The organism is Micromonospora sp. NPDC051296, assembly GCF_040682255.1.
Lineage (GTDB): Bacteria > Actinomycetota > Actinomycetes > Mycobacteriales > Micromonosporaceae > Micromonospora > Micromonospora craterilacus.
The window spans coordinates 1-57,671 of record NZ_JBFBAO010000001.1 but is presented as its reverse complement, the minus strand read 5'-3'; the positions used below and the strand labels follow the sequence as shown (position 1 = coordinate 57,671).

45 protein-coding genes and 4 pseudogenes (1 of these 49 running past the window's edge) are annotated in these 57,671 nt (G+C 69.6%); 27 read left to right on the top strand and 22 right to left on the bottom strand.

Annotation, left to right across the window (positions count from 1 at the left end; genetic code table 11):
* The 8 genes from AB0M52_RS00245 to AB0M52_RS00210 all read right to left on the bottom strand — a co-directional run.
* Positions 1 to 511: the 5' portion of a transposase gene (locus tag AB0M52_RS00245; protein ID WP_363946659.1), read on the bottom strand. It extends 842 nt beyond the left edge of the window; 511 of the gene's 1,353 nt are visible here — the first part of the coding sequence; it begins with the start codon at positions 509 to 511; the stop codon falls past the left edge of the window.
* Between the two features lie 505 nt (positions 512 to 1,016).
* Positions 1,017 to 2,078: an integrase core domain-containing protein gene (locus AB0M52_RS00240; RefSeq protein WP_363946656.1), complete on the bottom strand. Its 1,062-nt coding sequence runs from the start codon at positions 2,076 to 2,078 to the stop codon at positions 1,017 to 1,019.
* Positions 2,079 to 2,265: 187 nt separating this feature from the next.
* Entirely contained in the window at positions 2,266 to 3,120 is an 855-nt protein-coding gene (locus AB0M52_RS00235; RefSeq protein ID WP_363946654.1) for a class I SAM-dependent methyltransferase, read from the bottom strand.
* Positions 3,121 to 3,462: 342 nt separating this feature from the next.
* Complete coding sequence (locus tag AB0M52_RS00230; protein ID WP_363946652.1) at positions 3,463 to 4,677, bottom strand: TIGR02679 domain-containing protein; 1,215 nt, start codon at positions 4,675 to 4,677, stop codon at positions 3,463 to 3,465.
* A gap of 3 nt (positions 4,678 to 4,680) precedes the next feature.
* Positions 4,681 to 9,669: an SbcC/MukB-like Walker B domain-containing protein gene (locus tag AB0M52_RS00225; protein ID WP_363946649.1), complete on the bottom strand. Its 4,989-nt coding sequence runs from the start codon at positions 9,667 to 9,669 to the stop codon at positions 4,681 to 4,683.
* On the bottom strand, positions 9,666 to 10,949 hold the full coding sequence (locus AB0M52_RS00220; RefSeq protein WP_363946646.1) for a DUF2398 family protein: 1,284 nt from the start codon (positions 10,947 to 10,949) through the stop codon (positions 9,666 to 9,668). The genes AB0M52_RS00225 and AB0M52_RS00220 overlap by 4 nt, the downstream gene beginning before the upstream one ends.
* Positions 10,946 to 11,806, bottom strand: coding sequence for a DUF2397 family protein (locus AB0M52_RS00215; RefSeq protein ID WP_363946643.1), 861 nt, complete (start codon positions 11,804 to 11,806; stop codon positions 10,946 to 10,948). The genes AB0M52_RS00220 and AB0M52_RS00215 overlap by 4 nt, the downstream gene beginning before the upstream one ends.
* A gap of 5 nt (positions 11,807 to 11,811) precedes the next feature.
* Positions 11,812 to 12,492, bottom strand: a complete 681-nt coding sequence (locus tag AB0M52_RS00210; RefSeq protein WP_363946640.1) for a DUF2397 family protein — start codon at positions 12,490 to 12,492, stop codon at positions 11,812 to 11,814.
* A gap of 867 nt (positions 12,493 to 13,359) precedes the next feature.
* Here AB0M52_RS00210 and AB0M52_RS00205 point away from each other — a divergent pair.
* Genes AB0M52_RS00205 through AB0M52_RS00195 form a run of 3 tightly spaced genes read left to right on the top strand, consistent with a single transcriptional unit; the run spans position 13,360 to position 14,576 of the window.
* A complete protein-coding gene (locus tag AB0M52_RS00205; protein ID WP_363946637.1) occupies positions 13,360 to 13,752 on the top strand; it encodes a hypothetical protein in 393 nt (130 codons plus the stop codon).
* A 52-nt stretch (positions 13,753 to 13,804) separates the two neighbouring features.
* Entirely contained in the window at positions 13,805 to 14,104 is a 300-nt protein-coding gene (locus tag AB0M52_RS00200) for a hypothetical protein (RefSeq protein WP_363946634.1), read from the top strand.
* Complete coding sequence (locus tag AB0M52_RS00195) at positions 14,016 to 14,576, top strand: tyrosine-type recombinase/integrase (protein WP_363946689.1); 561 nt, start codon at positions 14,016 to 14,018, stop codon at positions 14,574 to 14,576. Before AB0M52_RS00200 ends, AB0M52_RS00195 begins: the two co-directional genes overlap by 89 nt.
* 280 nt (positions 14,577 to 14,856) lie before the next feature.
* Here the strand turns inward: AB0M52_RS00195 and AB0M52_RS00190 are convergent, their stop codons facing one another.
* Positions 14,857 to 15,204 carry a hypothetical protein gene (locus AB0M52_RS00190; RefSeq protein ID WP_357217872.1) on the bottom strand — a complete coding sequence of 116 codons (348 nt, stop codon included), beginning with the start codon at positions 15,202 to 15,204 and terminating at the stop codon, positions 14,857 to 14,859.
* The gene (locus tag AB0M52_RS00185) at positions 15,201 to 15,476 is read right to left on the bottom strand and encodes a hypothetical protein (protein ID WP_363946631.1); all 276 of its coding nucleotides are present in this window, start codon (positions 15,474 to 15,476) and stop codon (positions 15,201 to 15,203) included. Before AB0M52_RS00185 ends, AB0M52_RS00190 begins: the two co-directional genes overlap by 4 nt.
* A 232-nt stretch (positions 15,477 to 15,708) precedes the next feature.
* Between AB0M52_RS00185 and AB0M52_RS00180 the strand changes: the two are divergent.
* A pseudogene (locus AB0M52_RS00180) lies at positions 15,709 to 15,888 on the top strand (IS5/IS1182 family transposase); the annotation flags it as partial.
* Positions 15,889 to 16,065: 177 nt separating this feature from the next.
* Here AB0M52_RS00180 and AB0M52_RS00175 read toward each other — a convergent pair.
* The 4 genes and pseudogenes from AB0M52_RS00175 to AB0M52_RS00160 all read right to left on the bottom strand — a co-directional run.
* A pseudogene (locus tag AB0M52_RS00175) lies at positions 16,066 to 16,485 on the bottom strand (transposase family protein); the annotation flags it as partial.
* A gap of 338 nt (positions 16,486 to 16,823) precedes the next feature.
* A complete protein-coding gene (locus AB0M52_RS00170; protein ID WP_363946628.1) occupies positions 16,824 to 17,597 on the bottom strand; it encodes a matrixin family metalloprotease in 774 nt (257 codons plus the stop codon).
* Positions 17,598 to 18,161: 564 nt separating this feature from the next.
* On the bottom strand, positions 18,162 to 18,941 hold the full coding sequence (locus tag AB0M52_RS00165; protein WP_363946625.1) for a transposase family protein: 780 nt from the start codon (positions 18,939 to 18,941) through the stop codon (positions 18,162 to 18,164).
* Between the two features lie 102 nt (positions 18,942 to 19,043).
* The gene (locus AB0M52_RS00160; RefSeq protein WP_363946622.1) at positions 19,044 to 19,427 is read right to left on the bottom strand and encodes a CPCC family cysteine-rich protein; all 384 of its coding nucleotides are present in this window, start codon (positions 19,425 to 19,427) and stop codon (positions 19,044 to 19,046) included.
* 272 nt (positions 19,428 to 19,699) lie between these two features.
* On the opposite strand from AB0M52_RS00160, the pseudogene AB0M52_RS00155 reads away from it, so the two are divergent.
* A pseudogene (locus AB0M52_RS00155) lies at positions 19,700 to 20,336 on the top strand (DUF2199 domain-containing protein).
* Positions 20,337 to 20,651: 315 nt separating this feature from the next.
* On the opposite strand, the gene AB0M52_RS00150 reads toward AB0M52_RS00155, so the two are convergent.
* Entirely contained in the window at positions 20,652 to 20,852 is a 201-nt protein-coding gene (locus AB0M52_RS00150; RefSeq protein WP_363946619.1) for a hypothetical protein, read from the bottom strand.
* 15 nt (positions 20,853 to 20,867) lie between these two features.
* On the opposite strand from AB0M52_RS00150, the pseudogene AB0M52_RS00145 reads away from it, so the two are divergent.
* Positions 20,868 to 22,034, top strand: a pseudogene (locus AB0M52_RS00145) (DUF885 domain-containing protein); the annotation flags it as partial.
* 90 nt (positions 22,035 to 22,124) lie between these two features.
* Here AB0M52_RS00145 and AB0M52_RS00140 read toward each other — a convergent pair.
* Both AB0M52_RS00140 and AB0M52_RS00135 read right to left on the bottom strand, forming a co-directional pair.
* Entirely contained in the window at positions 22,125 to 23,318 is a 1,194-nt protein-coding gene (locus tag AB0M52_RS00140; protein WP_363946616.1) for a macrolide family glycosyltransferase, read from the bottom strand.
* A 49-nt stretch (positions 23,319 to 23,367) separates the two neighbouring features.
* Positions 23,368 to 24,375 (bottom strand): aldo/keto reductase, encoded by a 1,008-nt coding sequence (locus AB0M52_RS00135; RefSeq protein ID WP_363946686.1) that lies wholly within the window; start codon positions 24,373 to 24,375, stop codon positions 23,368 to 23,370.
* Between the two features lie 180 nt (positions 24,376 to 24,555).
* On the opposite strand from AB0M52_RS00135, the gene AB0M52_RS00130 reads away from it, so the two are divergent.
* The 11 genes from AB0M52_RS00130 (at position 24,556) to AB0M52_RS00080 (ending at position 39,437) form a co-directional block, all read left to right on the top strand.
* Positions 24,556 to 25,686 carry a DegT/DnrJ/EryC1/StrS family aminotransferase gene (locus AB0M52_RS00130; protein ID WP_363946613.1) on the top strand — a complete coding sequence of 377 codons (1,131 nt, stop codon included), beginning with the start codon at positions 24,556 to 24,558 and terminating at the stop codon, positions 25,684 to 25,686.
* Positions 25,687 to 25,725: 39 nt separating this feature from the next.
* Complete coding sequence (locus tag AB0M52_RS00125; protein WP_363946610.1) at positions 25,726 to 26,862, top strand: nucleotide disphospho-sugar-binding domain-containing protein; 1,137 nt, start codon at positions 25,726 to 25,728, stop codon at positions 26,860 to 26,862.
* A gap of 66 nt (positions 26,863 to 26,928) precedes the next feature.
* Positions 26,929 to 28,134, top strand: coding sequence for a cytochrome P450 (locus AB0M52_RS00120; protein ID WP_363946607.1), 1,206 nt, complete (start codon positions 26,929 to 26,931; stop codon positions 28,132 to 28,134).
* 47 nt (positions 28,135 to 28,181) lie between these two features.
* Entirely contained in the window at positions 28,182 to 29,423 is a 1,242-nt protein-coding gene (locus tag AB0M52_RS00115) for an NAD(P)/FAD-dependent oxidoreductase (RefSeq protein ID WP_363946604.1), read from the top strand.
* Positions 29,424 to 29,492: 69 nt separating this feature from the next.
* Complete coding sequence (locus tag AB0M52_RS00110; RefSeq protein WP_363946602.1) at positions 29,493 to 30,524, top strand: ketoacyl-ACP synthase III family protein; 1,032 nt, start codon at positions 29,493 to 29,495, stop codon at positions 30,522 to 30,524.
* Positions 30,525 to 30,567: 43 nt separating this feature from the next.
* Positions 30,568 to 34,362: a beta-ketoacyl synthase N-terminal-like domain-containing protein gene (locus AB0M52_RS00105; protein WP_363946599.1), complete on the top strand. Its 3,795-nt coding sequence runs from the start codon at positions 30,568 to 30,570 to the stop codon at positions 34,360 to 34,362.
* Positions 34,363 to 34,392: 30 nt separating this feature from the next.
* Positions 34,393 to 35,454, top strand: coding sequence for a methyltransferase (locus AB0M52_RS00100; protein WP_363946596.1), 1,062 nt, complete (start codon positions 34,393 to 34,395; stop codon positions 35,452 to 35,454).
* Entirely contained in the window at positions 35,451 to 36,395 is a 945-nt protein-coding gene (locus AB0M52_RS00095) for an SUMF1/EgtB/PvdO family nonheme iron enzyme (RefSeq protein ID WP_363946593.1), read from the top strand. The genes AB0M52_RS00100 and AB0M52_RS00095 overlap by 4 nt, the downstream gene beginning before the upstream one ends.
* A gap of 2 nt (positions 36,396 to 36,397) precedes the next feature.
* Entirely contained in the window at positions 36,398 to 36,664 is a 267-nt protein-coding gene (locus AB0M52_RS00090) for a MoaD/ThiS family protein (protein WP_111211668.1), read from the top strand.
* A 62-nt stretch (positions 36,665 to 36,726) separates the two neighbouring features.
* Positions 36,727 to 38,151: an NDP-hexose 2,3-dehydratase family protein gene (locus AB0M52_RS00085; RefSeq protein ID WP_363946590.1), complete on the top strand. Its 1,425-nt coding sequence runs from the start codon at positions 36,727 to 36,729 to the stop codon at positions 38,149 to 38,151.
* A gap of 29 nt (positions 38,152 to 38,180) precedes the next feature.
* A complete protein-coding gene (locus AB0M52_RS00080; protein ID WP_363946683.1) occupies positions 38,181 to 39,437 on the top strand; it encodes a cytochrome P450 in 1,257 nt (418 codons plus the stop codon).
* A gap of 32 nt (positions 39,438 to 39,469) precedes the next feature.
* Here AB0M52_RS00080 and AB0M52_RS00075 read toward each other — a convergent pair whose 3' ends face one another.
* The 3 genes from AB0M52_RS00075 to AB0M52_RS00065 all read right to left on the bottom strand — a co-directional run bounded on the left by AB0M52_RS00075 (position 39,470) and on the right by AB0M52_RS00065 (position 41,362).
* Positions 39,470 to 40,042, bottom strand: a complete 573-nt coding sequence (locus tag AB0M52_RS00075; protein WP_363946680.1) for an SRPBCC family protein — start codon at positions 40,040 to 40,042, stop codon at positions 39,470 to 39,472.
* Between the two features lie 155 nt (positions 40,043 to 40,197).
* On the bottom strand, positions 40,198 to 40,755 hold the full coding sequence (locus AB0M52_RS00070; RefSeq protein ID WP_363946587.1) for a copper resistance protein CopC: 558 nt from the start codon (positions 40,753 to 40,755) through the stop codon (positions 40,198 to 40,200).
* A 10-nt stretch (positions 40,756 to 40,765) separates the two neighbouring features.
* Positions 40,766 to 41,362 (bottom strand): hypothetical protein, encoded by a 597-nt coding sequence (locus tag AB0M52_RS00065; protein ID WP_363946585.1) that lies wholly within the window; start codon positions 41,360 to 41,362, stop codon positions 40,766 to 40,768.
* A 169-nt stretch (positions 41,363 to 41,531) separates the two neighbouring features.
* Here AB0M52_RS00065 and AB0M52_RS00060 point away from each other — a divergent pair, with 169 nt between their 5' ends.
* The 10 genes from AB0M52_RS00060 to AB0M52_RS00015 all read left to right on the top strand — a co-directional run bounded on the left by AB0M52_RS00060 (position 41,532) and on the right by AB0M52_RS00015 (position 53,700).
* Complete coding sequence (locus tag AB0M52_RS00060) at positions 41,532 to 42,740, top strand: macrolide family glycosyltransferase (protein ID WP_363946582.1); 1,209 nt, start codon at positions 41,532 to 41,534, stop codon at positions 42,738 to 42,740.
* Positions 42,741 to 42,807: 67 nt separating this feature from the next.
* On the top strand, positions 42,808 to 44,304 hold the full coding sequence (locus AB0M52_RS00055; RefSeq protein ID WP_363946580.1) for a radical SAM protein: 1,497 nt from the start codon (positions 42,808 to 42,810) through the stop codon (positions 44,302 to 44,304).
* A gap of 256 nt (positions 44,305 to 44,560) precedes the next feature.
* On the top strand, positions 44,561 to 45,577 hold the full coding sequence (locus tag AB0M52_RS00050; RefSeq protein ID WP_363946677.1) for a helix-turn-helix domain-containing protein: 1,017 nt from the start codon (positions 44,561 to 44,563) through the stop codon (positions 45,575 to 45,577).
* A gap of 286 nt (positions 45,578 to 45,863) precedes the next feature.
* Positions 45,864 to 47,204 (top strand): cytochrome P450, encoded by a 1,341-nt coding sequence (locus AB0M52_RS00045; RefSeq protein ID WP_363946674.1) that lies wholly within the window; start codon positions 45,864 to 45,866, stop codon positions 47,202 to 47,204.
* Between the two features lie 10 nt (positions 47,205 to 47,214).
* The gene (locus tag AB0M52_RS00040) at positions 47,215 to 48,114 is read left to right on the top strand and encodes a terpene synthase family protein (RefSeq protein WP_363946576.1); all 900 of its coding nucleotides are present in this window, start codon (positions 47,215 to 47,217) and stop codon (positions 48,112 to 48,114) included.
* A 5-nt stretch (positions 48,115 to 48,119) separates the two neighbouring features.
* A complete protein-coding gene (locus tag AB0M52_RS00035) occupies positions 48,120 to 49,709 on the top strand; it encodes a prenyltransferase/squalene oxidase repeat-containing protein (protein WP_363946574.1) in 1,590 nt (529 codons plus the stop codon).
* A 182-nt stretch (positions 49,710 to 49,891) separates the two neighbouring features.
* Positions 49,892 to 52,288 carry a nitrate- and nitrite sensing domain-containing protein gene (locus tag AB0M52_RS00030; protein ID WP_363946572.1) on the top strand — a complete coding sequence of 799 codons (2,397 nt, stop codon included), beginning with the start codon at positions 49,892 to 49,894 and terminating at the stop codon, positions 52,286 to 52,288.
* A 17-nt stretch (positions 52,289 to 52,305) separates the two neighbouring features.
* On the top strand, positions 52,306 to 52,722 hold the full coding sequence (locus AB0M52_RS00025; protein ID WP_111211678.1) for a roadblock/LC7 domain-containing protein: 417 nt from the start codon (positions 52,306 to 52,308) through the stop codon (positions 52,720 to 52,722).
* Positions 52,723 to 52,730: 8 nt separating this feature from the next.
* Complete coding sequence (locus AB0M52_RS00020) at positions 52,731 to 53,108, top strand: DUF742 domain-containing protein (RefSeq protein WP_111211720.1); 378 nt, start codon at positions 52,731 to 52,733, stop codon at positions 53,106 to 53,108.
* Positions 53,089 to 53,700, top strand: a complete 612-nt coding sequence (locus tag AB0M52_RS00015; protein ID WP_363946569.1) for an ATP/GTP-binding protein — start codon at positions 53,089 to 53,091, stop codon at positions 53,698 to 53,700. Before AB0M52_RS00020 ends, AB0M52_RS00015 begins: the two co-directional genes overlap by 20 nt.
* 399 nt (positions 53,701 to 54,099) lie before the next feature.
* Here AB0M52_RS00015 and AB0M52_RS00010 read toward each other — a convergent pair whose 3' ends face one another.
* A complete protein-coding gene (locus AB0M52_RS00010; protein WP_363946566.1) occupies positions 54,100 to 55,221 on the bottom strand; it encodes a M14 family zinc carboxypeptidase in 1,122 nt (373 codons plus the stop codon).
* Between the two features lie 361 nt (positions 55,222 to 55,582).
* Positions 55,583 to 57,436 (bottom strand): hypothetical protein, encoded by a 1,854-nt coding sequence (locus tag AB0M52_RS00005; RefSeq protein WP_363946564.1) that lies wholly within the window; start codon positions 57,434 to 57,436, stop codon positions 55,583 to 55,585.
* Positions 57,437 to 57,671 lie beyond the last annotated feature (235 nt).

Below are 57,671 nucleotides of genomic sequence, written 5' to 3'. Positions count from 1 at the left end.
CTTCCCCGGGCGGATAGACGGTCACCGGAATCTCGGCGGTCACGTCGAGGAACAGCCGGCCGCCCTCACACAGCAGGGTGATCGACCGAACCTGCTCGACCGGGTAGGGCAGGTCGCGTGCCAGCCGCACCTCCAACCCGGGGCTGCCTTTCGCACACGGAATCCGCACCCGCCGGTCGGTGATGCTGAACGTGCCGTGATACCACCGCACCGGCATCAGAGCACGCCGCCGACGCGGAAACCGGACTGCGGCGTCGCCGGCCTTGCGGCGTTTCGCCGCCGCGAACCAAGCATCCGAAAACCGACGCAACACCGACCGGGCACCCGTCGAATCCAGGCCACCGAACGTCCCCGGACCAGACACCGCCAACTCGCGGCACAACTCCTGATAACCCACCAACGGCGTGTCCTGACGGCGACGTCGCCAGGCGTTGACCTCCAGCACACAGGCCCAGACGTCACCAGCCGAACACAGCAGACCGAAACACCGCCGCCGCTGACCCGACGTCACCCGCAACCCCACCCGAGCCGTCCGATACACCACCGCCGGCGCGGCAGAAGCACGACGACGAGGCACACCCGGGACTCAACACCACCCGTACGACACTTTCCCGGCCACCACCAACCCGGCCAACGTTAATGGACACCGCACTGGCGGCCGGCGCCCGGACCGCTGGTGGCCGGCGGTCTCGCTGTGCCGACCCCGCGGAATCTGCGGCAATGAGCATTTCCCGGGCCAGCGTGGCGACGTCGCGAATGGTGACGATGCGGACCGGGTGATGCCCGGGTAGCGCTACCGGTTCACCTCCGTCACCCGCCGGCGATACATTCGGTGCATGCACGACCACGGTGTGTCCGGACTCTTTGCTCATCCCACAGGACGAGTGGCACCGGGTGCAGCACACCGCAATCCCCGTACGCTTCGAACCCCGCGACGTGCTCCTGCGCCAGGGCGAAACCTGTACCGTGCCAGAACTCGATGCACCGCCGTTGAACTCGGGATTCGTTGCTTCAGGTCAGGCCGCTCGCCGGTACTCGTTGATCACGCCGCCGAGGATCCGTCGTCGCCGTAGCGGGGCGTTGATCGGGACGACGAGGGCCGGGTCATGGTCCGGCAGGCGTTGGGCCAGGCTCTGGTGTGGACGGTGCCCGTTGAAGTGGGCGGCATATTCGTCGTGGGCCCTGCAGGCGTGCTGCTCGTTGTAGATCAGGATCCGGTCCGTGCACTCGGAACGGACGCTGCGGATGAACCGTTCCGCGTAGCAGTTGGCCTGCGGAGTCCGTGGAGGAATCTTGACCACGTTGACGCCGTCGGCGGCGAACACCGCGTCAAAGGACTGGGTGAACTTCGCGTCGCGGTCACGGATGAGGAACCGGAATGCCGTGATCCGATCGCCGAGGGCCATGACCAGGTTGCGGGCCTGCTGGCTGGTCCAGGCTGCGGTCGGGTGTTCGGTGAAGCCGAGGACGTGCACCCGACGGGTGGCGACCTCCACCACGAACAGGACGTACAGTCCGCGCAGGGTGATGGTGTCGAGGTGGAAGAAGTCGACCGCGAGCAGGCCAGCTGCCTGGGCAGGAAGGAACGTCCGCCACGACGTGTCGACGCCTCGCGGGGCCGGGCCGATCCTGGTAGTGGCAAGGATTCGGCGGATCGTGCCAGCACCGGCCCGGTGGCCGAGCCCGACGAGTTCGCCTTGGATCCGGCGATGTCCCCAGCCCGGATTGTCCCGGGCCAACCGCATGACGAGATCCCGGGTGTCGTCGCTGACCGGCGGGCGGCCCGTCCGGTTCGGATAGGTCCAGTGCCGTTTCACCAGACGGCGGTGCCAGGTCAGCAGCGTGGCGGGGGTGACGATCCGGTGCTCACGCAGCGTGTGGGGCAGCGGCCTGTTCAGCGCGGACAGCACGGCTCGATCCGGCCAGGACGGCCTCGCCCGACCGACCTGGCGGCGCAACACGGCAACTTCATGCCGCAGTACCAGCAGCTCTGCGGTCTTCGCGGCGTCGCCTTTGGTAAGGAGAGCGAGCCAGCCGAACACCCCGACCATGATCAGATACAGCAATTTGACAGCCATGAACGCGATCATGCGGCAGTCCGCGAAACGCCAGCCCACGGCCTGTGCGTCGGGTTCTGGCACCGTACAGCATCACGTCATGCCGCCGGCATCCGCCTCAAGTGCGTTGGCGCGCGTCAGTGGCCGTTGGCGGCCGTGTCGTGCCGGTCAGGCGGGTCGTGGCCCCGGACCGGTGTCCCGGGTCTGTTCAAGAGGTGGTCAGCGAGTAGGCCGGCAGTGGCGTGTTCCCACGGTCCTTCGCCAGGGACCGGAGCACATCCGCCTGGCTTTGTATCAGGTCCCGTACCGCTTGCGGCAGCTCAGCCATCCGGTCGACATCGTCGAGCAGTGTCAGGCAGGCGTTCACCTCCCAGTCGCCGTCCTGTAGGGAGGCGGTGTCCACGGCCTGTCCCGGGACGGGGCGCCAGCCTGCCGTCGGGAGAATCCGGAGCAGACTTTCGTGCGAGAACGGCGTGCGCACATTGCCTCCGCTCCGCGACCCGCTCGCCTCGAACTGGCCCTGGATTAGGACGGCCAGCAGGTGGGGCAGTTGGTCGGCCGAGCTGGGTGCGAGGTCCCACTCGGTGAAGCACAGGGTCCGTGCCCACCGGCGGATCCGGGCAAGGCTCTCCCGCAGCTGGTCCAGGGAGGCGAAGTACCAGGAGCAGTGTGCCAGGACGGCGTAGTCGAACCCGCCGCTGGGGAAAGTGACCGCCTCGTCGAGGATGTCCAGGCTGAAGTGGAATTCGATGCGGGAGCCCAGTGGTGTCGTCTTGAGGTGCTCTGCCGACTGGCCCAAGGTGATTGGGGTGCCGTACGACGGATCGGCGATGTCGACGGCGACCACGCGGCCCTGCGGGCCGACGGCCTCGGCCAGGACGGCCGTCATGTCGCCCTGTCCGCAGCCGATTTCCAGGACCGATGCTCCGGCTGGGATGCCCCAGCCGGAGACGAGTGCGGCCCGGTAGCGGGTCTGGGTCAGCTGTATGTCGGGGCTCACATCGGCGGCGGCCATGGCGGCCGCGATCGAAGGCGCCTTCGTCATGAGATCGGTCTTGTTCACAGAGTCCTCCGCCGGGCTCTCCGGGTGTCGTGCATGTCGAGGCCGCTGTTGTGCAGGCGGGGCTGACGCCGGTCGTTGATCTCCAGAAGCTACCAGAAATGGCTGACCACTCAGGCATGGTCAACCTCTCAAGACGGTGAAGCCGAACCAGACTGGCTGAGACAGCACCCGCAATCCATTCGCCAGGGAGCCAGAGCAACACCACGCTCGGATCGAGGTCCATCAGCAGCAGCCGATCCGAATCTGTCGGGTAGGCGTCGGCTCCTTCTTAGCCGCCATGCGAAGGCTGACAGCCAGGGCGGCACGATCACTGCCGATCCGGGAGGCCGGGTCGTGCGGGTTTCAGCGCGGGTGAGCACTGAGGATTCGCGCGAGAAGGGCGTCGTGTTCCTGGTAGACCGCGGCCGTTGCGACAGCGAGCGCATTGGGCGGCTCACCTTCGCGCAGCCTGGGCCGGGGTGTAGGCGGCGGGTGATGTCGAGCTTCGGAGGCGGTGTCGTCGTCCATCGCGACAAGTTCGGCGCCATAGGTCGATGCGACGACCGCCGCGATCTGCCTGCCGGCGGTGTCGATGTCCCCGGCATATCGCAGACGCACGCCGTGCGCGACAGCGAGTTGAAATAGCACATGATCGATCGCGCGTAACTGGCCGCTGGTGCAGGCGATCGGTTGCCGCACTCCGGCAGTGAAAGCGATCTCCATGACCGACGGGTTCTCCACGACCGTCAGGGTTTGCGGCGCGAGAACGGGCGGATGGTGTACGAGGTCGAGCAGGGTGAGCGCCACCGGGGCCGGTGAATCACGCAGTCGCCGGTCGATCGGTCCGTGGCCGACAACGTCGACGTTGAAGAGCAGGACGGTCGCGGAGAGCCGGTCGGCGATGACACCGACGGTGGCCAGCAGCGCGCGCACAAGATCCGGCCGATCCGGCTCGGTTTGGCCGGTGCGTTCGGCGACCGCAGCCACGAGGCGGCTGCCGTTGAGGGTGGTCAGGTCGAAGTAGTGCGGGTCGCCGGTGATGTCGTGGGCGAGCTTCGCCAGAGGTACCGGTGGCCGGGCTGGAATGCGTCGCAGGGCTGCGGCGAGCGCGGCGATGCTGTGCCGGATCTCGGTATCGTCCTCGCCGACGCCGGTGACCCGCATGCGGGCGACGAGCTGCGGCAGGTCGGGAAGCTCCTCGGTCGCGTACTGCCACAGCTGCGCACGACGGTCCGCCGCGGCCAGCGTAGTGGCGCTACGGTCGATGACCGGTTCCCCCACCGCTTTTTCGACCAGTGCGATGAGCGTTGCCCGATCGATGTCGAGCACGGCGAGGAGTTCTCGCAGTGGGACTGTGGCGGTATTGCTGGACACGGTGACGGCGGATGTGCCGCGGCGCCGGCGTGTGGAGGTGTCGAGCCAGGTCCGCAGTTGCGCGATACCGGCTGTGCTCAGTGCCAGGACCCGAACCGTGTTGATCGCCTCGGGGCGGGTGCCGGCGCAGAGACGTCCGTGGACGGCGCGCCACAGCGGATGAAGGTCGACGTCTTCCGCCAGGTAGGTGAGGTCAGCCGGCATCGTTCAGTGTCCGGCCGAAGTCGTGTCTGCGGTAGGTGCGGCGAGGGGTAGGGGTGTCGGTTCCCCGCTGCCCTTCCACAACCACGGGACGGTGACGCGGTGCCGGCCGTCGGTGATGACTTCGTGCACGACGATGTGCTGAGCTTCGCGTTTGATCAGCGGGGCGATGGTGGGTGTGGTCGCGAGGACGTCGAAATTCCAGGTTCGCAGCAGGTTGAGGATCTGGCGCAGGTTGCGGTCGTCGAAGGCAGCGTCGATCTCGTCGATGGATAGCAGGCGAGGTCCCTGGTAGGTGTTGCCGGAGTACATCGACCAGGCGGCGGCCAGCAGCGGGAGCATCGTGGCGAGTCGGGATTCGCCGGTGGACAGGCCTTTGAGCGGGTTGGATCGGGCGTTTACCGGCTTGAACTGGTCGGCACCGAAGCTGCTGTGCGTGACGCTGATCTCCCAGTGGTGCCAGGAGCGGTAGTCGAAGGTGTGGGCGACCCGGTCGGTCCAGGTTTCCTCGCCGGCGTCCTCCATCCGTTCCCGCAGGATCTCGTACATCTGATCGAAGACCTCGTCGGAGGGCGGCGCTTTGAGCAGGGTGACCATTTGCTGGGAGTTGCCATCGTCGCGGACCTTCCAGTCGACCTGCACGCCGACGCGGGCCACACCGGTCCGGACGTTCTCGAGTGTGGCCCGGATCTGTCGGACAAGTTCCCTTGCCGCCTCGCGGCGGGTCTGGATGTCACGCCGCAGCTGGGTGAACATCGACGTCTTGAGAGTCGCTTTGACGTCCTGGCGCAGATCTCGTTCGAGGCCTTCGGCTGTCGCGCGGAGTGTCTCGGCGGCTTGCCGCAGATCCTCGCCGACGGCGGCGTTGGGTGCGGCGAGCGTGATGCGCCGCCACTCGGTGCCCTCGAGGGTGGTGCTGTCGAGCTGCTGATCGAACTCTGCGAGGGCCTGGTTGACGGACCGCATCGTGCTTTCGAGCTGCTTTTGCACCCGTTCCCGAGCGATCCTCAGGGTGTCCAGCCGGGCGCTGGTGGTGGGTTTGCCGGCGAGCAGTTGACGCGACCAGGTGAGTGCGGCGGTCAGGTTGGCCGGCCGGTTGTCGCTATCACGCGGCAGGGTTTCCGGCACTTCGGCGAAGCCGTGGGTGATCAGCAGGCACATCCGACCGAAGCAGTCGGTGCGGTGCTGGTCGGCCTCTCGACGACGTGGCGCGATCTTGTCGAGCGTGGTGGTGGCGGCGACCGCAGCATTGTCGTGCGTGCGGAACTCGGCCTCGCGTCGCTCGACCTCGGCCAGTTTGTCGGTCAGTTCGTCGGCGAGACTGTCTTTCGTCTGGCGTAGCTCGGCATATTCCGCCCCGTACAGCGCTCGGGTCTGCTCCATCCGGGCGTCCAATTCCTCGGCGGTGAGCCGGACCTGGTCCGCGGCGGCGACCGCTTTCTGGAACCGGATGGCGACCCGGTCCGCTGTCCGCTGCTCGCGCTGGGCTGTTGCGAGCAAGTCGAGGGTTCGCTGCCCGGCGCTCTGCCAGGCCTCGATCTGCTGCAGCAGGGTAGCGACCAGGTTCCGGTGCCGCCGTAGCACTTCTCGGTCGGTTGGCAGGATGGCGCCGTCGGGCAGCGTGGCGGCGGTATGCAGTGCGCGCAGCGCCGTGCGGACGCGGTCGCTGGCTTGCTGGTGCCGGCGGCGGTGCTCGTCGACCGAGGCGCGGGCGGCGGCCTCGTCCCGTTCGGCGGCGTCCTCATCACGGGTGGTGCGGCGCAACTGCTCCACGTCGGGGAATCGCTGTTCCTCGGCGGCGCACAGTTGCTGAGCCGTTCGGGCCTCGTTCCGCCGCTCGGTGGCTTCCGCCAGCTCCTCCCGCGCGGCGATCAGGGCATCGCCGGCGTCGGACTCGGATTGCCGGGATCGTCCTAGTGCGCCGGACGCCTCCTCAAGCCGTCGGCGGGCGGTCTCCACCGTCCGGTCTATGGCGTTGCGGACAGCGTCGAACTCGGCGAGCAGGCCGGTGAGCTGCGCTGCGGCGGTGGCCAGTGCCTGCGTGGTTTGCTGTTGAGCTTTCGCGACGCCGAGCTGCAGTTGGCTGACCTGCTCGCGTGCCACGGCAACCAGGTCGGCGGGCGGGAAGTCATCCCGCTCCCGGCGGGACGCGCGGACAGCGGCTTCAAGGTGTTCAACGCGTTGCTCCTCGGCATCGAGGTCGTGGCGCACGTTGGCCAGTCGCTGTTCGAGGTCGGCGACGAGCGCGAGCCGGGCGCGTTCGCGGGCGGTCCGGCCGATGAACGTGGCTCGGTAGTTTGGCGGAGCCGATGCGATCACGTTGCCGGTGCGCAGGTGCCCGATGCTGAGGTCGCTGCCGGCCAGGTCGATGGCGACGGCCTGCAGCAGCCATTCGACGTGCCGCGGGTCGGCGCCCGAGCCGTTCTCCGCAACGAGAGTGTCGGCGAGGCTCTGCCCGGCCGCGGGACGGTCGCCGGCGAGCACCAGGTCACCGTTGCCGACCAGGCGGTCGCCGGTGATCATCGCATCGAGCAGGCCCGCGGTCAGCAGGGCACCTTCGATACGGTCGGCCTGCTCGGCGCTGACGTGCTCGGCGAAAGCAACGGCGGCCCACAACGGCACGCCACGGCCCGGATCGCGCGGCGCCCGCCACGGCGGCGCTTGCGGCACCGGCAGCTGTTGCCGGGCCTGTTCGAGCTCGTCCTCGATCCCGGTGACTCGTTGCCTCGCATCATCGACGGCACGCCCTGCCTCGGCGATCGCGCCTTGCAGACCGCTGATGGCCGCCGAGTGGGCCCGTTCCAGATCGAGGAACGGCTGCCGCAGATCGATAGCGTCCGGATCGTCGGGCAGGTACACCGTTCGGCCGTCGAGGTGGACGAGCCCGGCGCGCCACCCGGCCACCTGACGGCTCCACTCGGTTGCTGCCTTGGTGGCGTCCACGCGGCCGTCCACCAGAGCTTGCTCAGCTGTCGCGGTGATGGCGTGGGCAGCGTCCACGGCGGCGTCATGGTCGGCTCGGGCCTGGCGTGCCTGTTCGTTGACGGCCGTACGGTCGAGGTCGGCCTGCGCCTGCGCGTCCTCCAGGTCACGTTGGGCCTGATCGGCGACTTGTTCGGCCTTACCCCGAGCCTGCGCGGCCCGGTGTGCCGCACCCTCGGCAATGTGCACGAGGCGGGTGCCGTGCACGACGTCCTGTTCCCGGGCTGCCAGGGCGATCCGTTCCCGTGTGGCGGTCCCGGCCTCATGCAGCCAGGCAACCAACCGGTCGGGGTCGATTCGGTCCTCGGCATCAGTCGTCAGGTCCGCCGGGACGGACGGAAGCTGGGCCCGGCGGCTGTCCCACCGGTCCAATTCGTCGAGGAGGTCCTGCTCGGCGGTACGACGTTCGGCGCGGGCATCGCCGGCACGGTCGGCGGCACGATCGTGGGCCTCCTCGGCGGTGCGGAGATGCCCAGCCTCGGCTCGTTGTTCGATCTGTGCCAAGTCGTGCTCGTGCAGCGTGGTGTCGATGCCGTTGAGGGTTGTCGTGCGCGTCTCGATCCAGCCGCGTGGTGTTTCGGCGATCTGGGCGAGGTCAGCCTTGGGTGGGTCCTGGTCGAGGCTGTTGTCTGCCGTGACCTGTTCGGTGACCTCGGTGAGACGATCGACGAATGCGTGCGCCCCGACGTCGGCGGCTGTCGCGCGTAGCCGCGAGCCGATCCCCGTCAGATGGCGCTGACTGTTGCGGACCTGATCTGCGGACTCCGCCGCTTGCTGTGCGGCGTGTTGCGACTCTTCCTGCAAGTCCAGGCCGGCTGCTTCCAGCTCGGATTGCTGCTTGCGTAGATCAGTGAGGCGTTCTTCGAGATGCGGAAGCTCGGCGCCGGCATGGTCACGCAGCGCGTCCTCGGCGGCCTGCAGCCGGCCGCGGACACCGGCGATCTCGCCGCGCAGTTCCTCGCGCCGGGCCTGCACACGCGCAGCCTGTGCCTGCGCCTCCGCCAACTGCTGCTCCGCGGTGCGCGCCTCGCGGGCGTGGTCGTCGAAAACGGTCTGGGCATTCGCCAGGCGGGCGGCCTCCTCGGCGATGATCGCGTCGATGTAGCGCTGGTATTGCTGCTCCGATTGTTCTAGCTGCCGAATCTCGGCACGGGCTTGCTTCAGTTGTGCCTCGAGGTCGGCGATGCGTTCCATGGTGTCGGCGATGAACTGCAACGCGCGAGGATCCAGCGCCGGGAGCGCCTCGGTCAGCACCGCGCGCATCTGATTCGGGGAGATCGCCTCTGCGGTGCGGACGCTGCGCAGGCTGCGCAACACTCCAACGAGAGCGTCGAACTGCACCGAGTCCAACGGCGCGAACAACGTCGTACGGATCGCGTCGCGGTACTGGTTCTCCTCGGCAAGGTTCACAAGGTCTCGGACCTTGGAGGTGAGGCGGTCGTGGGAGGTGAACAGGCGGCCATTCGCGGTGGCGACCTGTTCAGCGAGCCCTTCAATCGCTACCGGATCCCGCTGCTGGGCGAGGAAGAGGTCGGTGCCGACGCGGCCCGGCATGATGAAGAACGCCTTCTGCATGCCGCTGCTCTGCGAGCGCAGCCACAAGCCGGTCGTCAGGTAGCGAACGTCACCCGTGCCGCTGTCGCGGTAGCCGTACTCCAGCCACCACGCTCCGGTGCGGTCCTCCTTCGCGTTGCGGTCGGTGTGCCGGTCGATCAGCGTGCCGACGGCCTCACCAGACACCGACAGCGCCTTCTGCGACACCTCGCCGTCGAGCAGTACGGTGACCAGCATCGAGGCGGTCAAGGACTTACCGGATCCGTTCGGCCCGGCCAGCGCCAGCCAGCCATCGGCGAACATGAGCGTCTCGTCGGTCCACGCCCACGAGTTCACCGCACCGGCCCGGGTCGGCTGCCACCTATCGGCGGCGATCGGTCCGTCGTTCCAATTCGACACCGGGCCGGCGGTGTCGTGGCTTCCGGTTGGCTGTTGGCCCGGGCGCGCGATGAGAGTCACACCGGCCCCTCCCTCGTGTCCGAGTCAGCTTCCGTGCAGTGCCGGCCAGGACGAGCGGGCTGGCCATGCCGTGCCCGCACGCGCCACAGGTGCACGCCCGGCGTGATCAGCCACCGGTCTTCGTCGCCGGTGACCCCGAGCAGGCCGGCGGTGACCAGTTCCGCGGCAGCGGCCCGGGCCAGGACGGGCAGCTGTTCGGCATAGCCGGCCGCCCACCGTGGCATGTCTCGGCGGATCTCTTCGAAAAATGTCGTGACCTCATCGGCGGTTACCTCCGACGCGCCGTGGTGCGGCAGGTGCGACAGCAGGGCTAGCGCACCCTGACGCTCTGTCTTGCGGCCCTGAGGGAAGTCGAAGTCAGAGGCGGTTCCCGTCGGGTCGGTGATCTCCCACCAGTCGCGGCGCACACTGGCGACCAGCCCCAGCGCGGCTGCGATGTTCAACGCGCGTTCCCGGCCGGTCGAGGTGGCGAGGTAGCCGACCGGGTTCGGGTCGTCCTCCGGGTCAGCGGCCGGGTCGTCCGCCACCCGCCGCAGCGCGGTCAGCCGGCGCCCCTCCACGCTGGCCTGCCGTTGCACGACGGCGTCCGGCTCGGCGTCCGGAAGCGAAACCGCTGTCAAAGTGGCGACGTGCTGACTGGGGGCCCGGCTGCTCAACGACAACAGCGTCGGCGACAACGAGGCGAACTTGTTGGCGAGGCTGTCGCGGTCAGCGGTAATGAACACCTCCGCGTTCTCGTCTGTCACCGCCCGGTCCAGATCCGCGTCGACGCTGATCTCCCCGTCCACCTGCAGCAGCCTGATTGCATCCACAATGTTCGCCCGTGCGGCCTGTGCTTCACGCTTGCTGACCCCGTCCGCGGCCACGATCCGGAAAGCTGGTAGCCGACCCGTGGCCGCCTCCGCGGCGCACACCTGAGCCACCGATTGCAACAGCTCGCGCAGGCTGATCCGTGGACGTCGCCACAGCTGTTCACAGACCAGCGCGGCCAGCACCAGCACTTGAGCGGGAGCCAACTCGCCCCGTCCGCTGCGCCGCTGCAGCCGCGGTCCGCGATCGCCGGGAACATCGTCACGGCGCTTATGCAGGCGCACCATCCCACCAACGTCGTGAATGTGCAGGGTCCATCCCAGTTCTGTACGGAAGAAGTCGGTAATCTCCCGCCGGCCGCGCAGCACTACACGGTAGCGAACCGGATCCTCGGCCGAAGAGATCCGGCAGGTGAGGATCAGGTGGCGTGCCGCGTCAGCGAGATCCGGGTCGAGGAGCCGCTGGGTCATGCGGCGCCCTCCGTCAACACGACCTGCGGATCCTGGGCGGCTTCGGTCGGGGTCACGGTGATCAAGAGTTCCGGCGCCACCAGGGTCCCTTCGGCAAACCGGACCTGCAGGTGGGTCTCGGGGCGGCCCAACCGGACCCGGACGACCACGCTGGCACCCTCGGCATGGACTTCGCCGTATCCGGTCGCGGCATCAATCGTGTTGCGGGCTACTTCGATCGCGCCGAGCAGGATCACCAACGCCGGTGTCTCCAGACCGGTGAATTGACTCAGCGGCACTTCGCCGTCGGTGGCCAGCAACGCGCTGAAGCGTCGCCGGTTCGCCGCCGTGGCGGCGGCCTTCTCCAAAGCGGCAGCCCGGGCAGCACCGGCGTCCGGAACCTTGCGGGGACGGCCGCTGGAGCGACCGACGCGTTCGTGCTCGCGCAGGATCACATCCACCTGGTGCCGGCTGACCCCACCGGCTGCCAGGGTCGCGTGGGCGACGTCTTCTTCGGCCGTCCCGACGACCGCATGAACGGCAGGCCATTGGCCGAACGCGGCCGCGTACACCCGGCGGGCAGCATCGTCGTCCGGCTGGGCGTACAAGCTGTAGGCGAGTTCCCGGAAGTCGGCGGCCAGATCCGAGCCGCGCCGCAGGGCTGTGTAGCGTCGATCGATGGCCACCAGGAGGGTGTGCACGGCGCCGGCAGCCGAGGAGATCAGTCGCTGCACCGAACCCAAAGGGGCGAACCAGGCGGCCAGGTCGGACAGCCGACGCACCCGCTCGTCGATCCAGTCCTGCTGATCGCGGGCGTCAAGCAGGCCGGCGTGCATGGCGGCGGTCTCGACCAGCAGCCGGTGCCCGGCCGACTCCAAGTCGATCAGGGCCGCCTCGACCCGGCGTAGCGCTCGCCCATACTCGCGCGGAACTGTCGCAGGGCCTCGATGACACGATCACGGTTCTCTCCGAACAGCAGATCGTCGGTGACGTCGGACTGCACCATCTGCGCCAGCGCAGCGTAGAAGTCGGCGGTGACCCGCTGCATCTCGTCCAGCCTCGTCCGGACGTCATCCAGGTCGGTTGGCAGCAGCCCGGCGTCGGAAGAGAGATGCTCGACCAGATCACGGACCGTGCGTTCGACGCTGTCGAGAAGACGGCTCGGCAGTTGCAGCGCCCGCCGCGAGTCGACGACGGCTGTGCGCACCGCGGCCACCACGGCCCGGCCGATTTTGGTCAGCGCCCAGGCCTCCTGTCGGCGGACCACCGCATCCAGGCCCGCGTTGAGCGCCGCGTAGTCCCGGAATGGTTCGACAAGATGTGCGCTGGTCAGGTAGTCGAGCACCGAACGCAGCTCGAATTCGGTCACCTGGTCGCGGAAGCCGACGTCGCGCATCTGCGCCCCGATATCGGCCGGCGTCGACATCGGAGCGCGTGTGGCCAACTCCTCCAAGGCTGCCAACACTGCCGTGTTGCGCTCGCGCGCCAAGTCCTCGGGTTGGCCGAAGCATCGCCAGACGACCGGATCGATGTCCTGCCACCACAGCCGTGGCGGGTTCGGCACGCAGTTCCTCCCGACGACCGTTACCTACCGCGCCATCGTCGCGGCATCCACCACCACTTCCTCGCTACTCTCCGAGACGCACCAGTGACCGACGCCGCCAGATTACGGTCTTCAGGGCTTGAAACGCAGCCCTGGGCACAGGAATCGCCAGCCGGACCACCACTACTGAGCCGTCCCTCATCGAATGTCATCCGAACTGTCTATCGACAGGTCGGGTCAACTTGCCGTCAGGCACGTCGCTCTCAGGACGCAGCTACCGACTCAAGAACCGCCTCACCGTCAATGACGGCAAAGCCAACCTCGCCTGACCCGGCACGTTCTGAACGTGCCCAGCCCGCCGTACGCGCTCACGCTTTCCAGAAAAGACCCCGACGCAGATCAGCGACAGGCATGTCATCAAAGGCATGCGAGGGCCTGAGCTCGCGGTAACCCGACCCGCAGGGGTTGGAGGTGTCCTCTCGCGAGCGCTGCGGCAGTATTCGATACTAAGCTACCCCGCACGGCAGCCGCACAGCGGCCAGGAGCGGGAGCGGCGCGGTAGCCGGGGTTGCCACGACCGTCTCACGGCAGCGAAGCGCATAGGCCGCGCCTGAGTCTTGGGCATGAACCTGGTCCCGTTCATCCGTCGTACCTACCTGGGCCGTCCACCCGTACGCCGACAGTGGTCGTCTGCTGTTGCGCGTGATCTTGATCGCGGCGGAGGCCGGTGAAGGGCCGGTAGGAGCCCTCGAACGGATCGTGCCTCGTCACGTACTGCCTGAATGTGGTTGTTCGGTCATGACACGACCTATCCGACCAAAGGAGCACCTCGTCGGTCCGCTCGTACCTGCTGCCCTGCCCGCGCGTCCGGCTCCAAGCCCGATGCCGATGCCAGCCCTACCCGCCCGACTCTGCCCACCGGCGATCACCGACGCCGCCCTGTTGCTGTGGATGGCTCTGCCGGCACGCTGTGGCCGGGCGAGCGCACAGCACCTCCTGCGCGCGCTGGGCTGGCCCCCGCAGCACCGCATCGACATTCAGCCGCGCCCCGGCATGCTCGTCATCTGCTCGGCCAGCGACGGCCACCACCAGGTGGGCGGCCGAGGTGAACTACTCTTGCCGGCAAGTGCCCGGCAAATGTGCCGCATCGAGCCCGGCCAACCCGTGCTGCTCGCCGCTATCGTCACGCACGACCTGCTCGTCGTGCATCCCATCAGCACCGTCGTACGCCTGCTGGCCGACCTGCACACTCACCTGGCGGGAATCGGCAATGAACGCTGACCCCGCCGCCGTAGCTGCCGCTCGCCAAGTTCTGGCTCACCTGGGCGTTACGGTGACCGATCTGCAGTCTCACCCCGCGACGCCGGCCGTTCCACCGACGGTCGCTGAGTACCTGCCCCGTGTTGTCGCCGCTGCCGGGCCCGGAGCACGCCGCACATACGGCACCTACTGGGATCGGATGGCCGCCGCGTGGCCCGCGCGGCCCTTGGACACCATCACCGCCAGCGACGTCGAGGCCTTGAAACAGGCGATGATCGCCAGCGCTGTGTCGCGCCGCAACGGCCGGCACGCCGGCGAGCATCTCATCTCCGCCGCCCGCGCTTCTATCGACGTGCCATCGCCGACGGGCTGATCGACGCTGCCGCCAGCCCTGCGCACCGCGGCGCGAAACCTCGACGCTTACCCGGTACCCGCCGCGCGCTGACCGCACACGAGCTGGGGAGATAAACGCGTTAGCGCGCACCAGCGGTAACGACGTCATCCTCGACGCGCTGCTCCTGCGTCTGCACACCGAGACCGCGTGCCGCCGCGGCGGCGCCCTGGCCCTTCGGCTGGTCGACCTCGATATGGCCAACGGGCTCGTCCGTCTCACCGAGAAAGGATCCACTGTCCGCTGGCAGCCCATCACCCTCGACCTCGCCGGACACCTACGTGAGCACGCCGACGCCCGCGGCGCGGTCCTTCACACCGATGCGCTCCTGCGTGGGCGCAACGGCCAACCGATCACCAGCCGCCGCTACGACCATCTGTGGAAACGCCTCGGGCAGCGCCTGCCCTGGGTGGCCGTGCAGGGAATCTCCACCGGCTGCGCCACACCACCCTGACCTGGGTAGCTGTCCGCCATGACCAGGCAGCCCCATCCGCTTGCCTGGGCGACGGACCGCGCCGACGGATGGCCGCACGTGAACCACGCTGTATCGCCCACGTCCCATTAAGAGGGCTGGTAGCCGGGTGCGGTGCCAGATGAAGCGGCTTCGGCCTGCACCGCACGCGGCAACCGCTCCATCAAAGCGGGGAATTCGGCGATGCTTATTGTGGGCCAAGACAGGTGGTGCTGGGTCGGCTCGCCCGTCCTTACTCCCGGTACCGGCAAGGTCTACCTGATCAGGCGGCGCGGCGTACCGGGCGAAGTAGAGTGAGGGCCCGAAGGGCGTCAGCACGGGAGATGGGCTGATCGTCGTCGGACTGCATGGTCAGCACGATCTCGATGGCCTGGCGGATCCAGGCGGTCTTGGTGACGCCGGCGTCCTTGGCGGCCACGGTGACGGCGTCATCGAGGTCGGTTGGCATGCGAAGGGACCGCACGACCATAACCTCGGCGCCTTCTGGTGGGAGGGAGGCAAGTAGTTCGGCCTCCTGTTCCGCAGTGGCTGGCGCTGGGTCGAAGGTGAGGTCGTTCATCAGCGCGGCGGCCTCTTCAGGGGTGCGCGGCAGGTGCTGGTTGTCGCTCATCGCGTCTGCTCCCATCGGGTGAAGTCGGCACGTTCGGCGTCGCTCATGTCTCGTGCGCCGATGATCTTCCAGGTGAAACCGTCGACGTGGTGCACAGCCACGATCAGGGGCCGGCCGTCGCGAGTGCGCGCCCACACCGTCAGCACCCGCAACCCAGTGGCATCAGCGCCGGAGCGCGGCCACCGCTGCTTCGCCTCCAGGACTTGACGGACTTCGTAGGGCTGAATACCCGCCAGGGCCTGCAACGCCCACTCTTCCCACTCGTACGGCACAGGACGCAGTGTAATACACGCGTATTCTAGCAGCTAGGGGCACCGCTGGGAACAAACCCCGACCACCGCTGAGCGGCCACCGCGCAAGGGAGCAGTCCCGCTCGTCCGCCGATCACGACGAGAACGTTGCGCCCCCATCCTTTGATGGCGTCGTTCGGGCTGATGGCGTCGTTCCGGCTTCTGGCAGGTCCGCCAGCCAGGGGCGGCCCGACGGTGGGGACAGCTGGCGTGCGCCTCCACCCGCCTGGTCATCGCCGTCGGCGACCCTCAGCCCGGCAACCGCAACGACACCATCGCCTACCGCACCTCCGGCATCCAACAGAAACTCGCCGGACGACCGGTCATGGCCGACGGCGCCTACCGCGGCAACCCCGAGGTGATCATCCCGTACCGCAAGCCCGCCGACGGCTCGGGACGGGAAAGACCGCTGCCGGGGCGGGCTGACCGGTGTCGCATCGCCGCGGTGGGGCTACCGGTGGCCGGCGACCGGCCGCAGCATCGGATGCCTATGCCCGTCATGGTTGCCGGCCTTGCACGGACAGACCGCCAGGTTCGCCGCGCTGTCGGACACAAACATGGTGCTGTCGAGAGCGTCGATGGCGACTTGCAGGTTCGTCGAGTAGCGGTAGTTGTTGCTCCGCGCGGCCAGGCGGTGGTCGCGGGTCGGGACGAGGCTGCCGTCGACGATCGCGATCTGATCGACCGGACGGCGGTGAACCGGCGCGAGGGCCAGCAGCGGGCCGAGGGCGTCGATGACGCGGTGCGCGGCGGTGTGCGACACCCCGAACAGTGGGCCGATCTGACGCATGGTCAGGTTGGTGCGCCAGTAGGTGGCCACCAGCAGCACCCGGTCGGGCAGGTCGAGGGCCCACTGCCGGCCTGGCCGGCCGTCGGCGATCGTGTCTCCACCGCGCTCGGCGACCAGGCGGACCAGCTTGCGGAACTGGGTGGGAGTGAGCCCGGTGAACGGGAAGATCCACTCCGGGTGCCTCGCGGTGATCACCTGCACCCTCGCATCCTCGGTGATCGTCCTCAACGGACAGCCGCCGGGGCTACGAGACGTCCCTTAGATGGCAGCAAGCACGGGGGATGAGGTGCGGCTGGCCAACACCAGTTACACGTCCCACGTCTGTCTGCACCGGCCTACTTGGGTGATGCAGCGATACGCGCCACCGCATCGTCCAGGACGACCCGCCAACGGCTGGGGTCTACGCTGTGGCACGCGGCCACCGCACGATCTTCGGTGGTCCTCACAAACCATCGATGATCAACACGGTGGCCGTCCTCATGCCCGCGCCGGGTCCCAACGCCGAAGCCAAGTGACGTTGGAGTACTAAGGCGTCCCTGTCAGTACAAGACACCCATCCCGGTAAGATCACCGCTTCGCTTGACTCGCTTATTCACTCCCGTACCGAGCGTCGGATGCATTACCGGATAAGAGGAGTTATGGTAGTGCGCCAAGCCAAAGCCGTGCCCAGCCTCATGCGTGGCAACGGAGATGAGATCGTAACGCCCCGCAGGGACGGTTCCGGAAAGGCCGGTGAACCAATTCGTAACCCGATTGTTGAATGCTATGTCGACTTCCACTCTGAAGCCGGAACTATCGACCCACGAGTAAGTAGCCCCCAAGATCCCCGGATCAAATCCGGCCCACCCGACTACATTTCCGTTGTCTCTCGTTCCCCACGTATAACGGGTGGTCGACCCTCGGTAGTCGGAAGAGGCGAACGTGTAGTATGTGCCGCATGCGGAAGAAGTGTCAGTTATGAATCGGAAGCCGAACTGAATGGCTTGAAGTGCATCTGAGGCTGGCTGTGACCGACTGTTGTAGGTCCAGGGAAATACAGAGTTGGCCCATATCCCGCCACTGAAGGCGTATTCCGTAGAGGTTCCACAATATGCAGGCGCGGCTGCGAGCCCGGAGGCCTGAGTCTTCGTCGCCCCAGCTGGCTCTGGGCTCTTAGCGAGAATACGGTTGAGAGCACCCGCTGTGGCAGCGGATCCCAGCGCAGGCTCTTCGTCGATCTGCAGCGCTAGCTGACCGTCGGCCGCCCGATAGACGGACGCCGCACTCGGACTCGTCGAACCGTGCGTCCGGAGAAGCTGCACGGTGGCGATCATGCCTGACTCCGGAACCACAACCTCAAGGTCCTCGGCGACTCGGACAACTGTTGCCGAAGCCAATCGGCAAGAAATGCCGACCGACTTGATCTCGCTTGGCGACAAAGTCGAGCTGCACGGAATCTCGGCAGCGAACGACGGGGTCGTCGGCATCAAAGCGACCGTAGGCATCAAAGCGGTCAATGCGATTACGGTGCCAACTGCCCGACTGCGGCTTCTTTTTCGAGTCATGGAATGTTCAGTCCCCCGTTTAGAACTACGTTCTTAAATCATTGGATGCGTAGATACTGTACGAGGCTGGGTTCCCTTCGTCAAGATTCATGTCCGTTCACCGCGCAGGGTCCCGGCAAAGTCGTCACGTGATGCCGAGTAGTGCCAGTGGGCGGGTGCTGTCGCCAGGGCGTTCGCAAGGTATAGATATGTCTGTTCTAGGCGAGTCCGAGGATTTGTAGGGATCGGTACGGGTCTCGGCCGTTTCGGCGGAGGGCTGGCGCGATCGAAGTGACGCCGTCTAAGGGACGTCTCGTAACTGGGTGAAGGCGTTGCTCGGGATCGGGCCGGTGGTCAGCCGGCGAGGATGATGTTGTGGAGGTTGGCGATGCCGGAAGCGGCGTCGGCCAATGTGTGGGCGGCGCGGCGGTAGTCGCGCAGGATCTTGAAGCATTTCATCCTGGCCAGGGCGTGTTCGACCCCCGCTCGGACGGTGCGATGTTCGACGTTGAGGGCTTGCTTCCAGGCGGGTAGGTCGCTGCCGTCGGTGGGCTTGCGGTACGGGATGATCACCTCGGGGTTGCCGCGGTAGCCGCCGTCGGCCATCACTGGTCTACCGGCGAGTTTCTCCTCGATGCCGCTGGCGCGGTAGGCGATCGTGTCGTTGCGGTTGCCGGGCTGCGGGTCGCCGACGGCGATCACGAGGCGGGTGCTGGCGTCGATGGCGACCTGCAGATTCGTCGAGTACCGGTAGTTCTTGCTCTTCGCGGCGAGGCGGTGGTCCCGGGTGGGGACCAGGGTGCCGTCGACGATCGCGATCTGCTCGATCGGCCGCTTACGCACCGGCGCGAGGGCGAGCAGCGGTGCGAGGGTGTCGATGACCCGGTGCGCCGCGGAGTGCGACACCCCGAACAGCGGGCCGATCTGGCGCATGGTCAGGTTCGTGCGCCAGTAGGCGGCGACCAGCAGCACCCGGTCAGCCAGGTCGAGTGCCCACTGCCGGCCCGGCCGGCCATCAGCGATGCCGTCGCCGCCGCGCTGGGCGACCAGGCGGACCAGCTTGCGGAACTGGGCGGGCTGCAGCCCGGTGAACGGAAAGATCCATTCCGGGCGGGCTGCGGTGATCACCTGCACCCAGCCATCCTCGATGATCGTCCTCAACAGACAGACACCGGGTTACGAGACGTCCCTTAGAACAACCCTCGCCGCCGCCTCATGGATGACACAGAGGGGTGCCTACCTCCGCCGCCAGAACGTCGCACGCCACCAGTACAAGGCGGTGCGCTCCGCTGGCCATCCGGTCTCCTGAACGCCGGTGGGCTCGAACCGATCCACTCCGGGTTCGACGGGCCGCCAGCCCGGCTCGACCGGCTCGTCAGGCAGCGGCTGGCGAACATGCCGCACGAGGCGTTCCTCGCACACCCCGATACGGGCGAACGTGGCCTGGGCCTCGATCAGCGACGGCTTGTTCGCACCGCCGGACCAGTTCGGCCAGCGCAGCTGGATCTGATCGTCTTCCCAGAAACAAACCGGGCAGATTTCATACGAACCCGGTCCCCCGGCGAAGGTCAGGCGCCCGCAGCACGGACACGGGAAGACGCCACTCACGACGTAGATCATGACGGGACGGACGACCCCCGCGCAGCCCCGTTTCTACCGCTACGTAACGGTGGCCCACGGGCCCGCACCCCCCGATGGGCTACCTGGGCGGCCCCGGTAGCCCATCGGGGGGCGCGGTGGTGGTAGGGCGGTTGCGAGATGGGTCGCACTACCACCGGTATACCCGTCCTAGTGCGACCGGTGCCGCCACGATGGCGTGCCCAACCAGCCCTACGGCCGGATGCGCCGGGTCGGCAGCGCTCCCGGCATGCGCCGTCGGATGACACCGGCCGATGAGCCGCAGCCCGACGATCTTGTTCACGACCAGGAAGCCGCTGAACATCGACCAGCCGCTGTGGACCTGCACGAGTCTTGCCCGTCCGGGAAACCGGGGGAAGCTCAGACAGGGCTGCACCGTCTCATCCGTGATTGATCAGGGCTTCGTGTGCCACAACTGTGGCCAGCGCCATGAGGGCTTGCCGTTCTCGTACGGGGCCCCAGCCCCGGCCTACTGGCGCGACGATCTCAACAGCGACGAACGCAGTGTGCTTGAAGACGAGACCTGCATCATTCAGGCACAGCACTACTTCGTCCGCGCGCGCTTGGTCATACCTGTCCTTGACGCCGATGCCGATTTCGAATGGGGCGTGTGGGTGTCGCGGCACGAGCTTCAGCCGGATGCTGGATCTCTGGACGACGCCTGGGCGAGAGCAGGAGGCCGCGTATTTCGGCTGGCTGTCCACCGAGCTTCCGGCCTACCCGATCGAGACGCTGAACCTCAAGACCGAGGTGCATACCGAGCAGGTCGGCATGCGACCGCATGTCATCCTCGAGCCGACTGACCATCCTCTGGCAGAAGAGCAACGCAACGGCATCAGCGTGGAACGAGTACAGGAGATCGCCGGGCTTCTGCTCCACCGCGAGGGCTGACCTCGCCCCCGTCACGGGACATCCGCACATTGACACGACCGAGCGCGACCCCGACGAGACACCGTACTGCGAGAGCTCAGAGGACCCACAGCTTGATCGTGTTCTGCGCGATGAATGGCCACACGATCTCGTGCTCACTGCCACCGGCCAAGTTTGACCACGCTGCCACCTCTGCGCGGTCACAAGCCGCACGCTATGGCGACGGGCTAACTAACGGTGGTGGGTGCTACCGCGCACTCGGCGGCAGATGAGCGCGCCAGAAATTGGCTCAGGTTGCGGTTAAGGTTACCGCGTGCGAGCAGGCTGACCATCACCTCAGGCCGGAAGGTGCACTTGTTGTCCCGCTCCGAACTCCGGAGCCTTGTCGTCGGTGACCATGGCAAACGCGCCCGCCGGCACCCCGTCGAGGGTCGCCACCCGTGAGGCAGCGGCCAGCAAGCTGGCCTCGGTCGCTCCCGTGATGAAGAAGACATAGGAGCCTCTGAACTCCTCGCCATCGTCGTACACCTCGACCATGCCTTCATCTTCCAAGTCGACTGCTGGTTCGGCGACCCGGCGCTGGCCGACCGGGTCGCCGCCGAGCCCGCCCCCGAGCCGGCGGCGCTGGCCGCGCAGGCCGGCGACCTGCTGGCCCGGCTGCCCGACGCGGACCTCGACGCCGGGCGTCGGCGGTTTCTCGCCGCCCAGGTGACCGCGATGGGGTGCGCGGCCCGGCGGGCCGCCGGCGAACCGCTCGGCTTCCTCGACGAGGTGCGGACCTACTTCGACGTCGAGGTCGGGCTCGGCGACCCGGATCGGTACGCGGCGGTACACGCGGCCATCGGCGAGCTGCTGCCCGGCAGCGGCCCGCTGATGGACCGGGTCGAGGCGTTCTACGCCCGCAACGTGGTGCCGCCGCAGCGGCTGGCCGGGGCGGTGCGGGCGGTCGCCGACGCGCTGCGCGATCGTGCCCGACCGCTGCTCGGGCTGCCCGAGGCCGAGCGGGTCGACATCGAGGTGGTTCGCGACCGGCCGTGGAACGCGTTCAACCGGTACCACGGCGGGTTCCGCTCCACTGTGACGCTGAACGAGACGGCGGGTCGCACGATCGCCGTGCTGCCGCTGATGGCGACCCATGAGGCGTACCCCGGTCACCACGCCGAGCACTGCCTCAAGGAGGCCGGCCTGGTGCGTGCGCGGGGCCAGGACGAGCACCGCATCGCCCTGGTCAACACGCCGCAGTGCCTGGTGGCCGAGGGCACCGCCGAGCACGGCGCGGCGGCCCTGCTCGGGCCCGGGTGGGGCCGGTGGACCAGCGAGGTGCTGGCCGACGAGGGCGTCACCGTCGAGGGCGAACTGGTCGAGCAGCTGGTCGGGCTGGTCAACCAGCTCATGCCGGCCCGCCAGGACGCCGCGATCCTGCTGCACGACCGGGGTGCCTCGGTCGACGACGCGGTGGCGTACCTGCACCGGTGGCTGTTGCTGCCGCGGGACCGGGCCGAGCAGATCGCCACCTTTCTGACTGATCCGCTGTGGCGGGCGTATTCCACCACCTACATCGAGGGCGCCCGGCTGGTCGGCTCGTGGCTGGCCGTCCGGCCGTCCGGCGAGCCGCTGCTCCAGCGGTACCGCACCCTGCTCACCGAGCAGCTGCTGCCCGGTCAGCTCCGCGACGGCAGCGTGCCGGCAGCGGCGGACCCGGTCCGGGCCACCGGTTGACCGCCACCCCGGCCCGCGACGCGCGGCTCATCCACATCCGGGCCGCACGCGACACCCGGTCCAACGGCGGGTGCCGCCGGACTGCCGTCGTCAGCGAGGCCGGGCGAGATACGCCTCGACCGCGTCGGCAGCCCGGGCGGCGCCGCCCGCCTGCCGGACCTGCTCGCGCATCGCCGCCACCCGCCGGGCCAGCGCGGGGTCGGCGGCGACGGCGGCGACGGCGGCGAGCAGCGCGTCCCCGTCGGCCTTCTCCCCGGGCAGGAGCACGCCGAGACCGAGCTGGTCGACCCGGCGGGCCATCGGCCGCACGTCGAAGGACTGCGGCACGACGACCAGCGGGCGGCCCCAGTGCAATGCCTCCATCAACGTGCCCATGCCGCCGTGCGTCACGCAGACGGCCGCCCGCTCCAGCACCTCGACGTGCGGCACCCACCGGTGCACCTCCACGTTCGGCGGCAGCTCGCCGAGCTGTGCCGGGTCGACCTGGCCGCCGAGGGTCATCACGACGTGCCAGGGCTGGCCGGCGAACGCCCGCGCGCAGTCGCGGAAGAAGTCCGGCCGGTCGTTGAAGGTGGTGCCCAGCGACACCAGGACGATCGGCAGGTCGTCGGCCGGCGGGGTCCACCGGCCGAGGAACCGCCGCGGCCCGAAGCACGGCCCCACGAACTCGAAACGGTCGTCGAAGGTCTCGCCGGCGATCTGGAACGCCTTCGGCACGAACACCAGGTTGAAATCCTCGACGTGCTGCCAGCAGTCGGCCACCGACCGGGACAGGCCGTGTTCGGCGAGCAGCTCCCGCAGGGTGTCACGGAACGCCGGCAGGTCCAGCGGGTCGATCGTGCCGGCCAGGTCGATCATGTCCCGGGAGAATGAGTAGCGCTCGTTGGAGGCGAAGGCGGCGCTGAGCCGGCCGGCCGGGCGACCCCACCGGGCGGCCAGCAACTGACCGGCGATGAACGGGAAGTCGTCGTAGAGGACCAGGTCCGGGATGTCGTCGTCGAGCGCGGCGGCGGTGGCCCGCAGGACCGACAGGTTCTCCCGCAGGTACATCAGGTGTGGGCGGACGCCGAGGTCGTCGGAGCCGAACACCTCGGCGGCGTCCGCGTCGATGATCTCCGAGGCGTACGGCACGACGGTGGCGCCGGCCGCCGCGACCGGTTCGGCGAAGCCGCCCGCGGTGACGTAACTGACCCGGTGGCCGCGCCGGACCAGCTCGGTCACCACGGCCAGGGTGGGGAAGACCAGGCCGTGACTGGCCACGTTGACGAACAGAAGATGGGCCATCGTCGGCTCCGTCCGTGGTCGGGATCCCGGCCGGGCGGCGCGGGGCAGGTCAGGACATCCAGGCGTCCGGGGCCGGGCCGCCCCGGCCCGGCGGCGGGAACAGCTCGTCCAGCCGGGCCAGTTCGTCGGCCGCCAGCGGCCGGTCCAGGGCGCGTAGGGCGCCGTCCAGGTGCGCCGGCGTACGCGGGCCGACGACGGCGGCGGTGACGCCGGGCCGGTGCAGCACCCATGCCATGCCGATCTCCGCCGGATCCCGGCCGATCTCGGTGCAGAACAGTTCGTACGCCGCAAGTGCCGAGCGGTGCCGGGCCAGCCCGTCGGCGGCCCGTCCCTGGGCGGACTTCACCGCCGTACCCTCGGCGAGCTTGCGCAGCGCGCCGCTGAGCAGGCCGCCGTGCAGCGGCGACCAGGCCAGCACGCCGATGCCCTCGGCCGCAGCGGCGGGCAGCACCTCCAACTCGACGTACCGGCTGACCAGGTTGTAGACGCACTGCTCGCTGGCCAGGCCGAGCAGCCGGTGCCGGCGGGCGGTCTCCTGGGCGCTGACCAGGTCCCAGCCGGCGAAGTTGGAGGAGCCCACGTAGCGGACCTTGCCCTGGCGCACCAACTGTTCCATGGCCTGCCAGACCTCGTCCCAGCCGACCTCCCGGTCGACCTGGTGCATCTGGTAGAGGTCGATGGTGTCGGTCTGCAGCCGGCGCAGCGACGCCTCGCAGGCGGCGACGACGTGCCGCGCGGACAGGCCCCGGTCGTTGGGCCCGTCGCCCATCGGGTTGCCCACCTTGGTGGCCAGGACCACCTCGTCGCGCCGGGCCGGGTCCTTGGCCAGCCACCGACCGATCATCTCCTCGGTCCAGCCCCGGTGCACACGCCAGCCGTAGATGTCGGCGGTGTCGACCAGGTTGACTCCCCGGGCCAGTGCGTGGTCGAGCAGCCGGTGGGCGTCCGTCTCGTCGACCCGGCCGCCGAAGTTGACGGTTCCGATCGCGACCCGGCTCACCCGCAGGCCGGTCCGCCCGAGCCGGACATGAAGCGACGCCACCGGTACCTCCCGCACGAGGCCGGACCCGACGTCCGGCAACGCGTCAGACGATATACATTTCTGAACTCGTTGACCTCGGCGTGAGTGAGTTCCGCAATCACGAAGAACTGTTCCAGGGCCGAATGTCGCACCGCTCCCTTGACTGCCTCCGATCAGTCACTTGAGAATCATGTGGCGCAGAGTTGAGGGGGTGCCATGATCCCGTTGTCCAAGGTCGCCATGTCTCCGGACGTCGGCGCGCGTGTCTCCGCCGTCCTGAACAGCGGCCGCCTGGAGCACGGGCCGACCGTCGCCGAGTACGAGGCGGCCGTGGGCGAGCGCATCGGCAACCCCCGCGTCGTGTCGGTCAACTGTGGCACCGCCGGGCTGCACCTGGCGCTCAGCCTCGCCGCCCGGCCCGGACCGGGCGGACCGGAGCTGGCGGAGCCGGGCGAGGTGCTCAGCACCCCGCTCACCTTCGAGGGCACCAACTGGCCGATCCTCGCCAACGGGCTGCGCGTCCGCTGGGCGGACGTCGACCCGATGACGCTCAACGTCGACCTCGACGACCTGGAGGCCAAGATCTCGCCGGCCACCCGGGCCATCGTGGTCGTGCACTGGCTCGGGTACCCGGTGGACCTCAACCGGCTCAACGCCATCGTGGACCGGGCCGAGGAGCGGTACGGCCGCCGGCCGCTGGTGGTCGAGGACTGCGCGCAGGCGTGGGGGGCAACCTATCGGGGCACCCCGCTCGGCACCCACGGAAACGTCTGCGTGTTCAGCACCGGCGCGATCAAGACCCTCACCACCGGCAGCGGCGGCTTCGTGGTGCTGCCCGACGACGACCGCTACGACCGGCTGCGGCTGCGGCGGTGGCTGGGCATCGAGCGGGCCTCGGACCGGATCACCGGCGACTACGACGTGGCCGAGTGGGGCTACCGGTTCGTCCTCAACGAGATCGGCGGCGCGATCGGCCTGTCCAACCTGGAGCGGGTCGACGAGCTGGTGCACCGGCACCGCGAGAACGCCGCCTTCTACGACAAGGAGCTGGCCGGCCTCGACGGTGTGGAGCAGACCGAGCGCGCCGACGATCGGGAGCCGTCGTTCTGGATGTACCCGTTGAAGGTGCGCGACCGGCCCGCGTTCATGCGGCGACTGCACGACGCCGGCATCGCCAGCAGCATCGTCTCCCGCCGCAACGACGCGCACAGCTGCGTGGCGTCGTCGCGGGCCTATCTGCCCGGCCTGGACTCGGTGGCCGACCGGGTGGTCTACATCCCGGTGGGCTGGTGGCTCACCGAGGACGACCGTTCCCACATCGTCGAAACGATCAGATCCGGCTGGTGAACCGCGCCGGCCCATTACCCGACCCAGAAGGGCACCGACATGCGCGTCCTGTTCGTCTCCTCTCCCGGTCTAGGTCATTTGTTCCCGCTGATCCAGCTCGCCTGGGGCTTCCGCACGGCCGGCCATGACGTGGTGATCGCGCTCGCCGAGCACACCCAGAAGGCCGCCGCCGCCGGCCTGGAGGTGGTGGACGTCGCGCCGGACTACAGCGCGGTCAAGGTCTTCGAGCAGGTGGCCAAGGACAACCCCCGCTTCGCCGAGACCGTCGCCACCCGTCCGGCCATCGACCTTGAAGAGTGGGGTGTGCAGATCGCGGCGGTCAACCGCCCGCTGGTGGACCGCACCATCGCCCTCGCCGACGACTTCAAGCCCGACCTCGTCGTCTACGAGCAGGGCGCGACCGTCGGCCTGCTCGCCGCGGCCCGCGCCGGAGTGCCGGCCATCCAGCGCAACCAGAGCGCCTGGCGTACCCGCGGCATGCACTCCTCGATCGCCTCCTTCCTCACCGACCTGATGGAGAAGCACCAGGTCAGCCTGCCCAAGCCGAGCGTGACGATCGAGTCGTTCCCGCCGAGCCTGCTGCTGGAGGCGGAGCCGGAGGGCTGGTTCATGCGCTGGGTGCCGTACGGCGGTGGGGCGGTCCTCGGCGACCGGCTTCCGCCGGCGCCGGCCCGGCCGGAGGTGGCCATCACGATGGGCACCATCGAGCTGCAGGCGTTCGGTATCGGCGCGGTGGAACCCATCATCGCCGCCGCCTCCGAGTTGGACGCGGACTTCGTGCTGGCGCTCGGCGAGCTCGACATCACTCCGCTGGGCACCCTGCCGCGCAACGTGCGCGCGGTCGGCTGGACGCCGCTGCACACCCTGCTGCGGACCTGCACCGCGGTCGTGCACCACGGCGGCGGCGGCACGGTGATGACGGCGATCAACGCCGGCATCCCGCAACTGCTCGCGCCCGACCCGCGCGACCAGTTCCAGCACACCGCCCGCGAGGCGGTCAGCCGGCGTGGCATCGGCCTGGTCAGCACCTCCGACAAGGTCGACGCGGATCTGCTGCGCCGGCTGATCGGCGACGAGTCGATGCGTGCGGCGGCGCGGGAAGTTCGCGAGGAGATGATCGCACTGCCCACGCCGGCGGAGACGGTACGCCGCATCGTCGAGCGTGTCTCGGGCTGAGCCGGCTCACGTCGTCCGCCGGCCCGTCCGGCGGACGGCGCGACGAGCCACTGGAAGGGGTACCTCGTGCTGGCCGACGCCGTGACCGCGTTCGACCCGACCGCCGACGACGTCCGGCGGGACCCGTACCCGTCGTACCACTGGCTGCTGCGCCACGATCCGGTGCACCGGGGCGCGCATCACGTCTGGTACGTCTCCCGCTTCGGCGACGTACGTGCGGTCCTCGGCGACGAGCGGTTCGCCCGCACCGGCATCCGGCAGTTCTGGACGGATCTGGTCGGGCCGGGCCTGCTCAGCCGAATCGTCGGCGACATCATCCTGTTCCAGGACGAGCCAGACCACGGCCGGCTGCGTGGCGTGGTCGGCCCGGCCTTTTCCCCGTCGGCGTTGCGCCGGCTGGAGCCGGTGATCGCCGCCACCGTCGAGGACCTGCTGCGCCCGGCGCGGGCCCGCGGCACGATGGACGTCGTCGCCGAGCTGGCGTACCCGCTGGCGCTGCGCGCGGTGCTCGGGCTGCTCGGCCTGCCGGACAGCGACGAGGACGCGGTCGGCCGCTGGTCGCGGGCGGTGGGCCGGACGCTCGACCGGGGCGCCACCGCCGAGGACATGCTGGAGGGCCACGCGGCCATCGCCGACTTCGCCGACTACGTGGAGCAGGCGCTGGCCGCGCGGCGCGACGACGGCGAGGACCTGCTGGCCCTGATGCTCGCCGCCCACCGGCGTGGACTGATGAGCCGCAACGAGATCGTCAGCACCGTGGTCACGTTCATCTTCACCGGCCACGAGACGGTCGCCAGCCAGGTCGGCAACGGTCTGCTGAGCCTGCTGAGCCATCCGGAGCAGCTGGACCTGCTGCGGTGGTCTCCGCAGCTCGTGGCGCCGGCCGTCGAGGAGTGCCTGCGCTACGACCCGGCGGTGCAGTCGAACACCCGGCAGTTGACCGCCGACGTCGAGCTGCACGGCCGGCTGCTGGGCCGCCACGACGTCGTGGTGGTGCTGGCCGGGGCGGCGAACCGGGACCCGCAGCGGTACGACCGGCCGGACGAGTTCGACATCCGCCGCGACCCGATCCCGTCGATGTCCTTCGGCGCGGGGATGCGCTACTGCCTCGGGTCGTACCTGGCCCGCTTGCAGTTGCGGACCGCCCTCAGCGCGTTGGCCGGGCTGCCGGACCTGCGGCTGGCCACCGCCCCGGAGGAGCTGACCTACCAGCCACGAACGATGTTCCGCGGCCTCACGAGGCTGCCGGTCGCGTTCACGCCAGGCGACTGACCGCCGTCGGCACGGTCCGCGAACGCGAGCAGGAGGAGCAGCTTGCCATGAGCCATCCCGTTCCCGAGTACGACGTCGTCGTCGTCGGCGGCGGCCCCGCCGGGTCGTGCACAGCCGGCCTCCTCGCCCTGGAGGGGCACCGGGTCCTGCTGCTGGAACGCGACAAGTTTCCCCGCTATCACATCGGCGAATCCCTGATCACCGGTGTGGTCCCGACGCTGACCGCGCTGGGCGTGCTCGATCGCATGGCGGACCTGCGGTTCCAGGTCAAGTACGGCGGCAGCCTGCTGTGGGGTGCCGACCAGAGCACACCGTGGTCGTTCCGCTTCCGCGAGATCCGCGGCGGCCGCTACGAGTACGCCTGGCAGGTCCGGCGCGCCGAGTTCGACGCGATGCTGCTGGACCGGGCCCGGGAGCTGGGCGTGCAGGTGGTCGAGGGGGCCACCGTCCGGGAAGCGCTGACCGACGGCGACCGGATCGCGGGCGTCCGTTACCAGCTACGGGGCGAGTCGTCCCCGGTGGACGCACGGGCGGTGATGGTGGTCGACGCCTCCGGCCAGCAGCGCTGGCTGGGCCGCCGGTTCGGGTTGGTCGACTGGTACGACGACCTGCGCAACGTGGCCGTGTGGAGCTACTGGCAGGGCGCGCTGCGGTACCCGGGCGAGCACGAGGGCGACCTGCTGACCGAGAGCTGCCGGCAGGGCTGGCTCTGGTACGCGCCGCTGAGTCCGACGTTGACCGGTATCGGTTACGTCACGACGAGCGACCGGCTGGTGGCGTCCGGGCTGCCCCCCGAGCAGCTGCTGGAGAAGCAGATCGCGGGATCGTCCGAGGTCGCCTGGCTCACCTCGGGCGCGAAGCGGGTGGACATCTACCGTGCCGCGCGTGACTGGTCGTACACCTGCACCCAGTTCTCCGGTCCGGGCTGGGTCCTGGTCGGCGACGCGGCGGCGTTCATCGACCCGCTGCTGTCCTCCGGCGTGACCCTGGCGATGCGCGGTGCGAGCAGCGTCGCGCGGGCGGTCCACGAGACGCTGACCGCACCGGACAAGGAGCGCCACGTCATGCGGGCCTACGAGGACCGGTACCGGGATTTCCTAGAGTCCCTGCTGGAGCTGGTCCGGTTCTTCTACGACGGCGCCCACGGCAAGGAGGAGCTGCACCTGCGGGCCCAGGCCATCGTGGACCCCGACCGCAGCCTGCCACCCAAGATCTCGTTCGTCACGCTGCTCTCCGGCCTGGTCCGGGGCGACGAGAGCCTGGACCTGGGCAGCCTGAGCGACCATTGACCCACCATCAAGTGCTATATAATCTTAAAGTGAAGTCGCCTCGATCATCGGACCCGAGGAGTGAACTCGATGCGCACCGCCGGAACGTACATTCGTGGGATCGGGGCCTACCTTCCTGAGACCGTCACCGTCGAACACGCCGTCGCCCAGGGCTGGTACCCCGAAGAGGACATCGAGACCCACGGGCTCGGCGGCGCGGCCGTCGCCGGCGAGCTGCCCGCCCCGGAGATGGCGCTACGCGCCGCGCAGGACGCCCTCAAGACCAGCGAGCTGAGCCGCGGCGACATCGACCTGCTGCTCTACGCCGCCGCCTGGCACCAGGGCCCGGAGGGCTGGATCGCGCACTCCTACCTGCAGCACTACCTGCTCGGCGGCGTCGCCCGGGCGAGCGAGATCCGGCAGGGTTGCAACGGCATGTTCACCATGCTGGAGCTGGCCGCCAGCTATCTCAAGGCCGCGCCGGAGCGCAAGGCCGCGATGCTGGTCGCCGCCGACAACTACGGCACCCCGCTGCTGGACCGCTGGCGGACCAATCTCGGGTTCATCCTCGGCGACGCCGCCTCGGCGGTGGTGTTGAGCACCGAGAGCGGCTTCGCCGAACTGCTGTCGGTCTGCTCGATCACCGTGCCGGAGGCCGAGGAGGTGCACCGCGGCGGCGAGCCGATGTTCCCGCCCGGCGCGACGCTCGGCAAGGATCTCGACTTCGGTGCCCGCCTCTTCTACCACATCACCGAGCAGACGCCGGTCCTCGCCGTGCTGGCCGAGGCGCAGGAAACCATGACCACGGTGGCCGAGCAGGCGCTCACCGAGGCCGGTATCGGCACCACCGACCTGGCCCGGGTCTCGTTCATGAACTACTCCCGGGAAGTGGTGGAGCAGCGCTGCATGGCGCCGCTCGGGCTCGGGATGGACAAGTCCACGTTCGACTTCGGCCGGATGATCGGGCACTGCGGCGCCAGCGACCACCTGCTCGCCTTCCACCACCTGCTGCGCACCGGCGAACTGTCGGCCGGCGACAACGTGCTCTGGCTCGCGATGGGCCCCGGCGTGGAGTTCACCGCCGCCGTCGTGCGCGTCCTGCACACGCCCGACGGCCTCTGACCGGCCCGCCCCGCCGCGACCCGACACCAACGGAGGTACGACGATGACCCGGGACGACCCCGCCACCCGCCCGTTCCAGGTGGCCGTCATCGGTGTCGGTTGCCGGCTGCCCGGCGACGTCGACAGCCCCGACGCCCTCTGGGAACTGCTGCTCAAGGGCGGCCAGACCAGCGGGGAGATCCCCGCCCAGCGGTGGCGGGCATACCGCGAACGCGGCCCCGAGTACGAGGCGGTCCTACGGGAGACGGTCACCGCGGGCAGCTACCTGGGCGACGTCGCCGGCTTCGACGCCGAGTTCTTCGGCCTGACCCCCCGCGAGGCCGCCGAGATGGACCCGCAGCAGCGGATCCTGCTGGAGGTCGGCTGGGAGGCGCTGGAACACGCCGGACTGCCGCCCACCGGGCTGGCCGGCACCGACACCGGCGTGTTCATCGGGGTCAGCACCACCGACTACGGCGACCGGCTGCTGGAGGACCTGCCCAGCGTCGAGGCGTGGACCGGCATCGGCGCGGCCACCTGCGCGCTGGCCAACCGCGTCTCGTACGCCCTGGACCTGCGCGGACCGAGCGTCGCGGTCGACACCGCCTGCTCGGCGTCGCTGGTCGCGGTGCACCTGGCCTGCCAGAGCCTCCTGCTGGGCGAGAGCACGGTGGCCCTGGCCGGCGGCGTCAACCTGGTGCTCACCCCCGGGCAGAACGTGTCGCTGCAAGCCGCCGGCACGCTCGCGCCGGACGGTGTCAGCAAGTCCTTCGACCGGGACGCCGACGGCTACGGCCGGGGCGAGGGCTGCGGCGTCCTGGTACTCAAGCGCCTCGACGATGCGGTCCGCGACGGCGACCGCGTGCTGGCGGTGATCCTGGGCAGCGCGGTCAACCAGGACGGGCACACCGACGGCATCATGGCCCCGTCCGGCGAGGCCCAGCAGCACGTCGTCCGCCGGGCCTGCGAGCGCGCCGGGATCACGCCGGACAGCGTCGACTACGTGGAGGCGCACGGCACCGGCACCCGGCTGGGCGACCCGGTCGAGGCCGGCGCGCTGTCCGCCGTCTACGGCGCCGGCCGGCCGGCGGAGCGGCCCTGCCTGATCGGGTCGATCAAGTCCAACATCGGCCACCTGGAGGGCGCGGCCGGGGTCGCCGGCCTGATGAAGGCGATCCTCGCGCTGCACCGAGGCCAGATTCCGGGCACCCCGCTACGCGGTCGGTCGATACCCGCCGTCGACGCCGACGGCACCGGCCTACGGCTGGTCACCGGTACCCTGCCCTGGCCCCGCCGGGACGGGCCGCGCCGGGCAGCCGTCTCCGGCTTCGGCTACGGCGGCACCATCGGGCACGTGGTCCTGGAGCAGGCGCCCCCGGTACCGTCGGCCACCGGGCCGGAGGTCGACGGCGACAACCGGCCGCTGTTGCCGTTGTCGGCCCGCTCGGACGCCGGCCTGCGCGCGCAGGCCGGCCGGCTCGCCGACCGACTCGACGGCGACAACCGGGCGGACCTGACCGACGTCGGGCACACCCTGGCCCACCGGCGCGCCCACCTGAACCGCCGAGCCGTGGTCACCGGAGAGGACCGCGACGGCGTGGTCGCCGCGCTGCGTCGGCTCGCCGCCGGCCAGCCGGACGCCGGCACGGTTTCCGGGGTCGCGCCGGCCGGCCGGTCCATCCGCCCGGTGTGGGTGTTCTCCGGGCACGGGTCGCACTGGGCCGGGATGGGCCGCGACCTGCTCGCCCACGAGCCGGCGTTCGCGGCCGCGATCGACGAGATCGAGCCGGCGGTCGCCGAGGAGGCGGGCTTCTCGCTGCGCGCCGCCCTCGCCGACCCGGAACTGGGCGGCGTGGACCGGATCCAGACGCTGACGTTCGCCATGCACGTCGGCCTCGCCGCCGTGTGGCGGGCGTACGGGGTGCGGCCGGCGGCGGTCATCGGCCACTCGGTCGGCGAGGTGGCCGCCGCGGTCACCGCCGGCGTGCTGAGCCCGGCCGACGGAGCCCGGCTGATCTGCCGTCGCTCGGCCCTGCTGCGCCGCGCCGCCGGCCGGGGCGCGATGGCCATGGTGACCCTGCCGTTCGCCGACGTCGCCGAGCGGCTGGCCGGCCGCGCCAACCTGGTCGCGGCCATCGCCTCGGCGCCCGCCTCCACGGTGGTCTCCGGCGACATCGCCGCCGTCGACGAGGTCATCGAGCAGTGGCCGGCCGACCGGATCGGGGTCCGCCGGGTGCAGTCCGACGTCGCCTTCCACAGCCCGCATATGGATCCGCTCACCGACGAACTGCGGGCCGCGGCGGCCGACCTGGACCGGGCACCGGCCGTCGTACCGATGTACTCGACCGTGCTGGACGACCCGCGCGAGACGCCCGCCTGTGACGGCGACTACTGGGCGGCCAACCTGCGCCGGCCGGTACGCCTGGTCGACGCGGTCGCCGCCGCCCTGGCCGACGGGCACCGCGCATTCGTCGAGATCTCCGCGCACCCGGTGATCGCCCACTCGCTGCGGGAGACCGTCGACCACGCCGACATCGACGACGCCTACGTCGGGACCACGCTGCGCCGGCACGCCGGGCACCGCGCCGTGCGGGCCGCCGTCGCCGAGGCGTACTGCCATGGGGTCGAGGTCGACTGGGCGCGACTGCGCCCGGACGGTCGGCTCACCGACCTGCCCCGGTACGCCTGGCAGCACCGCGAGCACTGGCGCGAGCCCGAGCCCCCGGTGGCCGCAGGCGGACACGACATCGCCTCGAATACGCTGCTCGGCACCGCGACCAGCGTCGCGGGCAGCGAGCTGCGGCTCTGGCACACCGTGCTCACCGACGCCAGCCGGCCGTACCCGGGCAGCCACACCGTGCAGGGTGCGGAACTCGTCCCGGCCGCGGTGCTCGTCGCCACGTTCCTCGCCGCCGGTGCCCGGGACGGCGCGCCGGTGACGCTGCACGACCTGTCGATGCGGGTCCCGCTGGCCACCAACGTGCGCCAGGAGATCCAGGTGGTCGATGACAACGGCCGGCTGGTGCTCGCCTCCCGGCCGGCCGGCGGCGACCCGGCGCCGTGGCTGACCCACGCCACCGCCCAGGCCGTGCCGGCCGACGCCCCGCTGCCCGGCACCGCCACCGTCCCGCCGGGCGGTGTGGTCGCCGACGCCGGTCTGGTCCGCGAGCACCTGGCCCGGGTGGGTGTGCCGGACACCGCCTTCGCCTGGACGGTGGACCGTCTGATCACCGCCGACAGCGGGCTGCGGGCCCGGGTCCGCTTCCCGGAGGCGGCGTGCTGGGCGGCCGTCGTCGACGCCGCCGTCTCCGTCGCGCCGGTCGCCTTCCCCGGCGAGCCCCGGCTGCGACTGGTCGACGGCGCCGAGCGGATCGAGACGGCCGGCCCCGCGCCGTCGGTCGCGGTGCTCGACGTGGTCCGCGACGCCACCCAGGAGGACACCGTCACCGTCCTGGTCACCGCGCCGGACGGCCGGGTCGTCGGGCGGCTCGCCGGACTGCGCTATCCGGTGGTGCCGGACGCCCCGGCCGGAACGGCCGACGGATCCGGCCCGGCCGGCGGCTCCCTGGCCGACCTGAATCCGGAGGAGCTGCGCGAGCGTCTGGTCGACGAGGTACGTGCCGCGGTCGCCGCCGAGATGAAGCTGCCCGTCGAGTCGCTGGACCCGCGCCTGCCGCTCGTGCAGCAGGGCATGGACTCGGTGATGACCGTCATCGTGCGCCGGCGGCTGGAGAAGACGTACCGCCAGGTGCTGCCGGCCTCGCTGTTCTGGCAGCAGCCGACCGTGACGGCGATCGCCACGCACCTGGCCGAGCTGCTCGCCGCCCCGCCGCAGCCGGCCGGGGCCGCCGCCCGCTGACCCACCGGACGTGCCCCACCGGAGGACCGCATGGCAACGACCACGACCACCGCCCAGCCCGGGCTACGGCACCGGATGCAGCAGCTGATCTACGGGTTCTTCACCGCGCAGACGCTGCACGTCGCCGTCCGGCTGCGGATACCGGACCTGCTCGCCCAGGGCAAGCCGGACCTCGCGGAGCTAGCCGAGGCCACCGGGGCGCACCCGCCGTCGCTGCGCCGGCTGCTGCGGGCGCTGGTGTTCCTGGAGGTGCTGGAGGAACCGGAGCCCGGCACATTCGTCCTCACCGAGCAGGGCGAGGTGCTGCGGTCGGACGTCACCGGGTCGATGCGGGAGCTGGTGCTGCTGCTGTCCGGGCCGGAGAGCTGGGCCGCGTGGGGGCAGCTCGAACACAGCGTCCGCACCGGCGAGGTGGCCTGGGACCACGTGCACGGCCAGAGCTGCTTCGCGTACCTGATGGCGGACCCGCAGCGGCAGGCGGCGTTCAACGCGGCGATGGCGGAGGGATCCCGGGCGTTCGTGCCGACGCTGCTGTCCGCGTACGACTTCGCCGACCTGGACACCGTCGTGGACGTGGGCGGCGGCAGCGGGGCGCTGCTCGCCGGGGTGCTCGTCGCGCACCCGCACCTGCGGGGCACGGTCTTCGACACCCCCGATGGCGTGACCGACGCCGCACGCACGCTCGCCGAGCAGGGGGTGGCCGACCGGTGCGAGGTGCGCGCCGGGGACTTCTTCGAGTCGGTGCCACCCGGCGCGGACGCCTACCTGCTCAAGAGCATCCTGCACGACTGGGACGACGAGCAGTGCGTGGCGGTGCTGCGTACGGTCCGCCGGGCGGCCCGGGCGGACAGCCGGGTGCTGCTGGTCGAGTCGCTGATGCCGGCCACGGTCACCACCGGCCCGAGCGTCGCGCAGGTGGTCATGAACGACCTGAACATGATGGTGTGCCACGGCGGGCGGGAGCGCACCGTCGCGGAGTTCCGGGAGCTGCTGCGCGCCGCCGGCTTCCGGCTGGAGTCCGTCACGCCGTGCCCGGCACCGAGCGTGATGGGCATCCTGGAGGCGGCACCGGTGGCCGGGGCAAAGTCATGACCAGCGTCGGCGACCTCGACACCGCCGGGCCCGCCGCGTCCACGGCCCCCGGCGAGATGGTGCGCGTGCCCGGCGGCACCTTCCTCCAGGGTTCTCCGGACCGGACGCTGGACTGGTTGGAGAGCGAGGGTCAGGCGTTCCCCCGGGACTGGTTCACCGACGAGACGCCGCAGCTGCCGGTGACCCTGCCGGACTACCTCATCGACCGGTACCCGGTGACCGTCGCCCAGTTCGCCGCCTTCGTCGCCCGCACCGGGTACGTGACGTCGGCCGAGCGGTCCGGCGGCAGCATGGTCTACAGCGACTACTGGGAGATCCGCGAGGGCGCGTGCTGGCACCGTCCGGCCGGGTACGGCAGCGGCGTCCGCAACCGCGACGACCACCCGGTCGTGCACATCTCCCACCCCGACGCCGAGGCGTACGCGAGGTGGGCGGGCCGGCGGCTACCGACCGAGTCGGAGTGGGAGCGGGCGGCGACCGGGCCGTCGTACCGGCTCTGGCCCTGGGGTGACACCTGGGACCCGGGCAACGCCAACACCGCCGAGTGGACCGGCGGCACCTTCCGCGGCCTGGCCGAGTGGCGGGAGTGGTGGTCGGCGATCCACGCGGCCCAGGGGCCGGTGCCGCAGACCACGCCGGTCGGCGCGTTCTCCCCCCGGGGCGACAGCGTCGACGGCTGCGCCGACATGACGGGCAACGTGTACGAGTGGACGTCCACCCTGGCCCACCTGTACGCGCCGGAGACCCGGTGCGATCCCACGATCCACCTGGTGATGGGCCGTTCCCGGGTCATCCGGGGCGGGTCCTGGATGAACTTCCGCTACCAGGTTCGGTGCGCGGAGCGGCTCTACGGGGATCCCACCGGCTGGTCCAACTTCGCCCTCGGCTTCCGCTGCGCCGGCGACGCGCCGGCGGCCGGGGTCGAGCACAACGGGAGGTAGCGATGGTCACGGTGCTGCTGTCGGCCGGCTGGGCCCACCGTGGGCAGAAGACGTTCGCGTGCCACGAAGGCACGGTCCGCGACGTCATCAAGGAGTTCGTCGAGTCCTATCCGCTCTACCGCCGCCGGCTGCTCGACGACGACGGCGAGCCACTGACCTACTACAACGTCTACCTCGACGGGGACCTGGTCGAGACCGCCGACCGGTCCCGGGTGACCGCCCGCTCGGACAGCACGGTCGCCATCATCCCGCCCCTGGCCGGCGGCTGACCCCACCGGCCAGCCCGGTGTGGTCACCGGTGCCCCACCGAGGCCAACCCTATGGAGAGACCATGGTCCTGCCGCACACCGACGCCCGACTCCGTCCCGGGCGAACCGACCGGGACCACCTCGCCGCCCGGCTGGCCCGGTCGGCGCGCCACCGCCCGCGCCCGGTCGCCGAGCTGGAGGCATGGCTCGCCGACCGCGAGCGGGCCAACCCCTTCGAGATCACCGAGGTGCCGTTCGCCGAGCTGACCGGGTGGTCCTTCGCGCCGCACAGCGGCGACCTGGTGCACGACAGCGGCAGGTTCTTCAGCGTGGAGGGGTTGCACGTCCGCACCGACGGCGGGCCGGTCGACGAGTGGTGGCAGCCAATCATCCACCAGCCGGACCGGGCGATCCTCGGCATCCTGGCCCGCGAGATCGACGGCGTGCTGCACTTCCTGATGCAGGCCAAGATGGAGCCGGGCAACGTCAACGGCGTCCAGTTCTCCCCCACCGTGCAGTCCACGCCCAGCAACTACCAGCGGGCGCACCGGGGCGCGCGGTCCCGCTACGTCGAGTACTTCCTGGAGCCGGAGCGCGGTCGTGTGCTGGTGGACGTGCTCCAGTCCGAGCAGGGCTCCTGGTTCCGGGGCAAGCGCAACCGCAACATCATCGTCGAGGTCACCGACGAGGTCGAGCCGCACGAGGACTTCGTCTGGCTCACCCTCGGCCAGATCCACGACCTCCTGCACCGGCCCAACCTCGTCAACATGGACGCCCGTACCGTGCTCTCCTGCCTGCCCGGGCACGCGGACTCCTCGGACGCCGACGGCACGACGCTCGGCGCCGCCGTCGCGCGGTCCTCGCTGGCCGGCGACGACGAAGCGTGGCAGCCGCTGCTCCAGGTCCGCAACTGGCTGACCGCCAGCAAGGCCGGCCGGACGCTGGCGGCCCGGCAGGTGCCGCTGTCCGAGGTGCGGGACTGGCACCGGGGCGACGTGGACATCCGGCACCGCTCCGGCCGGTACTTCCGGATCGTCGGACGGCACGTACGGGCCAGCAACCGCGAGGTCGCGCAGTGGCGGCAGCCGCTGCTGGCCCCCTGCGGCACCGGGCTGGTCGCGTTCGTCGTCCGGCGCCTCGACGGCGTACTGCACGTGCTGGCCCACGCCGACCTGCGACCCGGCTACCGGGACACCGTCGAGCTGGGCCCCACCGTGCAGTGCACCCCGGACAACTTCACCGGTGACAACCGCCCCGACTACCTGGATCTGGTCCGCTCCGGGCAGGTGCGGGTGCACTACGACGTCCTCCAGTCCGAGGAGGGCGGGCGGTTCCACCACGCGGTGACGCGGCACATGGTGGTCGAGGTGGGTGCCGACTTCCCCGTCGCGACACCACCGGAGTACGTCTGGGTGACCCTGCGCCAGCTCACCGCCATGACGGCCTTCAGCTATCAGGTGAACATCGAGGCGCGCAGCCTTCTGCTGTGTCTGCGGGCACTGCGGTGACCGGGCACCGGGACCGGCCGGTCGACCGACTGCCGGCCGACGACGAGACACCCGCCCCTGCGTCGTCCGGGCCGGCCGCTGCGGGGGTCGACGCGTTCCCGCTGCCCCGGCGCTGCCCGTTCAGCCCACCCCCGGAGTACGCGCGGCTGCGCGCCGAGCACCCGGTCGCCCGGCTGCCCATGCTCGGCGGCGACGCGGCCTGGGTGGTCTCCCGGCACGCCGACGTACGGCAGGTGCTCAGCGACCCGCGGATGAGCGCGGACCGGCGCCGGCCCGGTTTCCCGAAGTTCGCGCCGACCACGGAGAGCCAGCGGCAGGCGTCGTTCGCCAACTTCCGCCCGCCCCTGAACTGGATGGACCCGCCGGAGCACGGCACCACCCGGCGGCAGATCGTCGACGAGTTCTCCGCCCAGCGGGTCCGGCAGCTACGGCCCCTGGTCGAGCGGGTGGTCGACACGCACCTCGACGCGCTGGCCGCCGGACCTCCCGGCGCCGACCTGGTGGCGGCGTTCGGCTACCCGGTGTCGTCGCAGGTGATCTGCGAGGTGCTCGGCGTGCCGTACACCGATCACGAGTTCTTCGAACGCCGGTCCACCCAGATGTTCCGACGCAGCACGCCGGCCGACGAGCGGGCCCGGTGTGCCCGGGAGATCCGCGACTTCCTCGACGGCGTGGTGACCGAGAAGGAGCGCCGACCCGGCGACGACGTGCTCAGCCGGCTGCTGTCCCGGCAGCGGGCGGCCGGCGGGCCGGACCACGAGGCTGCGGTGAGCATGGCCTTCGTGCTGCTGGTCGCCGGGCACGTCACGACGTCCAACATGATCGCGCTGAGCGTGCTGGCCCTGCTCACCCATCCGGCCCGGCTCGCCCGTCTACGCGCCGAGCCGGAGCGGTTCCCGGCCGCGGTGGAGGAACTGCTGCGGTACTTCACGGTGGTCGAGGCGGCGACGGCGCGTACCGCCACCGCTGACGTGGAGATCGGCGGGGTGACCATCAGGGCTGGCGAGGGCGTGGTGGCGTTGGGCCAGGCAGCGAACCGCGACCCGGCGGTGTTCGAGCGGCCGGACGAGTTCGACCCGGACCGGGACGCCCGCGCCCACCTCGCGTTCGGCCACGGCCGGCACATCTGCCCGGGTCAGCACCTTGCCCGGCTGGAGCTGGAGGTCGCGCTCGGCCGCCTGGTCCGGCGGCTGCCGGGCCTGCGGCTGGCGGTGGCGGTGGACGACCTGTCCCTGAAGGAGGACGGCAACATCTTCGGGTTGTACGCCCTGCCGGTCGCCTGGTGACGGCACCGGGTGCAGGACCCGCCGGCCGACGCCTAGGAACGCCCGCCGATGACCTTCACCCACGCGTCGCTGATCTGGTCGGCCGTCGCCGACGCCGCCGCCATCTGCTCGGGCCCCGCCGCGGCGATCCAGTCGACCGCCCGCCCCTCGGGCAGGTCACCGGCCAGGTAGTCGGCCAACGCGACCAGACCCATCTCCCAGCCCGCGCCCAGCCCCCAGACCCCCGGGGCGGCGTTCGGCACGATCTCCGCCGGCACCGGGGCGTGCTCCAGCTCCAGGACGGTGGCCTCGCCGGCCGGGGTGAGCCGCAGGTGGACCTCACTGCTGCTGCCGCCCGACTCCCAGCTCAGGCCGATCAAGCTGGGCCGCTCGCACTGGCGGATCTCGCCGCCGGCGTTGCCCTCCAGCTGGAAACGTCCACCGGCCCGCAGGTCGCCGGTGATCGGCAGGAACCAGCGCACCAGACGCTGGGGATCGGTGATGGCGTCCCACAACTCCTCCGGCGACGCGTCGTAGCTGCGCCGGAGCACCAGAACGCTCATACCGCTCGGGTGGTCCCGCAGCTCGCGGTCGGTGTCCTGAAGGATGTCGAAGATCTTGTTCATTGCCCTCATGGCCTTCCTGCGGGTGCGCGAGGTCACCGGAGCCCATCCGGCCGCACGCCGTGGACCTTAGCAGCCATGACTTGCACAACGTCCCATTTGTACCGCGCCGCTACCCACAAGTCTCCACGCTCGCGCTGCGGGCCGCGCGGGGCCGGTCAGGTGCCGCGGTTGGGGCGGCGCAGGAGCAGCACCAGGACGACGAGGAGCACGAGGCCGTCGAGCGCGAGCAGGGCGGCCCCTATCGGGTCCACCCCGTGCGCGTGGGCCTCGGGCTCCGCCGCGCGCGCCGGGGCACCGGCGGGGTCCGCGGCGCCCGGGGAGCCGACGGTGAGGCGGGCGATGCCGGAGGCGGCCCGCCCGTCGACGGTCACCACGTGGTACGCCACGGCGAGCTGGCCGGGCCGGGAGATGGTGACCTGCTGCCGCAGGCCGTCGTCCCCGTCGGACGCGATCGACCCGGTGTCGAGCCGGGTCCGCTCGGCGTCGTACACGGTGATGTGCGAGCGGGTGGGGTCGGGCTGGCCGGCGACCCGGATGCGCACCGTGGTCGGCAGGTCCGGCAGGACCGCGCCGTCGGCCGGCTCCATCGCGAGCACCTCGACCGTTGTCCCCGCACCCGGGTCGGCGTCGATCCGGCCGACCAGCACGAGAACGGCCACCAGCGCCGCCATGCAGAGGGCGGCGCCGGCGTAGATCCGTCCGGTGGTGGACATCCCGGGCCGGTCAGTGCCCGGCCACCGGGGCCGGCTGCCGCGGGCCGACCACGCGGTCGGTACGGCCGGCGCACGAGCAGCGCATCGCGGCCCGCTCGGCGGGGTTGGGACGCAGGTGCAGGTACATCGCGATCAGCATCGGGATGAAGACGACCGAGTTGTAGAACAGGTGCAGCTCCACCCGGGGCACGACGAGTTGGAGAATGCTCGTGGGGATCTCGGTGCCGGGGAGCCGGAAGCTGCTGTGCGCCTGGATCAGCAGCAGCGCGTGCTCGATGTGGTGCCAGAACTGCAGGGCGAGGGCGACCGTCCACCACGCCTTGGCCCGGCCGGTGAAGCCGGGCCGGAACAGGAACAGCCCGACCAGCATCACGATCGCGTACCCGTAGTGCAGCCATTCGGAGCTGACCAGCCAGGGGAACGGCATCCCCAGGACGCCGCGCGCCTCCGGCCGCGCCCAGCCGAGCACCCAGATCTGGTACGCCTGCACCAGGTGTTCCGCCCAGTGCGCGACCACCACCGCCAGGTAGATAGCGAGTGCGGCACGGTGGTACCGGCCGTTGAGAGACGCGATCAGGCCGGGAGACGCTTTGCTCGCGGTTGCCATGGGTCCTCCACTCCACGCCGGAAGGTGTCCACCACAACGCTAGGAACCCCGACGCCGAAGCGTGTCTCTGAGCTTGCCGTGTATGGCCCGGGCAGTCCCGTACGGCTGGCCGCACTCCCCACGCGCTATATACCTTTAAAGCTCATCACCGGATCGCGGGAGTGAGCACATGCACCAGCGGCACATCCTCTTCGCCAACGTCCAGGGGCACGGCCACGTCTACCCCTCGCTCGGTCTGGTGAGCGAGCTCGTCCGGCGCGGGCACCGGGTCAGCTACGTCACGACCCCGCTGTTCGCCGACGCGGTCACCGCCGCCGGCGCCACGGTGGTGCTGTACAAGTCCGAGTTCGACACCTTCCACGTGCCCGAGGCCGTCACCCGGGAGGACGCGGAGACGCAGTTGCACCTGGTGTACGTCAGGGAGAACGAGGCGATCCTGCGCGCCGCGGAGGAGGGACTCGCCGACGACGTGCCGGACCTCGTGGTCTACGACATCTTCCCGTTCATCGCGGGGCGGCTGCTGGCCACCCGGTGGCAGCGTCCAGCCGTCCGCCTCAGCGGCGGCTTCGCCGCCAACGAGCACTACTCGCTCTTCGAGGAGCTGTGGAAGAGCCACGGGCAACGCCACCCGGCAGACGTCGCGGCGGTCAACGCGGTGATCGTCGAGCTGCTCGCCCGGTACGGGGTCCACACACCGGTGCGGCAGTTCTGGAACGAGATCGAGGATCTCAACATCGTCTTCCTGCCCAAGTCCTTCCAGCCCTTCGCCGAGACCTTCGACGACGAGCGTTTCGCCTTCGTCGGGCCGACGCTGACCCATCGGCCGGTGACCACCGGATGGCAGCCGCCCACCCCGGACACGCCGGTGGTGCTGGTCTCGTTGGGCAACCAGTTCAACGAGCACCCGGAGTTCTTCCGGACCTGCGCCGAGGCCTTTGCCGGCACCCCGTGGCAAGTGGTGCTGGCGATCGGCGGGTTCCTCGACCCGGCCGCACTGGAACCCCTGCCGCCGAACGCGGAGGCCCACGCCTGGATCCCGTTCCACGAGGTCCTTCCGTACGCGGACGCCTGCGTGACCCATGGCACGACCGGCGCGGTGCTGGAGTCCCTGGCCGCGGGCGTCCCGCTGGCCCTGGTGCCGCACTTCGCGACCGAGGCCGCGCCGTCAGCGCGCCGCATCGTCGAGATGGGCCTCGGCTACGAGCTGACGCCGGACCAGGTCGAGCCAGCCACCATCCAGGCCACTGTGGAGCGGCTGCGCGGCGACTCCGCCCTGCGCGAGCGGGTCGACCGGATGCAGCGCGAGATCCTGGCGGCGGGCGGGCCGCCGCAGGCCGCCGACCGGATCGAACAGCACCTGAACCGGGGCCGGCGCTGACCGTCCGGCACCGACCGCATCCATTCAGCACCCTTGTTACCACTTGAAGAAAAGGTAGTATCTGGCCATGGGTCTTCGTGACGTCAGCGTGCTGCTGCTGTACCCACCGAACCAGACCGCGCCGGGCGCCGTGTGCAAGCCGAACGGATCGCTCGCGTACCCGAACCTCGGTGGCGCCCTGCGGGAGCACGGTGTGCAGGTGCGGGTCTTCGACGCCTGTGTCGGCGAGGGCGACGATCCGCTGGACGAGATCTTCGCCAACCCCCGGCCGCTGCCCAGCGGCTTCCTGCGTACCGGGGTGGACGACGAGCGGATCCTCCAGGTGGTGGCCGACCACGACATCGTCGGCATCACGTCGATCTTCACCGACCAGGAGTCGATGGTCCTGCACTGTGCGCGGCTGATCAAGGCCGCGTTCCCGGAGAAGATCCTCGTCTCCGGCGGAGTGAACGCGCGGTCCCGGCTACCGCAGTTCTTCGGGGCCGGCTTCGACGTGGTCTGCCTCTCCGAGTCCGAACACACCATCGTCGACATCGTCGACATCGTCCGGCGGTCGGCCCGCCCGAGCTTCGCCGACCTGCACGGCGTGGCCTTCCTCGATGACGGGCAGATCCGGGTCAAGCCGGCCCGTTCGCAGGACGTGGTGTGGGATCTGGACAGCCTGCCCATGCCCGCGTGGGACCTGCTGCCCAACGAGCGCTACTGGGCGATCGCCCGGCCGCACTCCGGGCTCTTCGAGCCCGGCAAGGAGCTGCGGTACGCCACCATGATGACCTCGTTGGGCTGCCCGTTCCACTGCGCCTACTGCCACATCGCCGGCGAGCAGGAAGGCAGCCTCAGCGGCCCGATCGGCAAGTTCCGCGTCAAGTCCGACGACCGGGTCCTCGCCGAGATCGAGACGCTGAAGAACCTCGGTGTCGACAACGTGTTCATCGAGGACGACTCGCTGCTCGGCGACAAACGGCGCGGCCTGCGGCTGCTGGAGAAGATCCAGGGTGCCGGGGTGACCATCTGCGACCTCAACGGCATCAACCTCATCCACCTGCTCAAGCGCTGGAAGCCGGATCACGAGGTGCTGGGGGCGCTGGCGGCCGCCGGGTTCACCCAGATCAACATGCCGTTCGAGTCGGGCAATCTGCGGATCATCCGCAAGTACGCCAGCAACAAGATCAATATCGAGAAGGCCGACCTGGTGGGGCTGATCGTCGCCATGAAGGAGTACGGCTTCCAGATCTACGGCAACTACATGATGGGCTATCCGGACGAGACGCTGGAGGAGATCGAGCGGACGATCGCGGTCGCCCGCGAACACGTCTCGTACGGCCTGGACGCGGCGAACTTCTTCCTCGTGGTACCGCTGCCGGGCGCTCCCCTGTTCGACATGGCGATCGCCGGCGGGCACATCAGCCCGGACTTCGACCCGGACTTGATGAACATCTACAACGCCAACATGACCGGCACGCTGGTGCCGTCGAAGGTCCTGGAGGAGCTACGCGCCCGCGCCTGGGAGGAAGTCAACTCCTCGACCTGGAAGAACGCCAAGAAGGCCTGGGCGGCCACCTGACCTCACCGCGGACGGGCCATCGCTGCGACGAGGGGAAAAAGCCCGAGGTTGCCGCACGGGGGGACGGCAACCTCGGTGAGTGCACGATACGTCGATGCCGCCTCGGCCGCCACCGGGACCTTGCGCCCTTACTTATCACGACGCCACGTTGTCCATAAAGGACTGATTCTTCACGTTGGCGGAAATCGTCGCCGCCACCGCCAGGTACGCTCTTGCCGGCCACCTGACAGGCGCGCGACCAAGGAGATGAGCTGCGATCCTCCCCGGCGAGACTCTCGACCTGGCGTACGTACCAGCGCCTGACCGATTCGGCGTCTGGCACGACATCATTTCCCGGGGGGCGGCGCCGGCACGCTTCAGCAGCCCACACGCGGACAACTTCGCCGGCTTCGCGCGGATGGTGGAACTGGGAGTGTCGCGGCTCATCTCGTTCCGCTATCCGGCGATTGAGATGGCCCGCACGGAGCGGATGATCCGGCGAGACGACCCACAGATGTACGAGCTCGCCCTCCCCCTCAACGGCGACAGTGCTCTCATTCAGGAGCGCCGCCAGTGCGTCGTCAAACCGACTGAGTTCACGTTCCTCAGCACCTCACGCCCCTACGAGTGCCGGCACTTCCCGCAGTCGGGGGCGGCGCCGACCGCGGCATCGCCTTCCGCGCAGCCGCCAACGTCGAAGACTCTCGCCGTCCTCATCCCGCAGTCGGCGATCCCGCTGCCGCAGCACAAGGTCAAGCAGTTGCTCGCGCGACCAATACCGACCGAGGGCATGGCGTCCCTGCTTGCGCAGTTTCTCCTACAGGTCACGGCCCACCCCGAGCGGTTTCGAGCGACGGACGCCGGGCGGTTGGACGGCATGGCCGTTGACCTGATCTCGGCGACGCTGGCCCAACATCTCGACCTGGAGCGTGCCCTTCCAGTAGAGGTGCAGCAGCAGGCGCTGAGGGCACGTATCGACGCGTTCATCGACGGGCACCTGGGCGAGCTCGACCTGAGCGCACGTACCATCGCCGCCGCCCATCACATCTCCGTGCGCACCTTGTACCGGCTGTGGGAGGGCGAAGACACCACCGTCACCGAACTGATCCGCCGTCGTCGACTGAACCGATGCCGGCGCGACCTGCAGAACCCGCTGCTGGCCAGCCAATCCATCTATGTCATCGCCGCCCGCTGGGGATTGACCGAGAAGTCCACCTTCACGCGGTTGTTCAAGGCGACCTATGGCATGTCGCCGCAGTCCTACCGACAGCAGCAACCGGCACCCCCGCAGTAACAAGGGTCCCCCACGCCAACGCCGCTGGCCGGTCGACTGCCCGGCGGCCAGCCGGCCGGCTGAGCCGGCACTCAGCCGGACGGGTTGTTGGGGTCGGGGTCACGGCGGCTTGGCAAGCCCGAGTGACGAAGTCAATCACCCATTGCAATGCTCCCCACACGAATTGCACACTGAGGATCTCTTAAGGGCAGGCAGTTGCGCGATCCGCAACTCCCGGTCCGGGCAGAAGGGGAGGGTGTCCACTGTGGCTGTGCCGGAGGCGAGACCAGGAGCCAGGGGCAAGACCATTCCCGTGTGGAAGGCGCTGCCACAGGCGATCCGCGGCGCACACCAAGCGCTCGTCGACGTCGGTAACGCGTCCGGAGGTGAGGTTGTCCGCCTCGGGCTGGGAGTTTCAAGCCCGTACCTGGTGACCAACCCCGAGCACGTTCAACAGATCCTGCAGGACAGGGCAGCCAACTACCCGCGGGGCGATGACACCGCTCTGTGGCGCTCGGTGCGCAAGCTCGTCGGCGATGGCATCCTCGCCGAGGGTGAGACCTGGATGGCGTCTCGCAAGACGTTGGCCCCGCTGTTCCGGCGGGGCCGTATCGACGGGCTGATCGAACCGATGGCCGAGGCGATCGACGAGGCGACGAGTCGGCTCGACGAGGTGGCAGGTACGGGCACGGTCGTCGACATCGGCGCCGAACTGTCGCGCATCGTCTGCGCCGCCATCATGAGGGTGTTCTTCGACTCCCGGGTGTCCGTCGACGACGCCCTGCGCATCATGGCAGCGCAGGAAGCCATCGTCACCGCCATGGCGCCACGTCTCCTCGCCCCCTTCGTGCCGTGGTGGGTTCCGATGCCGGGCGACCGTCGTTTCCACCGCGCCGTGCAGACCATCGACGACATCCTGCTCCCCGTCCTCCGTGAGGCGCTGCGCCAGCCGGGCGACGGCGATGACGTGCTGTCGACCCTGGCCCGCGCCCGACGCGACGGGCAACCGCTGACCGAGCGGCAGATGCGCGACGATCTGGTCTCCATGGTCGCGGTCACCACCGAGACAAGTTATGTCGTGTTGACCTGGCTGTGGCCGGTCCTCGCCAACCACCCGGACGTCGCGAGCCGGCTGTACGCCGAGATCGAGCACGTCGTCGACGGCGGCCCCGTCCGGGCGGAGCACCTGCCTCAGCTGACGTACACCAAGATGGTCCTGGACGAACTCCTGCGCCTGTACCCCGCCGGCTGGATCGTCCCTCGCCGCGCGATGGCGCCGGATGTGCTGGGCGGCGTGCGGATCGACAAGGGCGCCACGGTGATCCTCTCCCCCTACACCACCCAGCGGATGACGGCCTACTGGGGTCCGGCCGCCGAGGTCTTCGACCCGGAACGGTTCGCTCCGGGCCGCGCCGACGCGGAGCGGCACCGCCATGCCTACTACCCGTTCGGCATCGGAATGCACCGGTGCCTGGGGGAGCACCTGTTTCACCTGGAAGCCTTGTTGATCGTGGCGAGCTTGTTGAGTAAGTTCGATTTCACGCTGACCGACGAGTCAGTGCCTGGACCAAGGGTCGCCGCGTCGCTGCGTCCACGACGGAGGGTTGAGCTGACCTTGACACGTCTTGAGCGTTCCGTCGCCCGGTAGGAGCCCTTACATGCCCCCACACCCCCCGGCTTCCGCATTCGCGCAAGCCGCCGAACAGGGACGTGTCTGTTCCCTGGCGGCCAAGGGCCAACGTGACCTGCAAGAGCGCGTCGCCACCTACCGCAGCCTCTTCCCCGACCCGCCGGTCGACGCGGCGATGCTGAGCGCTCTGGCATTGTCCACCGCGTTCATCGCCCCATGGTGCAGCGCCGCCGACCTGCGCACCGCGAACCGCGCGTCCCTGTGGGTCACCGCCGAGGACTGGCAGATCGACTCCGTGGCCGCCTCGATGGAGGCGGCCACGGCCATCGCGGAAGCCTGCCGCTCCGTCGCCGCCGGGGCCGAACCGGCCAGCGACGACCTGCTTGGACGGTTCCTCGCCGACATCCGCGACGATCTCGCGGCCCTGCCGGCATTCCGCCGTCTCGGCCAACTGTGGCAGGACGAGCTACAGCGGATGCTCGATGCCGAGCTGCGGGAGTGGCAGTGGAGAGCTGCCCGGGAAGCCGATCCGGCGGATCTTCCCGCCGCTGACGACTACCTGGCCAACGCCGCCGGTTACGGTGCGACCTGGGTGAACGTCTCCCATTGGATCGCCACCGGCGCCGTGGACACCGAGGCCCAGCTCACCGAGCTGGTCACGGCGAGCAAAGCGGTGGAGCAGGTACTGCGCCTGGTCAACGATCTGGCCAGCTATGACCGCGACGTCAAGGCCGGCGACCTGAACATCCTGATGCTGGGCGTCGACCGGCACGAGGTGCGCCAGCAGGTCACCGACCGGCTCGACCAGTGCGAGAAGCTGTTGCACTCGCTTGAACGCACCTGCCCGCAGGAGGCCGCCTACCTGCGGCGCGAGCTTGGCTTTACCACCGGTTTCTACCACGGCACCGACTTCTGGGGCCCACGGTGACAACCGTGGACCGGTGGGCCGTCGAGCAGGCCCCGACCGAGACCCGCGCTGACGTACGTGGTGAGGCCGACGATCTCGTCGCCGAGATGATGCGCGAGCCACACGGGCGTACCTCACCCTCCACCTACGAGACCGCGCGGCTGGTGAGCCTCGCCCCGTGGCTGGCCGGTCATGCCGAACGGGTGTGGTACCTACTCGACACCCAACGCCCGGACGGCGGCTGGGGGCCGCCCGGGGGCTACGCCCTCGTCCCCACCCTGAGCGCGACGGAGGCCTTGATCACCGCTCTGCGGTCACCGCCGTCGGCGGACCCCGCGACCCTGGCGCGCGCCGTCGAGCGTGGACTGGACGCACTGTCCGGCCTGCTGCGCGACACCGCTCCCCTGCCGGACACGCCGGCAGTCGACCTGATCGTGCCGGCGCTGATCGACCGGCTCAACCAGCACCTGACGGCCGCGCCGCCGGCCGGACCGCGGCGATGGCAGGGTCACACCCGACTGGACCTGCCGCCCGGCATGAGCCGCAGGCGGATCGATGCCGTCCGCCAGTTGGTGGCGAGCGGCGCACCGGTGCCCGACAAGCTCCTGCACGCCCTGGAGGTGGTGGCCGACCTCGCCCCCGGCGCCCGGAGGGTGGCCCCGGTGCGGCCCGGCACGGTCGGCGCCTCGCCGGCGGCGACCGCAGCGTGGCTCGGCGGGCCCGACCGCCCTGACGGCAGCGAGGCCCTGGCGTACCTGGAGGACACCGTCCGCCGCTACGGTGGCCCCGTCCCGTGTGCGACGCCGGTCACCGTCTTCGAGCGCGCCTGGGTGACCAGCACCCTGGCCCGCTCGGGCATCGCCCTCACCGCCCCCCCGGGCCTGATCAGCAGCCTGACAGCCGATCTGGGTGCGGCGGGAACACCGACCGGCCCAGGTCTGCCGGCCGATGCAGACACCACCTCCGTCACGCTGGTCGCGCTCGGCCGCCTCGGTGCCCCGGTGCCCCGCGACTGCCTCTGGCCCTACGAGACCGACGAAGGCTTCTGCACCTGGCCAGGTGAGGACGGGTTCAGCGTCACCACGAACGCCCACGTTCTCGACGCGCTCGGCCACCTTGCTGCGCGCGGCGAAGCGGGGCCACGACATCATGCTGCCGTGCGGCGGCTGGTGACGGCCCTGCAGGAACGCCAAGATCCTCAGGGCAGCTGGTCTGACCGCTGGCACGCCTCGCGTCTCTACGCAACCGCCTGTTGTGTGCTGGCCCTGGCGGAGTTCGGCGCGGCGCATCCTACTGTGGCGGCGGCGCTCACCCGTGCCGTCGACTGGACGCTTGCCACCCAACGCGACGACGGCTCGTGGGGTAACTGGGCCGGCACCGCGGAGGAAACCGCATACGCCGTGCAGATTCTGATGACCAGCGGCCAGCAGCGACCAGCAGTGGTCGAAGCGGTCCGCAGTGGCTACGCCTACCTTTGTCGGGCAGACGGGCAGGACGGGCCAGCGCTGTGGCACGACAAGGACCTCTACCGGCCGACGCTGATCGTCCGGGCAACCGTGATCGCGGCCAGGTACCAGGCACTAGGTTGGCTGTCGTCGCTGCCCGTGTCCGCGTGACCGCTGACGGGCGTGCGGGAAGGCAGGCCCCCAAACGGTTGTCTCTTGTGCACGCAGCCGTTAGCTCCGGTCTTGAGCCAATAGTCTGACAACTGCTAGCGTGCGTCGGTCTGCCTACACCGGCGGCTTGTTCGGCATGCTCCTGCCGGCAAGTTCCTCTCTGCTCGGCATCGGACGGTCAAATGCGGTCTCGCACCACGAATCTGCGCACGAAGGTAATTGCGCTCCTCGCATCGCTCGTTGCTCTCTGGGCGTTCGCCGCGTGGGTGACCCTGCGAGAGGGTGTAAGCCTTCTCGGCGTGCAGACGATCGACAGCCAGATCGTCTCACCCAGCGAGCCGTTGCTGCTTGACCTGCAGGTCGAACGCCGTCTCGCGGTCGCCTACCTCGGCGGCCCGAACGCCGCCCGCAAGGACGCGCTCGACGCCGCCCGTCGGGCCGTCGACGAGAACGCCGCCGCCTTCAAGAGCACCGCGCGCAGCTGGCGGGCCAGCCTGGCCGCCGGCGCCGCCGCCGAAGAGCGCGTCGACGAAGCAATTGCCGAGCTGGATGAACTCGTCGGCGTCCGTGCGTCCATCGACTCGCGCTCTATCGACCGTGCGACCACCGTCAAGACCTACAGCACGCTCATCGAATCGCTGTTTGAGATCTACGACGTCGTCGGCACGCTGGACGATGTCGAAATTCAGCAAGACACGCGTAACCTCATCGAGCTGTACCGCCTCCGGGAACTGATCTCACAAGAGGACGCCCTGCTCTCCGGCGTGCTCGCGGCCGGCCGAATGACGGCTGCGGAACAGTTCCAGTTCACCGAGCTCGTCATCGCGCAACGGTTCCTCTCGGGTCGGACCCCGACCCAGCTCAACGAGTCTGACCGGGCCGACTTCAACCAGGTCATCACCGGGCCGGCGTTCGTGCAACTGCGCCAACTCGAGGACCGGATCCTCGACAGCCGCGAGACGACACGGCCCCCGGTCACCGCCGCCGACTGGAACGACGGCTCCAGTGCCGCACTGACCCACCTCCAGGAGATGGTGCTCGGCAGCGGTGACAACCTGGTGCAACGGGCAGTTCCGGTCGCGGTCGGTGTCATCGTCCGGCTGGTTCTGGCCGCCGGCTTGGGCCTGCTCGCGGTTATCGCGTCGATCATCGTTTCGGTCACCACCGCGCGTGCCCTGGTGGCCCAACTCCAGCGGCTCCGCGACGCGGCTCACCAGCTGGCCGACGACCGGCTTCCCGCTGTGGTGGAACGCCTTCAGCACGGAGAAAAGGTCGACATCGCCGCGGAAGCCCCGCCTCTCGACTTCGGCTCCGACGAGATCGGGCAGGTGGGTCAAGCCTTCAACCGGGTCCAGGAGACGGCCATCCGTACGGCGGTCGAGCAGGCCGAGCTGCGCCGCAGCGTACGCGATGTGTTCCTGAGCCTGGCCCGGCGCACGCAGGCACTGGTCCACCGCCAGCTGACCCTGCTCGATGAGATGGAGCGCCGCGAGCAGGACGCCGACGATCTGGAGAACCTCTTCCGCGTCGACCACCTGGCTACCCGCATGCGACGCAACGCCGAGAACCTCATCGTCCTGTCCGGTTCCACACCAGGCCGCGCCTGGCGCCGCGAACTGCCGATGGTCGACATCGCCCGTGGTGCGGTCCAGGAGGTGGAGGACTACACGCGGGTACGGGTGCTGCCGTTCGGGCAGGTACGAATCGCCGGCCGCGTCGCCGGCGACGTCATCCACCTGCTCGCCGAGCTGATCGAGAACGCCCTGTCCTTCTCGCCTCCCCACACCGAGGTGGAGGTCAGGGGCCAGTCTGTGGCGCGCGGCTTCGCCATCGAGATCGAGGACCGCGGCCTGGGTATGAGCGAGGAGGACCTCGCCGCCGCCAACGAACGCATCGCCACCCCTACCGAGTTCAACCTCGAAGACGCCAACCAACTCGGCCTGTTCGTCATCAGCCACCTCGCCGTGAAACACGGTGTCAGCGTGCGGCTGAAGGCATCTCCGTACGGCGGCACCACCGCCGTGGTGCTCATCCCCATGGAACTGGTGAGCGACGCCGAGGACATCGCCACCACGTCGAGCACCGCCGGCGGCAACCCGGGCAGCCCCGTCGACCACGCCATCGCCGGCGATGGCTCACGCGCAGCTGCGCTGAACCCGACGTCGGTCGCCGTTGCGGAGCAGCCCCTGAACCCCCCGACGGTGGAGTTGCCGGCTGTCGCCCGCCCGGCGCAGCTTCGCAAGGCGGCGGATGCCGCCGCCAGCCGCGTGGATGAACCGGCCAGCGGCACCTCCTCCACGGCACAACCCCCGGCCCCCGCCGCAGCTCAGACCGAGGGTGGGCTGCCCATGAGGCGCCGTCAGGCCAACCTTGCACCTCAGCTGCGCGACGGTGCCGCGCAGGAAGAGCAGACCCCTGGCGACGCTGACGAGGGTAGGTCGCCGGACGCCGTGCGTAACCTGATGAGCTCCTACCAGAGCGGCACCGTTCGCGGCCGCCGCGACGCCGCGCGTTCCCTCGGCGACGCGGAGCCACACCCTGCCGCCGACGATTCGCCGGCGACCGAAACCGATCGGTAAGAAAGAGGAACGGGCAAGTGCAGCAGAACACTGCGGGGTCCGATCTGACCTGGCTGCTCAACGACCTGGTCGGGCGCGTCAAGCAGACCAAGCACGCCGTCGTGCTGTCAGTCGATGGCCTGCCCATGGCGTCCTCGGACGAGCTCAGCAAGGACGACGCGGACCACCTGGCCGCGATGGCCTCCGGCATTCAGAGCCTCGCCAAGGGCGCAGGCAAGCGGTTTGGCGGCGGTCCGGTGCGCCAGACCATCATCGAGATGCAGTCGTCGTTCCTGTTCGTGTCGGCTGCCGGGAGCGGTGCGTGCCTTGCCGTCCTCGCGGCCGAGGACGCCGACGTCGGCCTGGTCGCCTACGAAATGGCGATGATCGTGACCCGGGCCGGCAAGTTCCTCGCCTCACCATCCAGGTCGAGCATTCAGCCCACCAACAACTAGGGGCCGCCATGACGAAGCCAGACGCCGATCCGCGTTGGATAGACGAGGACGCAGGACCCGTAGTCCGGCCATATGCCATGACCGGCGGGCGGGCCAAGCCGACCAACCGCTTCAACGTGGTCGCGCTGGTGTTCGCCGCACGGCCGGCACCGCCGCTGGAGGTGTGGATGGTGCCGGAGCACACCCAGATCATCGACCTCTGCCAGCGCCCGCTCGCGCTGGCGGAGGTCGCCGCCCACCTCCGGCTACCGCTCGGCACGGTCAATGTTCTGCTCGACGGACTGGTCGCGCGCGGTCTCGTACAGGTCACCGACCCCCGTCCAGCCGCCACACTTCCCGACGACAGCGTATTCGAGGCGCTCATCCATGGACTACGTAACCTCTGATCGGGAGGGTCAGCGGACTCTCCCCACCGCCGTGAAGATCCTCGTCGCGGGTGGCTTCGGCGTCGGCAAGACCACCCTCGTCGGAGCGGTCAGCGAGACCAAACCCCTACGGACCGAGGAGGTCCTCTCCGAACAGGGCGTCGGTGTCGACGACATCACCGGCGTCGAGGCGAAGTCGACCACGACGGTGGCGATGGACTTCGGCCGGATCACGATCAGCGAGGACCTCGTTCTGTACCTGTTCGGCACTCCCGGCCAGGACCGGTTCTGGTTCGTCTGGGACGAGCTGGCTCTCGGTGCCCTTGGCGCTGTCGTCCTCGCCGACACCCGTCGCCTCGACGGCTGCTTCCCGTCCATCGACTACTTCGAGCAGGCGGGGCTGCCATTCATTGTCGCCGTCAACTGCTTCGACGGTGCGCGCCGCTACGGGCTGAACGAGGTGCGGTTGGCGCTGGACCTCGATCCCGGCGTTCCTGTCGTGCTGTGCGATGCGCGCAGCCGGCAGTCCTCCAAAGAGGCCCTCATCGCCCTGCTGCAGCATGTCATGAAGGGGCGGGGCCTGTCCCGCACGCCGGAGCCAGTGGGGCACTGACTCAGCCCACGGTTGGCGCAGTGCACACCCTTGATGGCACAAAAAATCAACATCCCGGCGGACTGCCGACGCAGACTATTGATCGACGGGTGGTCCCGGAGCCAGAGCGAGGAGTCGCGGAACGGGGAGAGTCGACGGGGGTTCGCTCAGCACCGGAACCACGCGCCGCAGTCGCTCCCCGGCGTGTAGCTCGTCACCACGATCCCCGCCCTGGGACCGCACCTCCCGGGGCGGGGAGTGGATTTCAGCAGCGGACCGGGGCATCCGTCAGCCGCGTGTCACCGATCGCCCGCCGCGTGTTCGGCAACCGGCGCGGCTTGTCCACGCACTTACCGACAGCGGGGTCCACCTTCCGGATGGAAGGGTGGACCCCGCTGCGGTCAGCAACTACGCCTGAGATCAGAACTCACACTGGTTGGGGAACTTGACACAGGTGGAGATCGTGGCACCCCGCGCCGGGATCTCGTCCCACCGATCGGCGTCCACGTTCGCGAGCGAACCGTCGCTCATCGAGTCGATGATGGCCCAGAGCCCGTTGACGTTCTGCTTGACGATGTAGCCACTGCTCTTGTGGCCGATGCCACCGCGCGACTCGAAGAACATCGCGTTGCTGCGCCAGTTGACGTACTCGCCCTGCGGCCCCGGCGCGTTGAGCATCGCGGCTGAGGTGACGCCCTCCGGGATGTTGATGTACGGGTAGCGGGTCACGTTGACGACGCCGCTCTTGCCTGCGGCGTCCGCGGCCACGACGCCCATCCGGCGTACCGTGTCCCACTGCTCGGAGGTGAGCATGCCGGGGTCGAGCGAGATGCCGACCGAGAACGTGGTCATCTCGTCGGTGTCGCCGACGTAGTACGTGCCCTGGTGGTGCAGGTCGATCATGTGGTGCGGCAGGAAGTCGGCCCAGGCGTACCAGAACGCCTGCGATTCGACGGCGCGGTGCCGGGTGTAGCTGGTGAAGGTCCGCTCAGGAAGCGGGGCTTGACCAAGGCCGGCTCGGACGGAGTTGAGCTGGTCGAAGATCTGGCGGTCGACACCCCAGTCGCGGTTGAGGTCGACGTTGTGGATGCTGTCCTGCCGGCGGAAGGCCTCGAAGCCGTCGGGGTTGTAGATCGGGATGATCGCGAAGCTGATCTCCTGCAACACCTCACGCGCGTGCTTACCACCGGCCACCAGGGTCTTCAGGAAGTCCAGCGAGGCTTCGGCGCCGTACGGCTCGTTGCCGTGGATCCGACCCTGGATCCAGACCCGGGTGCTGCCGGTGCCGATGTACGCGACCTGCAGTGGACGGCCCTGGCCGCTGCGGCCGACCTCTTCCACCCGGAGTGCACCCTTGCTGCGGGCCTCCAGCGAGCGGAGTTCGGCCGCAACCTCCGCGGCGCTGAGCATCGAGGAGCGGTTGACGGTCTCCTGGCTCGGCGGGACGAACGGCCCGTCGGCGTTGGCCACCCCCGGCGCGACCATGGGGGCAATGAGTAACGCGGCAAGCAGAGCTATGTGGCGGCGGCGTGGTCTGGACACGTGTGACGTCCCTTCTGGCGGCAACCCTCCTACCCGGAAGGTCAGGCGGTCCGATCATTCAACAAGCGGCGTTCTCCCAGGTCAAGGGCCAACATCAACTCCCGTCGGTGTTCAGCGCCGGAACCGCCGGTGCCGCAATGTGGGCCGAAGTGAACCGACTTGTAGTGAAAGGACCGAGGCGCTGAGAGGCCGTTACGGGCCAACTCGGTGGGGATTTTCCGCTTGCGTCGCGGCTGGTTCCCGGCAAGGACGTCTGGGTCGCTGTAACAAATGTCTGTTGTTCGGCCAGCTGGCACTACCTCCGACACCACCGGGTCAGGGGTACGCGGATGAGAGCGCTCACCATCGGCGCCAGGAACGCTCAGTCCTGCATCCGGTTCGGTGGCCACTGGAAGCCGAGCTGTTGTGCGGCCTCCTGGCTACCGCCGGCAATCCGGTCTTGCCGACGCGGATCATTGTCACCGAGTGCTCTGACGATGTCGTTGGCGACCTTTGCCGGCTGACCTGCGGGAACGTTGAGAACGGCCACGAACTGGAGCCAAGGTTCCTCGCCGGCACTCGGGCGGCGCGGATAGAAGTACGACACGTGGATGCGTCCGCGGTCATTCGGATGGGCTGCCATCCAGCCTGGATGACAGTCCCATCTGCCCAGCAGTTCGGGTTCCTCACCCAGGCGCTCACGTACGAGGCGGGCCACGGTTCGCTCGTGCCACTCCCAGGTGTGGTCGGATTCTGCGCGTGCGATCTCGGCGTCGTACTGGGCGGCGTCGAAGGTGAACGTCGGCACGGTCAGGTCGGAGGTGTCCGGGTTGCGCCAGTCGCACCATACGACCTTGTCCCCACGTCGCTGGATGGTGACGTAGAGCGCGCCGCAGCAGCCCTCGGTGCAGTCGGCCTCGGCCAACCGAACCTCGTGAGGCTCGACGTCGGCGTGGAGCCGATGGTCGACACCGAGCAGGTATTCGGGCGGCTCGGCCGGTCCGGCGGTGAACGTCTCCACGACGATCGGTCGGTCGTCGATGAAGATTCTCGTCTCGACGGCACCGGCATACTCAGGGTCGGCTACCGCGACCCGGATCGAGATTCGGCTGGTGGCTTTGTCCATGGTGTTCCCTGTCGGTTGCGGCCGCCGGTTCGTTGTTCGGGCCCAGACAACCCATTGCGCCCGGTGGTAGATCTTGGGATCGGCGGACCGCACGGCGGTTTCCAGGACCTCGACCCAGGCCGGCTGGGCAAGGAGATGATCGAGCGCCGACCTCATCCGGTCCAGTTCCTGGCGCGGCCAGCCGAGAGTCGCCGCCTGGCCGATGTCGAGGTCTGTCAGCAGCCCCACGATCAGGGCAAGTCGGTCGAGCGTCGCGGTCATGATCGGAGCTGCGTACGCGAAGCGGGTGAGCGCGGTCTGCGCGGCAGCGTACCTGCGGAGCTCCGCGTTCCCGGCGGCCCGCTGCGTCATCGCCAGAAGCACCCGTCCGACCTGCTCGACAACATCTTCGTTGATGTCGTCGATCGCCAATTGATCGGCGATGTTCACGGTCTCCGCGATCCTGTGGGCAGTCGTGATCGACGGTCCGTCGAGTCTGACGCCGTGCTTGAGCAGCCAGCCGAACGTCACCGGTTCCGCGAGCGCGCACAGAGCCTCGACCGCCTGCGCGTGCCGCCACGGATCCGAGCGCTCGGCTAACCAGACGAGATCACCGGCCGCGCCGGGAATGCCGCGCAGAACCCGGATGGCCAGCTCACCCAACGGCCTGCACAGCAGCCCAAGCGTGCGGACCGGGCCGGCGTCGTTGTGCTCGGCGACCCCGGTCAGCAACGCCAGCCCGACACTGACCGTGCCACGCTCGCGGCCACCGTACGCGAGTTCCCGGCCTACCTGTTGTCGCCAGCTCGGATCGAAGTGGGCGACGCTCTCCGATAAGCGGACAGCCAGGCGGCGATCGACGTGCGTCGACGCCAACGCCTCCGCCAGCTGCTTTCCGGCATGGGTGGATGAAGGTACGGCGTGGTAGACCGACCGCACAAGGTCGACGAGAAGGCGCTTGCGATCGCCGTACGGTGTGCCGGCCGATGGCAGGCTTGCGAGATGGTCGGCGTCCGGATACGGCTGGCCGCCGTTCGGAAGCGGGCCGGATGGATGAGCAGCGTGCAGGGCGGCGGCGTGATCGAGAATCGTCGGCAGGTCGAGCGCCTTGCGCTCGGCGACGTCGCTCACCGGATCGAACGGGACTCGATTCTGATCGTCATGTCGCAGACCTTGCCATCCGCCCGAGATCCTCGGCAAGCCGATTCCGGATGGCCGGTTAGCTTCACGTGCTGTCGCCCAGCGTAGGGCCGTGGAACAGGACCGCCATGGCGTGGATGGGGGTCGGCGGTGGTACGTCGACCAGGCCAGCGCCCCGGTCTCCGCAGGGAGACCGGGGCGGCAGGATGGGAACGTCGCCGCCGTC

What these genes read in the sequence shown, in the direction of transcription:
- AB0M52_RS00240 (WP_363946656.1), bottom strand. Translation starts at nt 2,078, where the DNA reads ATGGCTGTCAAATTGCTGTATCTGATCATGGTCGGGGTGTTCGGCTGG.
- AB0M52_RS00230 (WP_363946652.1), bottom strand. Translation starts at nt 4,677, where the DNA reads ATGCCGGCTGACCTCACCTACCTGGCGGAAGACGTCGACCTTCATCCG.
- AB0M52_RS00220 (WP_363946646.1), bottom strand. Translation starts at nt 10,949, where the DNA reads ATGACCCAGCGGCTCCTCGACCCGGATCTCGCTGACGCGGCACGCCAC.
- AB0M52_RS00205 (WP_363946637.1), top strand. Translation starts at nt 13,360, where the DNA reads ATGCCAGCCCTACCCGCCCGACTCTGCCCACCGGCGATCACCGACGCC.
- AB0M52_RS00190 (WP_357217872.1), bottom strand. Translation starts at nt 15,204, where the DNA reads ATGAGCGACAACCAGCACCTGCCGCGCACCCCTGAAGAGGCCGCCGCG.
- AB0M52_RS00170 (WP_363946628.1), bottom strand. Translation starts at nt 17,597, where the DNA reads ATGATCGCCACCGTGCAGCTTCTCCGGACGCACGGTTCGACGAGTCCG.
- AB0M52_RS00160 (WP_363946622.1), bottom strand. Translation starts at nt 19,427, where the DNA reads ATGATCTACGTCGTGAGTGGCGTCTTCCCGTGTCCGTGCTGCGGGCGC.
- AB0M52_RS00150 (WP_363946619.1), bottom strand. Translation starts at nt 20,852, where the DNA reads ATGGTCGAGGTGTACGACGATGGCGAGGAGTTCAGAGGCTCCTATGTC.
- AB0M52_RS00140 (WP_363946616.1), bottom strand. Translation starts at nt 23,318, where the DNA reads ATGGCCCATCTTCTGTTCGTCAACGTGGCCAGTCACGGCCTGGTCTTC.
- AB0M52_RS00130 (WP_363946613.1), top strand. Translation starts at nt 24,556, where the DNA reads ATGATCCCGTTGTCCAAGGTCGCCATGTCTCCGGACGTCGGCGCGCGT.
- AB0M52_RS00125 (WP_363946610.1), top strand. Translation starts at nt 25,726, where the DNA reads ATGCGCGTCCTGTTCGTCTCCTCTCCCGGTCTAGGTCATTTGTTCCCG.
- AB0M52_RS00115 (WP_363946604.1), top strand. Translation starts at nt 28,182, where the DNA reads ATGAGCCATCCCGTTCCCGAGTACGACGTCGTCGTCGTCGGCGGCGGC.
- AB0M52_RS00110 (WP_363946602.1), top strand. Translation starts at nt 29,493, where the DNA reads ATGCGCACCGCCGGAACGTACATTCGTGGGATCGGGGCCTACCTTCCT.
- AB0M52_RS00105 (WP_363946599.1), top strand. Translation starts at nt 30,568, where the DNA reads ATGACCCGGGACGACCCCGCCACCCGCCCGTTCCAGGTGGCCGTCATC.
- AB0M52_RS00100 (WP_363946596.1), top strand. Translation starts at nt 34,393, where the DNA reads ATGGCAACGACCACGACCACCGCCCAGCCCGGGCTACGGCACCGGATG.
- AB0M52_RS00095 (WP_363946593.1), top strand. Translation starts at nt 35,451, where the DNA reads ATGACCAGCGTCGGCGACCTCGACACCGCCGGGCCCGCCGCGTCCACG.
- AB0M52_RS00090 (WP_111211668.1), top strand. Translation starts at nt 36,398, where the DNA reads ATGGTCACGGTGCTGCTGTCGGCCGGCTGGGCCCACCGTGGGCAGAAG.
- AB0M52_RS00085 (WP_363946590.1), top strand. Translation starts at nt 36,727, where the DNA reads ATGGTCCTGCCGCACACCGACGCCCGACTCCGTCCCGGGCGAACCGAC.
- AB0M52_RS00075 (WP_363946680.1), bottom strand. Translation starts at nt 40,042, where the DNA reads ATGAACAAGATCTTCGACATCCTTCAGGACACCGACCGCGAGCTGCGG.
- AB0M52_RS00070 (WP_363946587.1), bottom strand. Translation starts at nt 40,755, where the DNA reads ATGTCCACCACCGGACGGATCTACGCCGGCGCCGCCCTCTGCATGGCG.
- AB0M52_RS00065 (WP_363946585.1), bottom strand. Translation starts at nt 41,362, where the DNA reads ATGGCAACCGCGAGCAAAGCGTCTCCCGGCCTGATCGCGTCTCTCAAC.
- AB0M52_RS00060 (WP_363946582.1), top strand. Translation starts at nt 41,532, where the DNA reads ATGCACCAGCGGCACATCCTCTTCGCCAACGTCCAGGGGCACGGCCAC.
- AB0M52_RS00055 (WP_363946580.1), top strand. Translation starts at nt 42,808, where the DNA reads ATGGGTCTTCGTGACGTCAGCGTGCTGCTGCTGTACCCACCGAACCAG.
- AB0M52_RS00040 (WP_363946576.1), top strand. Translation starts at nt 47,215, where the DNA reads ATGCCCCCACACCCCCCGGCTTCCGCATTCGCGCAAGCCGCCGAACAG.
- AB0M52_RS00030 (WP_363946572.1), top strand. Translation starts at nt 49,892, where the DNA reads ATGCGGTCTCGCACCACGAATCTGCGCACGAAGGTAATTGCGCTCCTC.
- AB0M52_RS00020 (WP_111211720.1), top strand. Translation starts at nt 52,731, where the DNA reads ATGACGAAGCCAGACGCCGATCCGCGTTGGATAGACGAGGACGCAGGA.
- AB0M52_RS00015 (WP_363946569.1), top strand. Translation starts at nt 53,089, where the DNA reads ATGGACTACGTAACCTCTGATCGGGAGGGTCAGCGGACTCTCCCCACC.